The sequence below is a fragment of the Streptomyces sp. NA02950 genome (assembly GCF_013364155.1).
GTDB lineage: Bacteria > Actinomycetota > Actinomycetes > Streptomycetales > Streptomycetaceae > Streptomyces.
This window is the reverse complement of record NZ_CP054916.1, coordinates 6784612-6840973: the sequence shown is the minus strand read 5'-3', so window position 1 is coordinate 6840973 and position 56362 is coordinate 6784612. Positions and strand designations below refer to the sequence as shown.

57 protein-coding genes, 1 pseudogene and 1 riboswitch (2 of these 59 running past the window's edge) are annotated in these 56362 nt (G+C 70.2%); of the genes and pseudogenes, 21 read left to right on the top strand and 37 right to left on the bottom strand.

Annotation, left to right across the window (positions count from 1 at the left end):
• The 5 genes from HUT19_RS30070 to HUT19_RS30050 form a co-directional block, all read left to right on the top strand.
• Positions 1-803: the 3' portion of a thiazole synthase gene (locus HUT19_RS30070; protein WP_176183450.1), read on the top strand. 82 nt of this gene lie to the left of the window's left edge; only the last 803 of its 885 coding nucleotides appear in the window; its start codon lies off the left edge, out of view; the stop codon is at positions 801-803.
• 99 nt (positions 804-902) lie between these two features.
• Positions 903-1361, top strand: a complete 459-nt coding sequence (locus HUT19_RS30065) for an SRPBCC domain-containing protein (protein ID WP_176183449.1) — start codon at positions 903-905, stop codon at positions 1359-1361.
• 89 nt (positions 1362-1450) lie between these two features.
• On the top strand, positions 1451-3382 hold the full coding sequence (pknB, locus tag HUT19_RS30060; protein ID WP_176183448.1) for a Stk1 family PASTA domain-containing Ser/Thr kinase: 1932 nt from the start codon (positions 1451-1453) through the stop codon (positions 3380-3382).
• 92 nt (positions 3383-3474) lie between these two features.
• Complete coding sequence (locus HUT19_RS30055) at positions 3475-4344, top strand: deoxyribonuclease IV (RefSeq protein ID WP_176183447.1); 870 nt, start codon at positions 3475-3477, stop codon at positions 4342-4344.
• The gene (locus HUT19_RS30050; RefSeq protein WP_176183446.1) at positions 4341-4781 is read left to right on the top strand and encodes a DUF4396 domain-containing protein; all 441 of its coding nucleotides are present in this window, start codon (positions 4341-4343) and stop codon (positions 4779-4781) included. Before HUT19_RS30055 ends, HUT19_RS30050 begins: the two co-directional genes overlap by 4 nt.
• 29 nt (positions 4782-4810) lie before the next feature.
• Here HUT19_RS30050 and HUT19_RS30045 read toward each other — a convergent pair whose 3' ends face one another.
• A complete protein-coding gene (locus tag HUT19_RS30045) occupies positions 4811-5434 on the bottom strand; it encodes a sulfite oxidase-like oxidoreductase (RefSeq protein WP_254885863.1) in 624 nt (207 codons plus the stop codon).
• Between the two features lie 159 nt (positions 5435-5593).
• On the opposite strand from HUT19_RS30045, the gene bfr reads away from it, so the two are divergent.
• Positions 5594-6073, top strand: a complete 480-nt coding sequence (bfr, locus tag HUT19_RS30040; protein WP_176183444.1) for a bacterioferritin — start codon at positions 5594-5596, stop codon at positions 6071-6073.
• 22 nt (positions 6074-6095) lie between these two features.
• Here the strand turns inward: bfr and HUT19_RS30035 are convergent, their stop codons facing one another.
• The 3 genes from HUT19_RS30035 to HUT19_RS30025 all read right to left on the bottom strand — a co-directional run bounded on the left by HUT19_RS30035 (position 6096) and on the right by HUT19_RS30025 (position 8335).
• Positions 6096-6347 (bottom strand): bacterioferritin-associated ferredoxin, encoded by a 252-nt coding sequence (locus tag HUT19_RS30035; RefSeq protein WP_176183443.1) that lies wholly within the window; start codon positions 6345-6347, stop codon positions 6096-6098.
• Between the two features lie 168 nt (positions 6348-6515).
• Positions 6516-7865, bottom strand: a complete 1350-nt coding sequence (locus HUT19_RS30030; protein WP_176183442.1) for a class II 3-deoxy-7-phosphoheptulonate synthase — start codon at positions 7863-7865, stop codon at positions 6516-6518.
• 65 nt (positions 7866-7930) lie between these two features.
• Positions 7931-8335: an ATP-binding protein gene (locus tag HUT19_RS30025; protein ID WP_176183441.1), complete on the bottom strand. Its 405-nt coding sequence runs from the start codon at positions 8333-8335 to the stop codon at positions 7931-7933.
• A gap of 89 nt (positions 8336-8424) precedes the next feature.
• Here HUT19_RS30025 and HUT19_RS30020 point away from each other — a divergent pair, with 89 nt between their 5' ends.
• The 3 genes from HUT19_RS30020 (at position 8425) to HUT19_RS30010 (ending at position 10192) form a co-directional block, all read left to right on the top strand.
• Complete coding sequence (locus HUT19_RS30020) at positions 8425-9249, top strand: helix-turn-helix transcriptional regulator (RefSeq protein WP_176183440.1); 825 nt, start codon at positions 8425-8427, stop codon at positions 9247-9249.
• Entirely contained in the window at positions 9233-9514 is a 282-nt protein-coding gene (locus HUT19_RS30015) for a DUF397 domain-containing protein (RefSeq protein ID WP_176183439.1), read from the top strand. The genes HUT19_RS30020 and HUT19_RS30015 overlap by 17 nt, the downstream gene beginning before the upstream one ends.
• Before the next feature lie 255 nt (positions 9515-9769).
• On the top strand, positions 9770-10192 hold the full coding sequence (locus tag HUT19_RS30010; protein ID WP_176183438.1) for a hypothetical protein: 423 nt from the start codon (positions 9770-9772) through the stop codon (positions 10190-10192).
• A gap of 292 nt (positions 10193-10484) precedes the next feature.
• Here HUT19_RS30010 and HUT19_RS43345 read toward each other — a convergent pair whose 3' ends face one another.
• The 6 genes from HUT19_RS43345 to HUT19_RS29980 form a co-directional block, all read right to left on the bottom strand.
• Positions 10485-11348 (bottom strand): hypothetical protein, encoded by an 864-nt coding sequence (locus tag HUT19_RS43345; protein ID WP_254885862.1) that lies wholly within the window; start codon positions 11346-11348, stop codon positions 10485-10487.
• Between the two features lie 119 nt (positions 11349-11467).
• Positions 11468-14059 carry a hypothetical protein gene (locus HUT19_RS30000; protein WP_176183437.1) on the bottom strand — a complete coding sequence of 864 codons (2592 nt, stop codon included), beginning with the start codon at positions 14057-14059 and terminating at the stop codon, positions 11468-11470.
• Positions 14056-14448 carry a DUF6507 family protein gene (locus tag HUT19_RS29995; RefSeq protein ID WP_176183436.1) on the bottom strand — a complete coding sequence of 131 codons (393 nt, stop codon included), beginning with the start codon at positions 14446-14448 and terminating at the stop codon, positions 14056-14058. The genes HUT19_RS30000 and HUT19_RS29995 overlap by 4 nt, the downstream gene beginning before the upstream one ends.
• A 47-nt stretch (positions 14449-14495) precedes the next feature.
• Positions 14496-14807, bottom strand: a complete 312-nt coding sequence (locus tag HUT19_RS29990) for a pore-forming ESAT-6 family protein (protein WP_176182112.1) — start codon at positions 14805-14807, stop codon at positions 14496-14498.
• Positions 14808-14860: 53 nt separating this feature from the next.
• Positions 14861-15193 carry a hypothetical protein gene (locus tag HUT19_RS29985; RefSeq protein WP_176183435.1) on the bottom strand — a complete coding sequence of 111 codons (333 nt, stop codon included), beginning with the start codon at positions 15191-15193 and terminating at the stop codon, positions 14861-14863.
• 255 nt (positions 15194-15448) lie between these two features.
• Positions 15449-15793: a hypothetical protein gene (locus HUT19_RS29980; protein ID WP_176183434.1), complete on the bottom strand. Its 345-nt coding sequence runs from the start codon at positions 15791-15793 to the stop codon at positions 15449-15451.
• Between the two features lie 359 nt (positions 15794-16152).
• Between HUT19_RS29980 and HUT19_RS29975 the strand changes: the two genes are divergently transcribed.
• The 3 genes from HUT19_RS29975 (at position 16153) to HUT19_RS29965 (ending at position 18903) form a co-directional block, all read left to right on the top strand.
• Positions 16153-16740, top strand: coding sequence for a Uma2 family endonuclease (locus tag HUT19_RS29975; RefSeq protein ID WP_176183433.1), 588 nt, complete (start codon positions 16153-16155; stop codon positions 16738-16740).
• 51 nt (positions 16741-16791) lie between these two features.
• Positions 16792-16848: a trp operon leader peptide gene (locus tag HUT19_RS44370; protein WP_176187470.1), complete on the top strand. Its 57-nt coding sequence runs from the start codon at positions 16792-16794 to the stop codon at positions 16846-16848.
• A gap of 96 nt (positions 16849-16944) precedes the next feature.
• Complete coding sequence (locus HUT19_RS29965) at positions 16945-18903, top strand: anthranilate synthase family protein (protein ID WP_176183432.1); 1959 nt, start codon at positions 16945-16947, stop codon at positions 18901-18903.
• Positions 18904-18983: 80 nt separating this feature from the next.
• Here HUT19_RS29965 and HUT19_RS29960 read toward each other — a convergent pair whose 3' ends face one another.
• The 4 genes from HUT19_RS29960 to HUT19_RS29945 all read right to left on the bottom strand — a co-directional run bounded on the left by HUT19_RS29960 (position 18984) and on the right by HUT19_RS29945 (position 23041).
• A complete protein-coding gene (locus tag HUT19_RS29960) occupies positions 18984-20012 on the bottom strand; it encodes a 6-phosphofructokinase (RefSeq protein WP_176183431.1) in 1029 nt (342 codons plus the stop codon).
• Positions 20013-20189: 177 nt separating this feature from the next.
• Positions 20190-20870 (bottom strand): response regulator transcription factor, encoded by a 681-nt coding sequence (locus HUT19_RS29955; protein WP_176183430.1) that lies wholly within the window; start codon positions 20868-20870, stop codon positions 20190-20192.
• A complete protein-coding gene (gene macS / locus HUT19_RS29950) occupies positions 20867-22117 on the bottom strand; it encodes a MacS family sensor histidine kinase (protein ID WP_368661750.1) in 1251 nt (416 codons plus the stop codon). The genes HUT19_RS29955 and macS overlap by 4 nt, the downstream gene beginning before the upstream one ends.
• 153 nt (positions 22118-22270) lie before the next feature.
• Positions 22271-23041 (bottom strand): 1-acyl-sn-glycerol-3-phosphate acyltransferase, encoded by a 771-nt coding sequence (locus HUT19_RS29945; protein WP_176183429.1) that lies wholly within the window; start codon positions 23039-23041, stop codon positions 22271-22273.
• Between the two features lie 141 nt (positions 23042-23182).
• Here HUT19_RS29945 and HUT19_RS29940 point away from each other — a divergent pair, with 141 nt between their 5' ends.
• From HUT19_RS29940 to HUT19_RS29930, 4 genes and pseudogenes are all read left to right on the top strand, one after another.
• The gene (locus tag HUT19_RS29940) at positions 23183-23986 is read left to right on the top strand and encodes a carboxylesterase (protein ID WP_176183428.1); all 804 of its coding nucleotides are present in this window, start codon (positions 23183-23185) and stop codon (positions 23984-23986) included.
• On the top strand, positions 23979-24638 hold the full coding sequence (locus HUT19_RS29935; RefSeq protein WP_176183427.1) for a hypothetical protein: 660 nt from the start codon (positions 23979-23981) through the stop codon (positions 24636-24638). The genes HUT19_RS29940 and HUT19_RS29935 overlap by 8 nt, the downstream gene beginning before the upstream one ends.
• Before the next feature lie 114 nt (positions 24639-24752).
• Positions 24753-25117, top strand: a pseudogene (locus tag HUT19_RS43340) (RNA polymerase sigma factor); the annotation flags it as partial.
• 13 nt (positions 25118-25130) lie between these two features.
• A complete protein-coding gene (locus HUT19_RS29930) occupies positions 25131-25385 on the top strand; it encodes a hypothetical protein (protein WP_176178460.1) in 255 nt (84 codons plus the stop codon).
• A 312-nt stretch (positions 25386-25697) separates the two neighbouring features.
• On the opposite strand, the gene HUT19_RS29925 is transcribed toward HUT19_RS29930, so the two are convergent.
• From HUT19_RS29925 to HUT19_RS29900, 6 genes are all read right to left on the bottom strand, one after another.
• Complete coding sequence (locus HUT19_RS29925) at positions 25698-26525, bottom strand: endonuclease/exonuclease/phosphatase family protein (RefSeq protein ID WP_176183426.1); 828 nt, start codon at positions 26523-26525, stop codon at positions 25698-25700.
• 13 nt (positions 26526-26538) lie between these two features.
• Positions 26539-27480 carry an ROK family glucokinase gene (locus HUT19_RS29920; protein WP_176183425.1) on the bottom strand — a complete coding sequence of 314 codons (942 nt, stop codon included), beginning with the start codon at positions 27478-27480 and terminating at the stop codon, positions 26539-26541.
• 56 nt (positions 27481-27536) lie between these two features.
• Positions 27537-28010 carry a DUF5304 domain-containing protein gene (locus tag HUT19_RS29915; protein WP_176183424.1) on the bottom strand — a complete coding sequence of 158 codons (474 nt, stop codon included), beginning with the start codon at positions 28008-28010 and terminating at the stop codon, positions 27537-27539.
• Between the two features lie 277 nt (positions 28011-28287).
• Positions 28288-29601 carry an ArsA family ATPase gene (locus tag HUT19_RS29910; RefSeq protein WP_176183423.1) on the bottom strand — a complete coding sequence of 438 codons (1314 nt, stop codon included), beginning with the start codon at positions 29599-29601 and terminating at the stop codon, positions 28288-28290.
• 213 nt (positions 29602-29814) lie between these two features.
• On the bottom strand, positions 29815-30255 hold the full coding sequence (locus HUT19_RS29905; RefSeq protein ID WP_176183422.1) for an SRPBCC family protein: 441 nt from the start codon (positions 30253-30255) through the stop codon (positions 29815-29817).
• Between the two features lie 66 nt (positions 30256-30321).
• The gene (locus HUT19_RS29900) at positions 30322-31086 is read right to left on the bottom strand and encodes a metallophosphoesterase (protein ID WP_176183421.1); all 765 of its coding nucleotides are present in this window, start codon (positions 31084-31086) and stop codon (positions 30322-30324) included.
• 257 nt (positions 31087-31343) lie between these two features.
• Here HUT19_RS29900 and HUT19_RS29895 point away from each other — a divergent pair, with 257 nt between their 5' ends.
• The gene (locus tag HUT19_RS29895; protein WP_176183420.1) at positions 31344-33140 is read left to right on the top strand and encodes a long-chain fatty acid--CoA ligase; all 1797 of its coding nucleotides are present in this window, start codon (positions 31344-31346) and stop codon (positions 33138-33140) included.
• 98 nt (positions 33141-33238) lie between these two features.
• Here the strand turns inward: HUT19_RS29895 and HUT19_RS29890 are convergent, their stop codons facing one another.
• The 6 genes from HUT19_RS29890 to HUT19_RS29865 all read right to left on the bottom strand — a co-directional run bounded on the left by HUT19_RS29890 (position 33239) and on the right by HUT19_RS29865 (position 39965).
• Positions 33239-34381, bottom strand: coding sequence for a glycosyltransferase family 4 protein (locus tag HUT19_RS29890; RefSeq protein ID WP_176183419.1), 1143 nt, complete (start codon positions 34379-34381; stop codon positions 33239-33241).
• 57 nt (positions 34382-34438) lie between these two features.
• Positions 34439-35677, bottom strand: a complete 1239-nt coding sequence (locus HUT19_RS29885) for a hypothetical protein (protein ID WP_176187466.1) — start codon at positions 35675-35677, stop codon at positions 34439-34441.
• A 71-nt stretch (positions 35678-35748) separates the two neighbouring features.
• The gene (locus tag HUT19_RS29880) at positions 35749-36804 is read right to left on the bottom strand and encodes a C40 family peptidase (RefSeq protein ID WP_176183418.1); all 1056 of its coding nucleotides are present in this window, start codon (positions 36802-36804) and stop codon (positions 35749-35751) included.
• Between the two features lie 241 nt (positions 36805-37045).
• Complete coding sequence (locus HUT19_RS29875) at positions 37046-38071, bottom strand: C40 family peptidase (protein ID WP_176183417.1); 1026 nt, start codon at positions 38069-38071, stop codon at positions 37046-37048.
• A gap of 269 nt (positions 38072-38340) precedes the next feature.
• Entirely contained in the window at positions 38341-39702 is a 1362-nt protein-coding gene (locus HUT19_RS29870; protein WP_176183416.1) for an NYN domain-containing protein, read from the bottom strand.
• Between the two features lie 17 nt (positions 39703-39719).
• Positions 39720-39965 (bottom strand): hypothetical protein, encoded by a 246-nt coding sequence (locus tag HUT19_RS29865; RefSeq protein ID WP_176183415.1) that lies wholly within the window; start codon positions 39963-39965, stop codon positions 39720-39722.
• A gap of 156 nt (positions 39966-40121) precedes the next feature.
• Here HUT19_RS29865 and HUT19_RS29860 point away from each other — a divergent pair, with 156 nt between their 5' ends.
• Both HUT19_RS29860 and HUT19_RS29855 read left to right on the top strand, forming a co-directional pair.
• Positions 40122-40844, top strand: coding sequence for a rhomboid family intramembrane serine protease (locus HUT19_RS29860; RefSeq protein WP_176183414.1), 723 nt, complete (start codon positions 40122-40124; stop codon positions 40842-40844).
• On the top strand, positions 40841-41122 hold the full coding sequence (locus tag HUT19_RS29855; protein WP_176183413.1) for an Lrp/AsnC family transcriptional regulator: 282 nt from the start codon (positions 40841-40843) through the stop codon (positions 41120-41122). The genes HUT19_RS29860 and HUT19_RS29855 overlap by 4 nt, the downstream gene beginning before the upstream one ends.
• 171 nt (positions 41123-41293) lie before the next feature.
• Here HUT19_RS29855 and HUT19_RS29850 read toward each other — a convergent pair whose 3' ends face one another.
• From HUT19_RS29850 to HUT19_RS29820, 7 genes are all read right to left on the bottom strand, one after another.
• A complete protein-coding gene (locus HUT19_RS29850; RefSeq protein ID WP_176183412.1) occupies positions 41294-42691 on the bottom strand; it encodes an aminotransferase class V-fold PLP-dependent enzyme in 1398 nt (465 codons plus the stop codon).
• 201 nt (positions 42692-42892) lie between these two features.
• Positions 42893-43010: riboswitch (SAM riboswitch) on the bottom strand.
• Positions 43011-43105: 95 nt separating this feature from the next.
• Entirely contained in the window at positions 43106-44179 is a 1074-nt protein-coding gene (gene trpD / locus HUT19_RS29845) for an anthranilate phosphoribosyltransferase (protein WP_176183411.1), read from the bottom strand.
• Positions 44180-44412: 233 nt separating this feature from the next.
• Entirely contained in the window at positions 44413-45453 is a 1041-nt protein-coding gene (locus tag HUT19_RS29840; protein ID WP_176186644.1) for an IS30 family transposase, read from the bottom strand.
• Positions 45454-45909: 456 nt separating this feature from the next.
• The gene (locus HUT19_RS29835; RefSeq protein ID WP_176183410.1) at positions 45910-47547 is read right to left on the bottom strand and encodes a cytochrome bc complex cytochrome b subunit; all 1638 of its coding nucleotides are present in this window, start codon (positions 47545-47547) and stop codon (positions 45910-45912) included.
• Complete coding sequence (locus HUT19_RS29830) at positions 47544-48602, bottom strand: ubiquinol-cytochrome c reductase iron-sulfur subunit (protein WP_176183409.1); 1059 nt, start codon at positions 48600-48602, stop codon at positions 47544-47546. Before HUT19_RS29830 ends, HUT19_RS29835 begins: the two co-directional genes overlap by 4 nt.
• Complete coding sequence (locus HUT19_RS29825) at positions 48599-49408, bottom strand: c-type cytochrome (protein WP_176183408.1); 810 nt, start codon at positions 49406-49408, stop codon at positions 48599-48601. Before HUT19_RS29825 ends, HUT19_RS29830 begins: the two co-directional genes overlap by 4 nt.
• 69 nt (positions 49409-49477) lie before the next feature.
• Positions 49478-50098, bottom strand: coding sequence for a heme-copper oxidase subunit III (locus tag HUT19_RS29820; RefSeq protein WP_176183407.1), 621 nt, complete (start codon positions 50096-50098; stop codon positions 49478-49480).
• A 199-nt stretch (positions 50099-50297) separates the two neighbouring features.
• Here HUT19_RS29820 and HUT19_RS29815 point away from each other — a divergent pair, with 199 nt between their 5' ends.
• On the top strand, positions 50298-50699 hold the full coding sequence (locus tag HUT19_RS29815; protein WP_176183406.1) for a hypothetical protein: 402 nt from the start codon (positions 50298-50300) through the stop codon (positions 50697-50699).
• A 49-nt stretch (positions 50700-50748) separates the two neighbouring features.
• Here the strand turns inward: HUT19_RS29815 and HUT19_RS29810 are convergent, their stop codons facing one another.
• The 4 genes from HUT19_RS29810 to coxB all read right to left on the bottom strand — a co-directional run bounded on the left by HUT19_RS29810 (position 50749) and on the right by coxB (position 55237).
• Entirely contained in the window at positions 50749-51999 is a 1251-nt protein-coding gene (locus HUT19_RS29810; RefSeq protein ID WP_176183405.1) for an Ig-like domain-containing protein, read from the bottom strand.
• Positions 52000-52143: 144 nt separating this feature from the next.
• The gene (locus HUT19_RS29805; RefSeq protein WP_176183404.1) at positions 52144-52542 is read right to left on the bottom strand and encodes a cytochrome c oxidase subunit 4; all 399 of its coding nucleotides are present in this window, start codon (positions 52540-52542) and stop codon (positions 52144-52146) included.
• Positions 52539-54278, bottom strand: a complete 1740-nt coding sequence (gene ctaD / locus HUT19_RS29800) for a cytochrome c oxidase subunit I (RefSeq protein WP_176183403.1) — start codon at positions 54276-54278, stop codon at positions 52539-52541. Before ctaD ends, HUT19_RS29805 begins: the two co-directional genes overlap by 4 nt.
• Positions 54275-55237, bottom strand: a complete 963-nt coding sequence (gene coxB, locus HUT19_RS29795) for a cytochrome c oxidase subunit II (protein WP_176183402.1) — start codon at positions 55235-55237, stop codon at positions 54275-54277. The genes ctaD and coxB overlap by 4 nt, the downstream gene beginning before the upstream one ends.
• A 315-nt stretch (positions 55238-55552) precedes the next feature.
• On the opposite strand from coxB, the gene HUT19_RS29790 reads away from it, so the two are divergent.
• On the top strand, positions 55553-56362 hold the 5' portion of the coding sequence (locus HUT19_RS29790; RefSeq protein ID WP_176183401.1) for a cysteine desulfurase/sulfurtransferase TusA family protein. 612 nt of this gene lie beyond the right edge of the window; 810 of the gene's 1422 nt are visible here — the first part of the coding sequence; the start codon lies at positions 55553-55555; its stop codon lies beyond the right edge, outside the window.

Genomic DNA, 56362 nt, shown 5'->3' with positions numbered 1-56362 from the left:
CGCCCGCGCCCGCCGCCGACCCGCTCACCATCGCCGGGACCGACTTCGGCTCCCGCCTGATCATGGGCACCGGCGGGGCGCCCAGTCTGGAGATCCTGGAGAACTCCCTGCTCGCCTCCGGCACCGAGCTGACGACGGTCGCGATGCGGCGACTGGACCCCACCGTGCAGGGTTCGGTGCTCTCCGTGCTGGAGCGGCACGGCATCCGCGCGCTGCCCAACACCGCGGGCTGTTTCACCGCCGGGGAGGCCGTGCTGACCGCGCGGCTGGCCCGTGAGGCGCTGGGCACGGACTGGGTGAAGCTCGAGGTGGTGGCCGACGAGCGCACCCTCCTCCCCGACCCCGTGGAGCTGCTGGACGCCGCCGAGACCCTGGTGGACGACGGCTTCACCGTGCTGCCGTACACCAACGACGACCCGGTGCTCGCCCGCAAGCTGGAGGACGTGGGCTGCGCCGCGATCATGCCGCTGGGCTCGCCCATCGGCTCCGGTCTCGGCATCCGCAATCCGCACAACTTCGAGCTGATCGTCGATCGGGCCACCGTGCCGGTGATCCTCGACGCGGGCGCGGGCACCGCGTCGGACGCCTCGCTCGCGATGGAGCTGGGCTGTGCGGCGGTGATGCTCGCCTCGGCCGTCACCCGGGCGCGGGAGCCGGTGCTGATGGCGGCGGCGATGCGGCACGCGGTGGAGGCGGGGCGGCTGGCCCGCCGGGCGGGCCGGATCCCGCGCCGCCACTTCGCGGAGGCGTCGTCCCCGGCGGAGGGGCTGGCGGCGCTGGACCCGGAGCGGCCCGCCTTCTAGGTGACGGCTTCCAGACCGGTGACGGCTGCCAGGGGCCGGCAGCGGCGATGGGGCGTCCCGGAGACGCCCCGCCTACCGTGGAAGCCGGAGGTGGTCGCCGTGACCGTGACCGTGGCCGACCGGATCGAGCGCGAGGTGTACGTCTCCGCGCCCATCGACCGGGTGTGGCGGGTGCTGACGACGCCCGAGCACATCCGCGCCTGGTACGCCTCCGGGGGCTGCGAGCTGGACCTGCGCCCCGGCGGCACGCTCCGCTTCCGCTGGGACGAGCACGGGGAGTTCCACGGCCGGGTGGAGCGGGCGGTCCCGGACGCCCTCTTCCGCTTCCGGCTGGCCCATGAGCCGGACCGGCCCGGCACCGAGGCGGCCACGGCCACCCTGGTGGAGTTCCGGATCTCCCCGGAGGGCGAGGGCACCCGCCTCCGCTTGACGGAATCCGGTATCCGCTCTCTGGAAGTCTCCGACGAGGTGAAGGCCCAGCACGCCGAGTACGCCGCGCTGGCCTGGACCTCCGCCCTCGAGGAGCTGGCCGCCCTGGCCGCCGCGTCGCACAACTGACGCGCGGGTGTCACTGTTCGGCTTCAACTCCGCCCCCACCTGGGGCAGGCGGTCGGAGCCGGCCGGGACGGTCCGTAAAATGCTCTCTCGTGGATACGACGCTCCAGGACCCCCTTGTCGGGCAGGTGCTCGACGGCCGCTACCGCGTGGAGGCGCGCATCGCCGTGGGCGGGATGGCGACGGTCTACCGCGCCGTCGACACCCGGCTCGACCGCGTCATCGCCCTGAAGGTGATGCACCAGAGCCTCGCCACCGACGCCGCCTTCGTCGAGCGCTTCATCCGCGAGGCGAAGTCCGTGGCCAGACTCGCGCACTCCAATGTGGTCGGCGTCTACGACCAGGGCACCGACGGTGTGCACGTGTATCTGGCGATGGAGTACGTCGCGGGCTGCACCCTGCGTGATGTGCTGCGCGAGCGCGGCGCCCTCCAGCCGCGTGCCGCGCTCGACATCCTGGAACCGGTGCTCGCCGCGCTCGGCGCGGCCCACCGGGCCGGGTTCGTGCACCGCGACATGAAGCCGGAGAACGTGCTGATCGGGGACGACGGCCGGGTCAAGGTCGCCGACTTCGGTCTGGTGCGGGCGGTGGACACCAACACCAGCGCCTCCACCGGCACCGTCCTCGGCACCGTCTCCTATCTCGCGCCCGAGCAGATAGAGAACGGCACGGCCGATCCGCGGGCCGATGTGTACGCCTGCGGTGTGGTGCTCTACGAGATGCTGACCGGCTCCAAGCCGCACGGCGGCAGCACCCCGGCGCAGATCCTCTACCAGCACCTCAACGAGGACGTTCCGCCGCCGTCCGCCCTGGCCCCCGATGTGGCGCCCGAACTGGACTCCCTGATCGCCTCCGCCACCGCGCGCGAGATCACGCTGCGCCCCGCCGACGCCGTCGCGCTGCTCGGCCAGACCCGCTCGGCCCGCGCCGCGCTGACCAACGCCCAACTGGACGCGGTACCGCCGCAGGCCAGGGAGGAGGGCACGGACAGCGGCTCGGAGAACCGGACGACGGTGATCCCGCGGCCCGCCGCCGGAGCCGGCGATCAGGACCAGCTCCACCGCACCAGCCGCCTGGAGCTGCCGCCGGACCCGCCCGAGCGGCGGGGACGCGGCAACCGAGACCGTGACCGCGGCGGCCGGATGCCACGGCGCGGGATCGTGACGATCATCGCCGGGGTGCTGCTGGCCCTCGGGATCGGCGTCGGCGTCTGGTACATCAACTCCGGGCAGTTCACCAAGGTCCCCCCGGTGCTGAAGATGACACAGGCGAAGGCCGAGAAGAAGCTGCACGACACCGGTCTGGACGTGAAGGTCGTCTCCGAGTTCAGCGATGTGGTCGACAAGGGCCGGGTGATCAGCACCAAGCCCGGTGTCGGTGCGCGCATCCGCGACAACGGCACCGTGACGATCCGGGTCTCCCAGGGGCCGGAGCGGGCCGAGGTGCCCAATGTGGTCGGCACCACACTCGCCGAGGCGAAGAAGAAGATCGCCGACCAGGGGCTGACGGTGGGCCGGATCACCCGGAGCTTCAGCGACGAGACCGCCCAGGGCTCGGTGCTGTCCACCAACCCCCGTGAGGGCTCCGTGCGCCGCCCCGACACCCCCGTGGCGATCGTGGTCAGCAAGGGACCCAAGATCGACATCCCGGACGTGATCGGTGACATGCTCGACGACGCCCGGTCCGAACTGAACGACGAAGGCTTCAAGGTCAAGATCGCCGAGCAGCGGGTCTTCTCCGACGAGGACAAGGGCGCGGTCGCCCGGCAGTCCCCGGGGGACGTGGCCGCCAAGGGCGACACCGTGACGCTGACGCTCTCCAAGGGCCAGGAGATGATCGAGGTACCGGATGTCGAGGGCATGAGCATCGACGACGCCACCACCGAGCTGGAGGACGCGGGTTTCGAGGTCGATGTCGACAAGCCGCTGTTCGCCGGGGACACGATCAAGGACCAGTCGGTGGACGGCGGGGACAAGGCCCCCAAGGGCAGCACCATCACCATTGAGGTCAAGGGCGTGTTCTAGGCACACCCCCCTTCCAGGAACACCCCGCGCACGCCCGGCGCCCGGGACCCCGGCGGTCCCGGGCGCCCGCCGCGCCTGGGACCCTTGACCCCGTGACTACGCACCGCACCCGCAACCCCGTCGGCGGCCATATCCGCGTCGCGGGCGGACTGGCCACCGTCGGTCTCGCCCACGCCCGGGACATCGGCGCCGAGACCGTCCAGGTCTTCGTCGCCAATCCACGCGGCTGGGCGACCCCGACCGGCACCCCCGCCCAGGACGAGGCGTTCCGCACCGGCTGCGCCGAGCAGTCGATGCCGGTCTACGTCCACGCCCCGTACCTGATCAACTTCGGTTCGCACACCGAGGCCACGGCCGAGCGCTCGGTGGACTCCCTGCGCCATTCGCTGCGCCGCGGCCGCGAGATCGGCGCGCGGGGCGTCGTGGTCCACACCGGCTCGGCGACCGGCGGCCGGGAGCGCGTCCAGGCGCTCGCCCAGGTGCGGGAGCGGGTGCTGCCGCTGCTGGACGAGCTGACGCACGACGACGACCCCTGGCTGCTGCTGGAGCCCACCGCCGGACAGGGCACCTCGCTGTGCGCGCTGGTGGAGGACCTCGGGCCGTACTTCGAGGCGCTGGGCCGCCATCCGCGGCTGGGCGTCTGCCTGGACACCTGCCATGTCTTCGCCGCGGGCCACGACCTCGCCGCCTCCGGCGGGATGAAGCAGACCCTCGACGAGTTGGTGGCGGTCACCGGGCCGGGGCGGCTGAAGCTCATCCACGCCAATGACTCCAAGGACGTGGTCGGCGCCCACAAGGACCGGCACGCCAACATCGGCGCCGGGCACATCGGCGCGGAGCCGTTCCGCGAGCTGTTCGGCCATCCGGCGACCGAGGGGGTGCCGCTGGTGATCGAGACCCCGGGCGGCACCGAGGGGCATGCGGCGGATGTGGCGCGGCTCAAGGAGCTGCGGGACGGATGAGTACGGCGAGCTGGCCCACGGCCGCGCGGGCGACTCTGCACTGCCTCACCGGCTGCGCCATCGGCGAGATCCTTGGCATGGCCATCGGCACCGCTCTGGCCTGGCACAACGCCCCGACCATGGCACTGGCGATCATGTTCGCCTTCACCTTCGGCTATGCGTTCACCGTGCGCGGAGTGCTGCGGTCCGGACTGGGGCCGCGCACCGCGGTACGGGTCGCGCTGGCCGCCGACACCGTCTCGATCGCGGTGATGGAGCTGGCCGACAACGGCACGATCCTGCTCTTCCCGGGCGCGATGGAGTCGACCCTGTCCGAGGCGCTGTTCTGGATCAGCCTGGCACTGTCGTTCGTGGTCGCGTTCCTGGTGACGACACCGGTGAACAAGTGGATGATCGGGCGCGGCAAGGGCCATGCGGTGGTGCACCAGCACCACTGACCGCCCGACGGACCCCGGGTGCAGCCCGGCTACAGCTCGGGACCGTCCCCCGGCACCTCCTGATAGGAGTAGCGCTGCTCCTTCCAGGGGTCGCCGAGGTTGTGGTACCCCCGCTCCTCCCAGAAGCCCCGGCGGTCGGCCGTCATGTACTCCACGCCCCGGACCCATTTGGGCCCTTTCCACGCGTAGAGATGCGGAACGACCAGGCGGACCGGGAATCCGTGCTCCGCCGTCAGGAGTTCGCCGTCCTTGTGGGTGGCGAAGATCGAGGTCGGGGCGGCGAAGTCCGACAACCGCATATTCGAGCTGAAGCCGTATTCCGCCCACACCATCACATGGGTGACATCCGGCGCGGGAGGCGCCAGATCCACGATCGACCCCGCCGAGACCCCGCCCCATTCGGCGTCGAGCATGCTGAATTTGGTGACGCAGTGGAGATCGGCCACGACCGTCGAGTACGGCAGCGCCGAGAACTCCTCATGCGTCCAGCAGTGCTTCTCGCCGTCCGCCGTCGCACCGAAGACCCGGAACTCCCAGCGCTCCGGCCTGAACTTCGGCACCGGCCCGTAGTGCGTAACCGGCCAACCGCGTTGCAGTCGCTGACCCGGAGGCAGCTGCGCGAGCTCCCCCTCGCGGCTTTCCGACTGACCCATGGACTCCATGGTCTCAGACCGCCGGGGGTGGTCGTGACCAGGGGATCATCCGTGGGGGCAACTCGTACTAAGCGTGCACTTACTGGACGCTCCACCAGCGACGATGCGACGATGCGCGCAACCTGGCATTCCCCCTTCTGATGGGAAGGAGCCCCTTCGATGCAGGGCGACCCCGAGGTCCTCGAGTTCCTGAACGAGCAGCTGACCGGTGAGCTGACCGCGATCAATCAGTACTTTCTGCACTCGAAGATGCAGGACAACTTTGGCTGGACACGGCTTGCCACATACACCCGGGCCGAGTCCTTCGACGAGATGAAGCACGCCGAGCTGCTCACCGACCGGATCCTTCTCCTCGACGGTCTCCCCAATTACCAACGGCTCTTCCACGTCCGCGTGGGGCAGTCCGTCACCGAGATGTTCCAGGCCGACCGGCAGGTGGAGGTCGAGGCCATCGACCGCCTCAAGCGGGGCATCGAGCTCATGCGCACCAAGGGCGACATCACCTCGGCCAATATCTTCGAGGACATCCTCGCCGACGAGGAGCAGCACATCGACTATCTCGACACCCAGCTCGCGCTGATCGAGAAGCTCGGTGAGGCCCTCTACATCGCCCAGCAGATCGAGCAGCCGAGCGACTGACCCGGCTGGGCTCCGCCTGGGCTCAGGCGGCCTCGGCCGCCGGTGCGGCGAGCGCGGCGGGCACCTCAACGGCAGAGGTCAGCACCACCGGATCGAGGTTCTCGCGCCGCGGGCACGAACCGCGCCCCAGCAGTGCCTGGATCTTGCGGACGCAGGAACCGCAGTCGGTGCCCGCCTTGCAGGCGCCGGCGATCTGGCGTGGTGTGCAGGCACCCGTTTCCGCGTGCTCGCGCACCTGCTTCTCGGTGATGCCGAAGCATGAGCAGACGTACACGCGAACTCTCCAGCGTTGACCAGTATGATCAGTGAGGTAACCCTTACCTTACCCGCCATGGCGGAGCCCCACAACGCCGAGGGGCACGGATCGATGTGATCCGTGCCCCATTCATCTTTCAGCGATCTCGCGGTGGCCTCACTGGTGCCGGTCCCACTGGTGCCGGTCTCACTGGTGCCGGTACATCTCCGCCACCAGGAACGCCAGGTCCAGCGACTGGCTGCGGTTCAGCCGCGGGTCGCAGGCCGTCTCGTAGCGCTGGTGCAGATCGTCGACGAAGATCTCGTCGCCGCCGCCCACGCACTCGGTGACGTCGTCCCCGGTCAGCTCCACATGGATACCGCCCGGGTGGGTGCCCAGCTCCTTGTGGACCTCGAAGAAGCCCTTGACCTCGTCCAGCACATCGTCGAAGCGCCGGGTCTTGTGCCCGGACGCCGCCTCGAAGGTGTTGCCGTGCATCGGGTCGCAGACCCACACGACCTGCGCCCCGGACGCCGTCACCTTCTCCACCAGATTGGGCAGCTTGTCGCGGATCTTGTCCGCGCCCATCCTCGTGATGAAGGTCAGCCGGCCCGGCTCGCGGTCCGGGTCGATCCGGTCGATCAGCGCCAGCGCCTCTTCCGGCGTGGTCGTCGGGCCGAGCTTCACACCCACCGGGTTGCGGACCTTGGACGCGAACTCGATATGCGCCCCGTCCAGCTGCCGGGTGCGCTCACCGATCCACACCATGTGCCCGGACACGTCGTACAGATCGCCGGTCCGCGAGTCCGTACGCGTCAGCGCCGACTCGTAGTCCAGGATCAGCGCCTCGTGCGAGGAGAAGAACTCCACCGTCTTGAACTCCTCCGGGTCCACCCCGCAGGCGTTCATGAAGTTCAGCGCCCGGTCGATCTCGCGCGCCAGCGCCTCGTAGCGCTGACCCGACGGCGAGGACTTCACGAAGTCCTGGTTCCAGGCGTGCACCTGGCGCAGGTCCGCGTAGCCACCGGTGGTGAAGGCGCGCACCAGGTTCAGCGTCGACGCCGACGCCTGGTACATGCGCTTCAGCCGCTGCGGATCCGGGATCCGCGCCTCCTCGGTGAACTCGAAACCGTTGACCGAGTCACCGCGGTAGGTGGGCAGGGTCACCCCGTCCCGGGTCTCGGTCGGCTTCGAGCGCGGCTTGCTGTACTGCCCGGCGATCCGGCCGACCTTCACCACCGGGACGGACCCGGCGTACGTCAGTACGGCGCCCATCTGGAGGAGCGTCTTCAGCTTGTTGCGGATCTGGTCGGCACCCACGGCGTCGAACGCCTCGGCGCAGTCTCCGCCCTGGAGCAGAAACGCCTCACCCCGCGCCACGGCCCCCAGGCGGTGCCGCAGCGCATCGCACTCGCCCGCGAAGACGAGCGGCGGATAGGACTCGAGCTCAGCGATCACATCGCGCAGAGCCGCTTGGTCCGGCCAGTCAGGCTGCTGCGCCGCGGGAAGAGACTGCCAGGTGTTGCCACCGGCGTGGGTTTCAGCGTTCACGGTCACGCCGCCAAGGTTACGGGGTCTTTACGGTGGTCCAGCCCGGCGCCCACAGGGTGAGACATCTCCGGTCAGGCCTTGAGCTCGAACCAGACCCGCTTTCCGGGTCGCGCCGGGGTCCGGTCGACGCCCCAGGCGTCCGTGATCAGATCCACCATGGCGAGCCCCCGGCCGCTCTCCTCCCACGGCCCGGCGGCCCGCCTGGCCGGTAACGCGGCCCAGTTGTCGCCCACCTCGACCCGCAACCGCCCCTGCTCCGCGATCAGCAGCACGGTGCAGGACCGGTCGGGTACGTGCCGGATCACGTTGGAGAGAAGTTCGCTGACGGCCAGCTCGGCCACCTCGGCGATGTGAGGCATCTCCCACATCGCGGCATACGTGCGGACGAGGCGGCGGATGTGACGGACGGCGTGCGGGGACATGGCGGCCAGGGTGAGGTGGTACTGCGGCGGGGGGTACGCGATGTCTTTGTTCACGCCACAAGGGTGGATCCGGTCGATTACGCTCGGCTACGTGACGAACACAACGCGTCCGGGCGTTGCTGGAGTTGAGGAGGGGCGCACCTGTGGTGAACATCAGCGCATTGGACCCGAGTGCATCCCCGCTGAACTACTACGGTTACGAGCTGCGACGGCTGCGCGAGTCCGCGTGCCTCACGTTGAACCAGCTCGGCAAGATCATCTTCTGTACGGGCTCACTGATCGGCCAGATCGAGACGGCCCGCAAAGCGCCGACGCGCGAGCTGACCGAGCGGGCGGACGCCGCACTGGAGGCGGAGGGGGCGCTGCTGCGGTTATGGCCGCTGGTGGCGCGGAGCCAGTTGCCGGGCTGGTTCCAGCCCTATGCCGAGATGGAGGCCATCGCGACCTACATCTCGACGTACCAGACACAGCTCGTACATGGCCTGCTCCAGACCGAGGAGTACGCGCGTGAAGTACTCGGCGTGCTCACGGAGGATCGTCTCGACGTACGAGTGGAAGCGCGGAGCGAACGACAGCGCATCCTGGCCCGCACAACGCCTCCAGCTGTGTGGGTCGTCTTGGGCGAGGCAGTGCTGCACGGAACCATAGGTGGGCCGGACGTAATGCGGAGGCAACTTGCCCACCTGTTGAGCTTCCGTCGCCAGGGGCACGTGAACGTCCAGGTGCTGCCGTTCACCGCCGGAGCGCACGCGGGGCTCATGGGTTCCTTCACGGTGCTCCGCTTCAAAGACGAGCCAGACATCCTCTACACACCGGACTACAACTCCGGCCACATGACCTTCAACCCGACTGACCTCAGGGACCGTTCGCTCCGTTACGATCACCTGCAAGCCGCCGCCCTGTCCCTGGAAGACTCGGCGGAACTGATCGTCCAGGTGATGGAGGAGCGCTATGGGGAGCACCCCTGAACTGACGACAGCGCAGTGGCGTAAGTCCAGCTACAGCGGCGACGATGGCGGCGAATGCGTGGAGTGCGCCCCTCTCGGCGGCGCCGCGTGGCGTAAGTCCAGCTACAGCGGGCACGACGGTGCCGATTGCGTCGAGGTCGCGGAGATAGCCACCCGGCAGCGGGTAGCCGTGCGGGATTCCAAGAATCCCCACGGCCCCACCCTGCTGCTCTCCCCCGCCGCCTTCGCCGACTTCGTCACCGCGACAGCGACCGGCGCGCTCTGACAAGCGCCAGCTGTCGCCGCCGCTCGGAGGCGGCACCATCCGGCTCGATGTCGACGGGCCGGACGGGCGCTTGTGGTCAATCGTGAAGCCGAGGTGTTCTGCCAGGGCATGAGGTGTCCAGAGGGCATCCGGACTCGATTAACCTCCAAGCCCCTCATCCAACGCGTTCAGACTCTTCTCGTCCAGGTTGAGCGGAGTCCGCTCCAAGGACTGCTCCATGCTCCCCTTGGGGAAAGCGGCATCGTCGATCTCAATGTGGCCAGCGGCATCGAGGGCGAACGTGCCGCCCCGCTCAAACAACTGCACAAGTGGCTCGAACGGCGAAGGAAGGTTCGCAAGGTCCTGGCGAATGTCCGTCAGGACGGCAAAGTTGAGGGCCCATTCGACGGTCTCAAGAACCACCGGTTGCTGCGAGCCGATCTTTCCGGCGAGGGCCTTGTGACGTCGGCATCGATCCGCGCGACCGGGTCAATGTGGTCGGCGATATCGAAGAACGGCCACTCGCCGGACCTCGTTTCCTGTGCCCACAAAGCCGATCGCCGCATGAATTCGCGCATGAGTGCCACGCGTGAACGGGTTCGATCGAACGCGCCGACCCAGTCAACGTTTTCCAGCCTCTCGGCAAGAGCGGTCGCCGAAGCCGTCCTCATGGCTTGTTCCTCCGGACGTAGTCGGTGAGGACCGTCTACGAGCAGTAGTTAGAGCTTTCTCGTCAGGTTTGATCCCATTCCATCGTCGTCTGGGTCGGGGGTGCTGACGCTGTATCCGACAGCACTACCGAAGTAGGTCGCCTCGCCCGTCTCGGCTTCCATGCCGAGAGCGGATTCGATTGCACGCAGCGCATCGGCCAGGCGCGGCGCGGAACTACTCGACCATGCCGCCGACATGCTCGACGACCGCAGGACCACTCCCCTACAGCTCCGCTACCTCGCTGCGCGCCTGGGGGTGAGGGCGTAGTCGCCCCGCAGGGTCAGTCTTCGCTCGTGAGCTCTCGCAACGATGCCAGGTCACACGTGCCGGGCTCGTCGTCCTCCGAGAGGTCGGCCAGCTCGGCGAGGGCCTGGGAGGGGCCCAGACCCCGGTCGTACGCCGAGCGCAGCCGGTCCAGCCACTTGAGACCCTCCTTGTACACATCGTCGTCCCCGACGTCCCGTGGTTCGAAGCTCGCCGCGTTTTCGGCGTCGGAAGCCCAGAGGTACCCGAGTACCTGGCGCTCACTTCGCACGGGAACGTACTGGACTTCGCCGTCCGCGTTGCGCTTGTAGCCGATGCGACCGAATCCGGGCGTGTGTGTGAACGTGTCGTACCGATTGAGGACCTCGAAGCTGGACCACACGTCGGACGCTGTGCCGTCGTCGTCGAAGTAGTTTTCGACGCCGAACTCGGTCGGCTTGCCGAAGTAGGTCGGGTCGTCCGGATCGGTCTCCATGTCCAGCGCCTCCGAGAGATCGCGGAGGGTGGCGGACAGTCGCGGAGCGTTCGCCGCGTACACGGAGGGCTGGGGGCGGCCTTTGAGGTCGTACGGCATCCAGGCATCCGAAGACGTCACCAGATCGACGGTGAGGTAATCGAGAAACGCGGAGACCCCGAGTCGGCACACTCGCTCTTCATGAGGGTCCGCCTCCCCGGCCATGACCACACCGGGGCTGTTCACACGGGCGTCTACCCCCCCGACCTCTCCGGGGCGCAGTGCGGCCTCGACCCGCGTGGCCAACTGCTGGGCGACCTCCGCTGCGGGCGACGGCTCGTCGACCACGAACTCTTCATTGAAGAGGTGACTGTTCGAGTCCCCGGCCTCGTGTACGGACACGGACACCGTCGGAGGACCGAACATGAGCTGGTGGTCCGCCAGGACGGAATAGGCAGTCAGTGCCGCGTGGAGGCAAGTGACGATCATGTCCCGGTCGTGGCCGTCCCGCCCCCAGGTCCATCGGGCTACAGGAGTGCTAGCGATCACAGTGTTCCCTCCGGCATGAACTTACCGCGGGGCGGGACGACAATAACCCCATCTTCCACGCGAATGACGAACTGAACGCCCTTCTTACCGTAGACATCTGTAAGGCGCTGTTCTGTTCTGAGGGTGAGGTGGTCGGCCAGCGTGCCCTTGGTGTCGACAACGAAGGTCTTGAAGTCAGCGCCCGAATGTTCCAACTGCTTCATGTTGTCGAAGATCTTCTTGACGACCTTCTTCGGATTCTGGATCTCTTTGAACTGATAACCATGGACGTTGCCGTCCGCATCGCGGGCCATGACATCGAGGTCGGTCTCGCTACCGGTCCTCACCCCGGGCTTGATTTCGGCATCTCCCTTAACCTCGAAGGAGATGTCGTGGACGCCGCTCTCGTGCAGCCGGTTGCCGAGGCGGAGCTGCTCGATGCCGCCGGACATCTTGTCCGCGTGGCTCAGGCTGGACACCACTTGCTTGTAGCCGACAGCATCGTTGAACCTGCCGGACGCAATGGTGTCGGCGATCTCTTGTCCGGCAGGATTGTCGGCGAGATTGGCCAGTACACGGTCCAGGTCGTCCGGCTTCGGGGGCGGGCGTCGGAACTGCTCACGGATCTTCTGCTCGGTCTCACCACCGCGCTCGAAGGGGCCGGATTCGTCGTGCGGTCGCTCCCATCCATGCGGATCGCCGGGACTCTCGTCACCGAACCCGCCAGGCGAAGTCGGTCCGTCCAGGCCATTTCCTCCGGGGTCGTGTCCGCCACTGCCGGAGCCGCCGGGACCTTCTCCGTGGCTGCCCGCAGGGCCTTCGCTCTGCCCGCCGGTAGGTCCGTCGTGGCCACCGCCCGTGCCAGGACCGTCGCTGTGGTTGCCGGACGTCGGTTCGTGGCTGGCCGATGGGCCGGGGCCGTGGTCGTGGGCGTGGCCGCCGGGGAGGTTGTCGCCCGCGTGGCCACCGGGGAGGTTGTCGCCCACGCGTCCGCCGGGCAGGTCGTCGCCGACTCCGCCGCCGGGCACGTCGTCGCCCACGCGTCCGCCGGGCAGGTCGTCGCCGGCGCGGCCGAGGTCGTCCAGGCCGCCGCCGAGGTTGATGTGGGCGGCGTTGTCGCCGGTGCGGGCTCCTGCGGCGACCAGGTCGGGTTGGCGGGTGGGGGTGTTGGCCTTGGGGACGTCGGAGCCCGCCGGGCCGTCCACGACGTCCCTGGGGGCGTGGGCGGCGTCGTGCGCGAGGGTGCCGTCGGACTTGTAGATGTTGCCGTCGGTGTCCATGAAGCGCGGGGCGCCCTCGCCCGGCAGTTTGACGCTGCCCGGGGGCAGGAGGCCGCCGTCGGGCAGGGCGACACTGTCCTTGGGGATCTTGACCGCGTCGTCCGGGATGGGCGAACCGGAGCCGTCGGGCAGGTGGACCGTGCCGTCGGGGGTGAGGTAGGAGCCCTCGGGGATGTGGACCGTGCCGTCGGGGAGTTTGGGGATGTCGATGGACTCGATCCCCTTCAGCCCCTTGGCGATGTCGCCGATCTTCGACAGACCCGCGCCCGCGCCCTTGGTGATGTAGGTCATCGGGTCGATGACCTTCCCCGCCTTGCCCGCGGCGGCGAGGGTCTTGGCGACGGCGCCCGCCTTGCCCGCACCGGAGGCCGCGCCGCCAGCGCCGCCGGTGAAGACGGTGGTCAGGACGTTGAAGGTGACCGCCCCGGCGGCACGGCCGGGGTTCTTGCCCCATTCGTCCCAGGCGACCAGAGCCTTGCCCGTCTCCTTCATGGCCGTGCGCGAATCACGCAGCCAGGAGGGGAGTTTGTCATCCGGCAGGGTCCAGAACAGGGTGCTCGCGCCGGGGATGGAGGAGATGGCCAGACCCGTGGCGAGTTGGGCCAGCCCCTTCCACGCCTTGCCCATGGCGTCCCAGCCGCCGAAGCCGACGAGGGTGCCCAGACCCTTCAGGGTGCCCCACACACCGTCGACGATCAGGCCGTCCCAGACGAAGGACTTCACCCAGTGGCCGATCTCCCAGGCGTGGTGCTTCTCCTCGACCGGGTCACCCCAGGGGAGCTTGGCCTTCGCCATGTCCTCCGCGTTGAACCCGTACTGGTTCTTGCCCTCCGACCCGTCCCCGGCGACCATCTGAGCGCCGTGGAACAGCGCGGTGATCTTGTTGTGGCAGGTGCGCTCGGCGGCCCAGAACGCGGCGACGGTGTTGGTGATGTCCTCACGCAGCTGGTTGTGCTCGTCGACCTTGTCCTCGTCGTACTGCCAGTCGTCGTCGTCCTTGTGGTCGGCCACGAACGTGGTGGCGGCCGTCTTGAGGCCGGCCAGCTTGGCGACCAGGGGGCGGATCTCGGTGGCGTACTCCGACAGGGCCGTGGAGACCTTCCCCAGGTCCTCGGCGAAGTCGTGGGCGCGCTCCTTGACCGGCTTGGTGGTCGCGAAGAGCTGGTCGGCCTCGGGCGCCTTGTAGTAGGCGGACAGCCCCTGGAAGTGGCTGTGGACATCGGCGCCGACGGTACGGATGTGGCCCGCGTCCTTCTTCAGCCCGGTGTAGGCCTTCTCCAGCAGATCCAGATCACCGGTGTACTGCGGGATCTCCTCAGGCTTGATCATTTGGTCTGTGTCCCCGGCTTCTTCGGGTCCAGATCGGGATCGCTCAGCGGCTTGTGCTGGACCTGAGCGGCCATGTGCAGATCACCGTTGAGGTACTCCGTCGTGGCATTCATCGCACCCTTCAGCGACTTGCCCGCCCGCGCCGCGATGAACTTCAGATCAGGTGTGGCGTGTTCGGAGAACTGGGAGAGAGCCAGGGCGACAAGACCCCCTTTGGCCTTCTCCCCTCCCTCGCCACCGCCGTCGGCGCTGATCGTGCCGGCGTGCTCCGCCGCCGACTGCAAATGAGCGCCGTACGACTTCGCATGCTTCTCGATCTTCGCCGCGAACTCACCCGTCGTCTTCAGTACACCCGAAATACCCTGCGGCTTCAGATCCCAGGCAGTCATAAACCCCCCAGCGCGCCTCAACGCCCCGCGGCTTCAGCCGACGCGGCTCAGCCGATGTTGTCGACCGCGGCCTTCGCACGCGACAGCGTGTGCTGCGCGGTGCCGTCGTTCTTCTCCAGCGTCGTCTTCAGCAACTGGATGATGTTCTTGACCTCCTGCGAGGAGCGGTTCCAGCGCTGCTCCTTGCCGTGGTACTCATCCGCCACACCATCCGCCCTGAAATCGGCCATCGCCGCCTTCACCTGGGCATCACGCGCGGTGATCACTTCCTCCAGACGGGCGATCACCGCCTGGATATTGCCCTGCGCGTCCGCGGAAGCCCCCGTGTCGTACGAGCGGCGGTCACTGCCGGCAGCCATGAAAGCTCACTCCCCATCGAGCTCGAAGGAAAAATGCGGTCAGCGGCCCCGGATCAGCGGCCGGAGAAACGGGCCGCGTCGAAGTTGGCCGCGCCCATCTGCGTCCGCGCGTTGTCACCCTGCTCCTGGTCACCCGAGCTGAACGCCGAGTCCATCCCCGACTGACCACCCAGGATCGAGGACAACGCGCCGTGCAGGGACCGCGAGATCTCATCCGACCGCGCCTTGAACGAGTCGAACGCCGCCTTGCCCGAGCCGTTGAACTTTCCCTCCAACGGCTCCGCGGCCTGCACCAGTTGGCGAATCAGCGCACCGAGATCATCACTTGACCCACGCGACTTCGACTGCAGGGTCGACAGCGTCTGCGCTCCCATGTCGAACTTCATCCGGCCCCCCTCGCCGAGCGATAAGCATGAAGGTCGTTTCCAGGTCCATCCTTCCAACTCCGCAAAATCGCCGCAACGGACAAACGGCAGGCTGTGACACAGGCGTGACAGGAGTGTCGAACCTCGCAAGGGATGTGCCCGAGCGGTGGGGCGGCCACCACGAAGACCACGGTGGCCAGGCCCACGCTGATCCCGCCTGATGCGTGGCAGGGGCTCGTTGAACGGTCCCGCTCATCGCGTCCGCATGAAGGCCCGTCAGCCGGCCAGCTTCTCCATGCACAGGGTGTACTGCGCGCGGCCCTTCCGGGTGACCTGGTACGTGCTGAGGCCCGGCTCGCACTCGTGGTCCAGCGGCCAGTGCTCCTTGACCTTGTAGTCGGCCGTCGCGCCGCCGCAGTCGACCTTCACCAGGTCCGGGTCGCTCTCGGTGCCCTTGTTCTGCACGCAGTCGCCCTCGTCGATGGTCTCGCCGGCCACCTTCTGCTGGTGCTCGGGACCGGTGGTGTTACCGCGGCTGTTGTAGTACCAGACACCCGCGATGATCAGGGCCAGCGGGATGGCGATGATCCGGGCCTTGGTCTGACGGCTGAGTGTGGACATGGCGCATTGCCCCCGTTGGTTGGTGGTGTGCTGCGCACATCGATTCGATGCGCGGACCCAGAAGTTAGCCTGCCGCGCTGACATGGCGAAACGCGGTTCGCGGGCGCCGCGCCGCACAAGAGCGGCGATCCCGGTCATCTTGGGACCGTCGGCGACCGTCCCGTGAAGAACCCCTCACCGAACCGTGACACCCCCGACCATCGGCCGACCGACCGATGACCGCAAAAGACCGGACCCGTCCACCGCCCCGCCTGGGCGGAGCGAGCGCGGGATGAGCGAGCGCAGAGGCACTGGCGGCGACCGGCCCCTACTGTCCGTTACCGCCCCAAGGCGCCCCTTCAGCACGTACGCTGACCTTTATGAGTGTCGCGCCGCTGCCCGACTGGGTGATCCCGCCTCCAGAGGGCTTCACCGCCGAGGATCTACTGCGGCTGCCTGGCCTTCCCCCGCACACCGAGCTCATCGACGGGAGCTTCGTCTTCGTGAGCCCGCAAGAAAAATGGCACAGCCGGGTGATCAATCTGCTGGTCGCGGAACTGGATCGGCAGGCACCGGCCAGGCTGCGGGCCGATCGGGAGATGACCGTCCGGCTCGCCAGGCGACAGGCCCCCGAACCGGATGTCGTTGTGGTGACCGCCGAGGCGTACGACCGCGATGAGCCGTCTACGTACTATGTGCCGGAAGATGTCGTCCTGGCCGTCGAAGCCGTGTCCCCCGATTCCGAGGAGCGGGACCGCGACACCAAGCCCCGGAAGTACGCCAAGGCGGGCATCCGCCATTACTGGCGGGTGGAGAACGACGAGGGGCGCACGGTGGTGTACCTCTACGAACGCGACCCGGCCACCGAGTGCTTCTCGCTGACCGGCATCCACCACGACCAGCTCAAGACGACGGCGCCCTTCACCATCGACATCGATCTCACCTCCGTGGGCAAGCGCTCCGGCTGACACATGGCCGTAGCGGTCGGGCGGCCCCGGTGCTGATGTAAGGTTCCGGACATGCACGCGCGACAGAACATGAACTGGTGGTGGACCGCTCATCCGGCGGCCCACTGATCGCGCGTACATCCAGACACCACGCGAAGGCCGCCCGAGGGGCGGCCTTCGGCGTTTGCGCGGGCCGTTCCTCCTCCTCGGAAGGAACACCCCGCCATGCGGAACGACACGCAGGCCACAGCACGCGACGTCATCGCGCGGCTGCTCTCCGCCGACTCCCCCTTTGCCCTGATCCACCGCCGTACCCCCGGGCACGCCCCGGACACCGTCGAGGTGCTGACCGGACCGGTCGGCGAGGTGGAGCGGCTGACCGACATCCCGTTGCCGGCCGGGGCCCCGGAGGGCGGGGCGGCGGTGGCGGACGCGCTCGCGCTGGTGCCGTTCCGGCAGATCCGGGAGCGCGGGTTCGACGTACGGGACGACGGAACGCCGCTGGCCGTGCTGCGGCCGGAGGAGACGTACGAGCTGCCGCTCGCCGAGGTGCTGGACGCGCTGCCCGCGCACCGGGTGAACGTCGAGGGCGGGGCCTTCGACGTCGACGACGACGCGTACGCCGAGATCGTGCGGCAGGTCATCGCGGACGAGATCGGCACGGGCGAAGGCGCCAACTTCGTGATCCGAAGGACCTTCCGGGGGGAGATCCCGGACTTCGGGAGTACCGACGCGCTCGCGCTCTTCCGGCGGCTGCTGGCCGGGGAGCGGGGCGCGTACTGGACGTATGTGGTGCGGCTGGCGGACGGGCGGACGCTGGTGGGGGCCAGCCCCGAGGTGCATGTGCGGATGTCCGGGGGCACCGTCGTGATGAACCCGATCAGCGGGACGTACCGCTACCCGGCCGGTGGGGCCGACGCCGACGGGCTGCTGGCCTTCCTCCACGACCGCAAGGAGGTGGAGGAGCTGTCCATGGTCGTGGACGAGGAGCTGAAGATGATGTGCACCGTCGGCGACCGGGGCGGTGTGGTGATCGGCCCCCGGCTGCGGGAGATGGCGCACCTCGCGCACACCGAGTACGAGCTGCGCGGGCGGTCCTCACTGGACGTGCGGGAAGTGCTGCGGGAGACGATGTTCGCGGCGACGGTCACCGGGTCGCCGGTGCAGAACGCCTGCCGGGTCATCGAGCGCTACGAGCCCGCCGGGCCGGACGGCGCCGGGCGGGGCTACTACGCGGGGGCGCTGGCCCTCATCGGGCGGGACGGCGGCGGGGCGCAGACGCTGGACTCACCGATCCTGATCAGGACCGCCGATATCGACGGGGCGGGCGCGCTGAAGGTCCCGGTCGGCGCGACGCTGGTGCGGCACTCCGATCCGCGGGGTGAGGTGGCGGAGACCCATGCGAAGGCGGCGGGGGTGCTGACGGCACTGGGCGTGCGGCCGGGGCCGGCCGCGCCGTCGCGGGAGGGTGTCCGGCCCGGGCTCGCCGACGATCCGCGGGTGCGGGCGGCGCTGGACGCGCGGCGGGCCGATCTCGCGCCGTTCTGGCTGCGGATGCAGACCGTTGAGGAGCCGACGGACGGGGTGGGTGGGCTGTCGGGCCATGCGCTGGTGATCGACGGCGAGGACACCTTCACCGCGATGCTCGCCCATCTGCTCCGGACGTCCGGGCTGACCGTCAGTGTGCGGCGGTACGACGAGCCGGGCGTACGGGAGGCGGCACTCGCGCACGAGGGGCCGGTGGTGCTGGGCCCCGGACCCGGCGATCCGGGCGACACCGCCGACCCCAAGATGCGGTTCCTGCGGGGGCTGGCCGCGGATCTGGTGGCCGGGCACCGGCACGGGCTGCTGGGGGTGTGCCTGGGGCACGAGCTGATCGCGGCGGAACTGGGGCTGGAGATCGTGCGGAAGGAGGTGCCGTTCCAGGGTGCGCAGGAGCGGATCGACTTCTTCGGGCGCGAGGAGACGGTGGGCTTCTACAACACGTTCACCGCGCGGTGCGAGGCGGCTGTGGAGACGGAGTTGGCGATGCACCGGGTGGAGTTGAGCCGGGACGCGGGGAGCGGGGATGTGCATGCGCTGCGGGGGCCGGGCTTTGCCGGGGTGCAGTTCCATCCGGAGTCGGTGCTGACGATGGATGGGGTGGGGGTGGTGGCGGAGCTGCTGGCCGCCGTGCGGGTGTGACCACCGGGGGCTCCGCCCCGGGGCCGCTGGTTCCCGGGGTCTCGCCCCGCGGCGAGACCCCAGGACCGGAGGTGGGTTCGTCAGCCGAAGAAGACCTCCGCTTCCGCGTACAGCGACGGATCCACCGTCTTCAGGCGGGCCGTCGCCTCGGCCAGGGGGACGCGGACGATGTCCGTGCCGCGCAGGGCGACCATCGTGCCGAAGTCCTCGTCCCGCACGGCGTCGATCGCGTGCAGCCCGAAGCGGGTGGCGAGCCAGCGGTCGAAGGCGCTGGGGGTGCCGCCGCGCTGGACGTGGCCGAGGACGGTCGTACGGGCCTCCTTGCCCGTGCGGCGCTCGATCTCCTTGGCCAGCCATTCGCCGATCCCGGAGAGCCGGACGTGCCCGAAGGAGTCGAGCGAGCTGTCCTTCAGCACGGCGTCACCCCCCTTCGGCATGGCGCCCTCGGCGACGACCACGATCGGCGCGTAGCGGATCTTGAAGCGGGATTCGACCCAGGCGCAGATCTGGTCGACGTCGAAGCGCTGCTCGGGGATGAGGATGACGTTGGCGCCGCCCGCGAGGCCGGAGTGGAGGGCGATCCAGCCCGCGTGGCGGCCCATCACCTCCACGACGAGGACGCGCATATGGGACTCAGCGGTGGTGTGCAGCCGGTCGATCGCCTCGGTGGCGATGTTGACGGCGGTGTCGAAGCCGAAGGTGTAGTCCGTGGCGGAGAGGTCGTTGTCGATGGTCTTGGGGACGCCGACGCAGCGGATGCCGTACTCGCCGGAGAGCCGGGCGGCGACGCCGAGGGTGTCCTCGCCGCCGATCGCGATCAGCGCCTCGACCTCCTGCTTGGCGAGGTTGTCCTTGACCCGGCGGATGCCGTCCTCGCTCTTGAGGGGGTTGGTGCGGGACGAGCCGAGGATGGTGCCGCCGCGCGGCAGGATGCCGCGCACCGCGCGGATGTCGAGGGGGACGGTGTCGTTCTCGAGAGGGCCTCGCCAGCCGTCCCGGAAGCCGACGAATTCATAGCCGTATTCCTGTACGCCCTTGCGGACGACGGCGCGGATGACCGCGTTGAGCCCGGGGCAGTCGCCGCCTCCGGTCAGCACTCCGACCCGCATCGTTTCTTCCCTTCTCCCGTGGAATCCGGTGCTTGGGCCCGGTACGGAGGGCCACGCTAACGGTGATCCAGGTCACAGGGGATGGGGCCGCGGTCGATTTCCGCGCACGCCTGGGCAGTTGATTCTGAACTTCACCCGTACGAGGGGTGGGTGCTGCCCAAACCCCGGGCGCGGACCTCAGGCATCGTCCAGGCCCCGTTCGATCGCGTACCGCACCAGTTCCACGCGGTTGTGCAGTTGCAGCTTGCCGAGGGTGTTCTGTACGTGGTTCTGCACCGTGCGGTGGGAGATGACCAGCCGCTCGGCGATCTGCTTGTACGAGAGCCCCTTGGCCACCAGCCGCAGCACCTCCGTCTCCCGCTCGGTCAGCTGCGGGGCGACCGGCTGGTCGGCGGCGGTGGGGGCGGGTTCTCCGGCGAGCCGCCGGTACTCGCCGAGCACCAGGCCCGCGAGACCGGGGGTGAAGACCGGGTCCCCGGCGGCGGTGCGGCGCACCGCGTCGAGCAGCTCCTCCGTACTGGCCGACTTCAGCAGATAGCCGGTGGCGCCGGACTTCACGGCCTCCAGGACGTCGGCGTGCTCACCGCTGGCGGAGAGCACCAGCACCCGCAGCTGGGGGTGGGCGGCGACGACCTCCTTGCAGACGTCGACACCGGGCAGTCCGGGGAGGTTGAGGTCGAGCACCAGGACATCGGGCTCGGCGGCCTTGGCCCGGCGGACGGCCTGCGGGCCGTCACCGGCCGTGGCCACCACGTCGAACCCGGCCTCGGACAGATCGCGGGCCACCGCGTCGCGCCACATCGGATGGTCGTCCACCACCATCACCGTCACCGGCCGGCCCTCGTGGTGATCGGTCATCGCGCTGCCTTCCCCTTGTCGTCCGCAGAAGTCGTGTCGTCCGGCGCAGTCCCCGGCGGCACGGCCGCCTTCGGGACCGTGAGTTCCACCTCGGTGCCCTGGCCCGGAGCCGAGATCCACTCGGCCGTACCGCCGAGGTCGCGCAGCCGTCCCCGGATGGACAGGGCCACCCCGAGGCGGCCCTCGCGCTCGGCGTCGGCGAGCCGTCCTTCGGCGATGCCGGGGCCGTCGTCCCGCACGGTCACCATCACGGCGCCCGGTTCGTCCTCCACCAGGATCCAGGCGTGGGCCTCCTCGCCCGCGTGGACCCGCACATTGTCCAGCGCGGCGCCGACCGCGGCCGCCAACTCCCCTGCCGCGTGGGCCGGGAGGACCACGGGGGCGCCGGGCTCGGAGAGGGTGACCCGGGATCCGGCGTGCGGCGCCAGCAGGGCGCGCAGATCGCACGGTTCGGCGCCGGATCCCTCGGGGTCGTCCGGGACGGGGGCCGGGGCGTGGGCCACGGTGTGCTGTCCGGGGGCGGTGCGCGGCGGGGTCACCAGACCCGTGGAGACCAGCGTGCGCAGCGCGATCTCCTGTTCGCCCGCCATCCGGCCCAGTTCGGCCGCCTCACCGCCGATCGCGGCGCCGCGCCGCTGCACCATGGCGAGCACCTGGAGCACGCTGTCGTGGATGTCGCGGGCCAGCCGCTCCCGTTCGCGGGTCGCGGCCTCGATGCGCAGCGCGCGGGCGAGGGTGCGCTCACTGGCGCGGGCCACCTCGACGACGTAGCCGATGGCCACGCTCGCCACCCAGACGAGGATCAGCATGTGGACGGTGTCCTGGGCGAAGCCGCCGCGCTCGATGATGTTGGCGGCGCAGACGACGGTGGAGGCCCATGCCGCCCAGCGCCAGCCGCCCTTGACCGCGAAGCCGAGGACGGCGCCCGCGGTCCATATGGACGGCAGGGTGGGTGTGCCCTCGGCGATCCGGTCGTGGGTGTCGACGAGCGGGGTGAGCAGGATGCCCACCACCGCCACGCTGAGATCGCCGACCAGGAAGCGCCGGGTGCAGCGCTCGGCCGAGGAGACCATACGGAAGGTCAGCGCCGTCCACACGGTCAGGACGGCCATATAGGCGCCCGCGCCCAGCGGGTGGTCGTAGTGGTGGAAGGAGCGGACGTAGAGGACGAGGGCGTAGAGCAGGGTGAGGACGCGGTAGGCGGTCAGCGCCTGCCACAGCGGCTGCTCGACGGACATCCGCACCACGCGCTCGCGCCTGGGACGCCCGGCCGGCCGGCCGGGCGCAGCCCGCTCCGGCCGTTCCGCCGTGTGCTCGCGCTCGTGCTCGAGGTCCCCCACCGCACGCTGGTGCTCGGGCCGCTGCGCCACGATCCCCCCACCCCTGGGCCAGGACGCGTCCTACGCCCCGGCCTTGTCCTTGTGCTTCTCCCTCTCGACCCGCTCCGCCGCCTTCGCGGCCTTCTCCGCCTGCTTCCTGGCCGCCTCCGCCTCCGCGATCTGCCGCTTGGCGGCGGTCGCGTAGATGTCGACGTACTCCTGGCCGGAGAGCTTCATGATCTCGTACATGACCTCGTCGGTCACCGAGCGCAGGATGAAGCGGTCGCCGTCCATGCCGTGGTAGCGGCTGAAGTCCAGCGGCTTGCCGATCCTGATGCCGGGCCGCATCAGCTTGGGCATGACCTTGCCCGGCGGCTGGATCTTCTCCGTGTCGATCATGGCGACGGGGATCACCGGTGCGCCGGTGGCCAGCGCCACCCGGGCCAGACCGCCCGGCTTGCCCCGGTAGAGGCGGCCGTCGGGCGAGCGGGTGCCCTCGGGGTAGATCCCGAACAGCTCGCCGCGCTTGATCACGTCGATGCCCGCCTTGATCGCGGCCTCACCGGCGCCGCGCGAACCCGAGCGGTCCACCGGAAGCTGGCCGACGCCCTTGAAGAAGGCCGCCGTCAGCCGTCCCTTGACCCCCGGGGTGGTGAAGTACTCCTGCTTGGCGATGAAGGTGACCTTGCGGTCCAGCATCGCGGGCAGGAAGAAGGAGTCGGAGAAGGAGAGGTGGTTGCTGGCCAGGATGGCCGGCCCCGCGGCGGGAATGTGCTCCAGTCCCTCCACCCAGGGCCGGAAGGCGAGCTTCAGCGTGCCACCCACCGACAGCTTCATTGCGCCGTAGAACAACCGAGGACCTCCTGTATCCGACGAGGAGACCTTAACCTGCCTACCCCGCATGCGGCGCGCCGCGTACGCTGAGGTGCCGGGCCGCCCGGCCCCGAAACACCGGTTCCTCCCCCTGCCCGAACCACCGAACGGAGATCCGCGGTGCCGCTCCTTCCCGGAGCCGAGCCGTTCCGCCACGACGGCGGGCCGATCGGCGTCCTCGTCTCGCACGGCTTCACCGGTTCTCCGCAGTCGGTGCGACCCTGGGCCGATCATCTCGCGGCGCGGGGCTTCACCGTGTCGCTGCCACTGCTTCCCGGCCACGGCACCCGCTGGCAGGATCTGGCGGTCACCGGCTGGCAGGACTGGTACGCCGAGGTCGACCGCGAGCTGCGGGCCCTCGGGGAGCGCTGTGAGCGGGTCTTCGTCTGCGGTCTTTCGATGGGCGGCGCGCTGGCGCTGCGGCTGGCCGCCCAGCACGGTCCGGCGATCAGCGGTCTCGCGCTGGTCAACCCGGCGAACAGGATCCATGACCCGCTGTCGGCGGCGCTGCCGGTGATGCGCCATGTGGTGCCGTCCGTGAAGGGCATCGCCAACGACATCGCCAAGCCGGGGTCGCACGAACTGGGCTACGACCGGACCCCGCTGCACGCCGTGTACTCGCTGCGGCGCCTCTTCCGGCTGGTCGACGCCGAACTGCCGCAGGTCACCCAGCCGCTGCTGGTGATGCACAGCGCGCAGGACCATGTGGTGCCGCCCGCCGACTCCGAGCGCATCCTGAGCCAGGTGTCGTCCCGGGACGTCACCGAACGGCTGCTGGAACGCAGTTACCACGTGGCGACCCTGGACTACGACGCCGAGTTCGTCTTCGACGAGACGGTCGCGTTCATCACCCGCCTGACGGCGGGTATGGGAGAAGACACCGGGACGGGCACCGGAAGGGAGGGGGCGGCGGCCAGTGGCTGAGCGCGACTCGAACGAGAACGAGGCGGATGCGCGGCGCGACGACGACGCCGCCTTCGCCGAGATCGTCGCGGCGTACGGGGAGGAGCCGCCGGACCCGCCGGAGGCGGAGCGCTGGCCCGTCGCGGACAACCTCGTCGAGCAGTGGGGCCGGGAGCGCCCACCGGCCGCCCCGGACCCGGCCCGCGAGGACGACACCCCCCCGGACGGCACCGACGGCACCGACGGCACCGACGGCGGCGGCCCGGAGGGTGAGAGCCGGGACGACGTCACCAAGCCGGTCACCGGCGGTCCGGGCGGCAGCGACAAGCCGGTCGGCAGCTTCATCGTGTACGCGCCGGGCGTCGGCCCGCGCGACTGGGAGCCCGAGGAGCCGTCCGAGGACGACTTCGACGAGAGCGACGAGGGCCATTTCGTCCCGCCCGAGCCGCCTCCGCTGCCCGAGTCCGACACCACCTCCCGCTTCGCCTGGCTGGGTGTGCTGGGCGGGCCGCTGCTGCTGATCGCCGTGGTGGTGTTCCGGCTCGAGATGACCTGGTGGATCACCACACTGGGCGTCGGCGGCTTCCTGGGCGGCTTCGCCACCCTGGTGATGCGGATGAAGGACGGCGCCGACGAGGAGGACGACGACCCGGGGCGCGGCGCCGTGGTCTGACCCCGGCACGGCCTCCTCGGCGGCGAAAGGGAACTCGATTCCCGCGAACGGCGAAGTAGGGGTGAACGACAAGCCCACACCTTCGAAGCGTTCGCAGGAACGAGAGGAGCCCCGATGACCGTCGAACCGGGCGTCCGCGTCGGCCGGTTGAAGGACACCGACGCATCGCTGATCGAACGGTCCCGGGATGAGCCCGAAGCGTTCGCCGTGCTGTTCGACCGCCATGCCGAGGCGGTGCAACCGCTATGCGGCCCGCCGTCTCGGCGCCGAGGCGGCGGACGATGTGATGGCGGAGACCTTCAGCACCGCGTTCCAGCGGCGTCATGGGTACCACCGCGCGCGGGACGACGCCCGCCCGTGGCTGTTCGGCATCGCGACCAATCTCATCAGCCGGCACCGCCGGGCCGAGGCGCGCCGGTTCGGCGCTGGCCAGGCTGCCCGCGCCCGCCGAGCACGAGGAGGCGGTCGCGGACCGGGTCGCGCTGGCGGTCGGTGGACGACTCCCGGCGCTCCTGGATCATGGAGATCGGCCGCGGCTGGTGGGCCGATCCGGTCAAGGAGAACGAGTCGGTCTGTCCGCCGCAGGACTGGACACGGCTCGAAGCCCTCCCCACCGACCCGGACGAACTGCTGATCGCGGTCCGGGACTGGACGTACCACAAGCCGCGGTACAACAAGCCGGTCACCGGGCAGGAGTGGGGCGATATCGAGTTCGGGCTGGCCGGGCTGCTCTACCGGGTGCGGTGATGCCCAAGGGGCTGCGGCCCGCCGCCTACGAGGCACTGGCCAAGATCCCGGGGGTGAAGGCGACCCCGGGTGAGAAGGACGCCAGGGGGCGCGAGGGGATCGCGATCTCGTACAAGGGCGAGCGCGGGCTGTCCTCGGTGTTCATCTTCGCCCCGGACGACTACGCGTACCTGGGGATGCGCGACACCCGTACATCGGGCGAGGGGACGTTCGTCCAGCGCTCGTACCTGGCGGACTACGCCGTCGTCGACAAGGCGAAGCAGCGCCCCCAGGGGCGTACCCGAGCGCGCGGAGGAAGCGCCCAGGAAGCGCTCAGGAGGGGAGAGTTCCCCGGTCCCGGGGAGCGGGGGAACGCCCCTGGGCCGGGGTCGTACGGGGCAGCCGGAGGGCGGCCAGGACCGGGAGGTGGTCCGTGGCCGCCCTCAGGTCCGCGTCCGTGACACCGGGCAGCCCGGCCGGGACCCCGCAGCCGATGATCTCCACACCCTCGGAGGCGAAGACCGCGTCGATGCGCCGCCGGGGGTCGTCCGGGGAGAAGGTGTCCTCGCTCCCCCAGGGCTCGGTGGCCCAGCCGTCCCGCAGCCGCCCGGCGATCCTGCGGAAGGCCCGGCCCTCGGGGCGTTCGTTGATGTCACCGGCCGCGACCGCGTACGGGACGCCGAGCGCGGTGACCCGGTCCAGCAGCATCCCGGCCTGGTCGTAGCGCTCGGCGGCGGCCAGGCTCAGATGGCAGCTGACCACGCCGAGCCGGACCCCGTCGCCGGGGGCGCGGTGGCCGGTCCCGAAGCGCAGTACGGCGGTCGCGAAGCCGCGCCGGTGCAGCCCGGGGACCCGGGGCAGCAGGATGTCCTCGGTCCGCTCCACCTGGGCGCGCAGCGAGGTGAGGATCATCGGGCCGGTGGCGGTGGCCCCGCCCGTGGTGTAGACGAGGCCGGTCTCCCGGGCGAGCCAGGCCGCGGCCTTGCGCCAGCGGAAGAAGCGCGGCGCCTCCTGCACGCACAGCACATCGGGGGCGCAGGCCCGGATCACCCGGGCCAGCGCCTCGCGGTCGTCGCGCATCGAGCGGATGTTGTAGCTGAGCACCCGCACCACCGCCGCGTCCGGGCCGGTGGTGGATCCGGGCAGGTCCGCGAGCGCCACGGTGGCGGCCCGGTCAGCCCTGGCGGGCCAGGTCGGCGGCGCCGACGAGCCCGGCCTTGCCGCCGAGCTGGGCGGCGAGCACCTGGGCGTGCGGGCGCCACCGGTTGCCGACGAGCCAGCGGCGGAAGGACTTGCGGATCGGCTCCAGAACGAGGTCGCCCTCGTCGGAGACCCCGCCGCCGACGATGAACGCCGAGGGATCGAAGAGCGAGGCGAGGTCGGCCAGCCCGGCCCCGGCCCAGCGGGCCAGCTCGCGGAAGGAGTCGATGGCCACCGGGTCGCCCTGGCGGGCGGCGTCGCTGATGTGCTTGCCCTGGATGCCCTCGGCGGTGCCGTCACCGAGACCGAGCAGCACCTCGGCGTTCTCCGGGGTGGCGGCGGCGCGCTGCTTGGCGTAGCGGACCAGCGCACGGCCGGAGGCGTACTGCTCCCAGCAGCCCTGGCTGCCGCAGCCGCACAGCAGACCGTCCGGGACCACCCTGATGTGGCCGAACTCGGCGGCGACGCCGAACCGGCCGCGGTGCAGCTTGCCGCCGATGATGATGCCGCCGCCCAGACCGGTGCCGAGCGTGATGCAGACGACGTCGTCATGACCGGCACCGGCGCCGAAGCGGTACTCGCCCCAGGCCGCCGCGTTGGCGTCGTTCTCCACCACCACGGGCAGGCCGACGCGCTGCTCGACCTTGTCCTTGAGCGCCTCGTGACGCCAGTTGATGTTGGGCGCGAAGAGCACCGTGGCGCGCTTGTCGTCCACGTAACCGGCCGCGCCGATGCCGACGGCCTCGACATCGTGCCCGGTGCTCACCTTGCGCACCGCGTCCGCGATGGCGTCGACGACCCCCTCCGGAGTCGGTGGGGTCGATACCGTGCTCGTTTCGAGAATCGAGCCCTCTTCGTCGACCACGCCAGCCGCGATTTTCGTGCCGCCGATGTCGACGCCGATGGTGAGTCCCATGAGTCCCTCAGTTATTTGGTCGAACCCCGCCGTGGCTAACGGTACCGGAGGAGCGCTCAATCGAGGTCGATGTGTTCACTACTCGAACTCTTGCCTCCATCATCACGACCCTTGCCGTCCCGATCGGTGCCCCTGGTCCAGCGCTGCTCCTCCCCCGCGACAGCGGCGCGATAGGCGGCGAGCAGCTCCGTACCGGCGCTGGCGAGATGGTCAAAAACGTCCGGGTTGCGCTCAATGACCGGTTCCACGGCCGCCTTGGCCTGTGCGATCAATTGTTGTACGGCGCCCTGGACCGCGGTCCCGGCGAGCGGGGATTGTGTCCCGGTCAACCGGTCGGCCAGCGCCTCGGCCAGCTTGCGCAGCTCCTCGGCGGCACTGCCCGGCTCCTCCTCCGCCGACTCCCGGGCCCGGCGGGCCCGCTCGGCGGCGAGGTCCTCGGCGCAGGCCCGCTCCCAGGCGTCGGGATCGATCTCGGAGACCGGGATCTCGGTGTCGGGAGTGTCTGCGGGGCGCTCGGTGGCATCGCTCATGGCGAACTCCTGCGGCGGGGAGGCTGGCTGTCCGGTGCGTTCATCCGGGCTTGCCACCGACGTTACCGGAACGGCGGGGCCCGGTCAGAGCCCCAGGGGCTAGGGTCCGTCTTCACAGGGGGCGTCCGGCCGCGAGCGGCGTCTGGTGCGGGGGATCGCAAGGCGGAGGATTGCCCTCGTACTGGGCGTACTCGGGCGACTCCGACAACGCAGCGAGGCGCCGTGCCAGGCGTCGGGAGCAGGGCGACCCCTGTGAAGACGGGCCCTAGGGCCGGGGTCAGGGGCGCTTGGGCCACAGGTCGGGGTCGGGGGTGAAGCGCACCTGGAGCCATCCGTCGCGCAGCCCGGCACCGGAGACGGTGCAGCGACGCAGCGCGGACGGCAGGGGCAGCACCCGGTGGAAGGGGCCGACGGTGACGATCAGTTCGTCACCGCGGCGGACCAGGGCGAGGGCGTCCCGGTCGGCGCCGGGCAGCGGCAGCCGCCACAGCAGGACGCCGTCGTCGGCGAGCCGGTCCTCCACGGTCCAGGGGTCGGCGGCGGGCCGGTCGGGGCGGGGCTGCGGCGCCCCGACGGCTCCGGCGAGGGCGGCGAGCCCGGCGGGACGGGCGGCTTCGGCCGCCGGACGGGGACCTTCGGCACCTTCGGTGCCGGGGGCGGGCTGGTCGCCGACGCCCTGCGGGTCGCGGCCCAGATGCGGCAGCTCGCGCACCGGGACGTCGGGCGCCCCCTGCTCGTACAGCTCCTTGAGCGCGGTCTGCTGCTGGCCCGAGAGGGCGGCGAGCCAGGGGTCGGCGGTGCCGGTGGGCAGCAGCCGGTTGGCGATGACCGCCTCCACCCGGCAGCCGTGCAGCGCGAGCCCGGCGCGGGCGGTGCGCAGCGCGCGGTCGGCCAGCGGACCGGGGTCCACCACCAGCGCCACGGTCGTGGCCTCGGACTCGATGACGCCCTGGACCGCGGCGAGCTCGCGCTCCCAGCGCTCGGCCGTCTCGTAGAGCTTCTGCGCGGGCATCGGCACCCCGGCGAGCTGGGCGAGCATCGGGCGCAGCGCACGGGCCGCCTGTCGCTCGGCGGGCAGCAGCCGGCGCAGATAACGCCGCAGTTGCCCGGGCAGGGCGAGCACCCCGATGGTCTCCGGGGCGGGCGGCATGTCGACGACGAGCAGGTCCCACCCGGCGCCGGGCGGGGCGGCCCGGGCCGTCCGCAGGGCGCGCAGCAGTGCGAAGGACTCCATCCCGGGGAGGGCGGTCAGCTCCTCGCCGTCCAGCGGGGCGGCGCCGAGCATGTCCAGGACGCCGCGGCCGCGCTCCTGGAGCGCGGTCAGCTCGTCGCGGAACCAGTGGTCGGTGACGATCCGGGCGGCCCACAGCCCCGGGGTGACCTCGACGGGAACGGACCACGGCAGCCGCTCGGCGGTCCGGCCGGGGGCCGGGCGCAGCGCTCCGATGCCGAGCAGCGTCTCGGGAGTGCCGTCCCGGTCGGCCGTCAGCAGCAGCGTCCGCCGCCCCTCGCGGGCGGCGGCCAGGGCGGTCGCGGCCGCCACGGTGGTGCGGCCCGCGCCGCCGGTACCGGTGACGAGGACCGTACGCATGAAAGAAGCCTCCGGGCGGGGTGGTGCGGGGTGCGCGTGCGGACGCGCACGGGGTGCGGTGCGTGGGGTGCGGTGCGGTTCATCCCCCGGCCGGAGCGTACCCCGGGGGCCGGGGCGCGCCCGGTCATCGCCGCTGCCGCGTCCCGCCCCCGCCGCCGTCCCGGCCCCGGACGTACCCGGCCTCCGGACGAACCCGGCCGCGCCCGGCCGGTCTCAGACGTTCTCGACGCGCTTCTTCAGGCCCGCCAGGGCGCGGTCGATGATGACCTTCTCGGCCTTGCGCTTGATCATGCCGAGCATCGGGATCTTGACGTCGACGGTCAGCTGGTACGTCACCTCGGTGCGCTTGCCGCCGTCGACCGGGGCGAGCCGGTAGGAACCGTCGAGGGCGCGCAGCATCTGGGACTTGACCAGGGACCAGCTCACCTCGTTGGCACCGGTCCAGGTGTAGGCGAGGGTGTAGTCGTCCTTGATCGCCCCGGCGTCGAGCACCATCCGCACCTGTTCGGCGCGGCCGCGGTCGTCCTTGGTGAGGATGTCGGCCTCCTTCACCTCTCCGGACCACTCGGGGTAACGGTCGAAGTCGGCGATCACCTCCATCACGTCGGCCGGTGCCGCATCGATCGTGATGCTCGAGCTGGTGTGTTCCGCCATCGCCGTGGCTCCTCCGTACCGGTCCGCCGCATGGGGTGTCTGCCGCTGAAGGCTACCGCGCTCGGCTCACCACTCCAGGGTCCAGGGTGTGCCGGAGGAGGCGAAGTGGCCGACGTTGACGCACTCGGTGGCGCCGATCCGCATCCGGCGGGCGAGCGGCTGGTGGACATGGCCGAAGAGGGCGTACCTGGGGCGGACCGTGTGAATCGCCTCGAGCAGGGCGGAACTGCCCCGCTCGAAACGGCGGGCCACGGTGTCGTAGCAGAGCTCGGGAACCTCCGGCGGAATGTGGGTGCACAGCACGTCCACCCCGTCGCCGAGGGCCGCGATCTTGGTGGCGTAGGTTTCGTCGTCGATCTCGTACGGCGTGCGCATCGGGGTGCGCAGTCCGCCGCCGACGAAGCCGAAGACCAGTCCGCCGATCTCCACACGCTCCCCGTCGAGGACGGTGAGCCCGGGGCGGGTGTATTCCGACCACAGGGACGGTATGTCGACATTGCCGTAGGTGGCGTACGTCGGGGTGGGAAACGCGGCGAACAGCTCGGCGTACTGGCGGCGCACGGCGGACTCGATCGCGGCGCGGCGGTCCGTCCCGTCCCACAGCCGGTTGCCGAACTCCCGCGCCTCCTCGAAGCGGCGGGCGGTGCGCAGTTCGACGATGCGGTGCGCGTTCTCGACGCCGAACAGGTCGGGGAAGATCCCGCGGGAGTGATCCGCATAGTCGAGGAAGAGGACGAGGTCACCGAGACAGATCAGGGCATCCGCTCCGTCACCGGCCTTCCCCAGGTCCTCACTGTTGCCATGCACGTCGCTCACCACGTGGACTCGCATGCGTGTCACCCTAAGACCTGCGGCCGGGGGGCCGTAAGGTGTTCTGTCGCCACCGCCCCGCGTCTACCTGCGGTTACTTACCAGCCGTGCGTCCGGTCGACTAGTCTGCGGGAGTTGAGAAGGCGGTGTGTGACGCATAAAACATCTGGGCAGAAACCCCTATCCCGGAGCAGTACCGATGGGTAACGTCCGGGCCGTCCACCCCCACACCCCCCATGCCCTGTAGCGGCGCCGGCGCCCCACGAGGAGCAGCAGTCTTGCGCGAGTTCAGCCTTCCGGCCCTGTACGAGGTTCCGGCCGACGGAAATCTGACGGACCTCATCCGACGCAATGCCGCCCAGCACCCGGATGTCGCTGTGGTCGGCCGCAAGATCGACGGCCGATGGGAGGACGTCACCGCGACCGAGTTCCTGGCCGAGGTGTGTGCCGCCGCCAAAGGCCTGATCGCGGCCGGAGTGCAGCCAGGCGACCGGGTCGGGCTGATGTCCCGCACCCGCTACGAGTGGACGCTGCTGGACTTCGCCATCTGGAGCGCGGGCGGCGTCACCGTACCGGTGTACGAGACGAGTTCACCGGAGCAGATCCAGTGGATCCTGAGCGATTCGGGCGCGGTCGCGGCGCTCGTCGAGACCGGGGTGCACGAGGCGGCCGTGGAGTCCGTGCGGGACTCCCTGCCCGCTCTGAAGAACGTCTGGCGGATCGAGGACGACGCGATCGAGGCGCTGCGCGAGCTGGGCGCCGACCTTTCGGACGACGTGGTCGAGGAGCGCGGCTCGATCGCGAACGCGGACTCCCCCGCCACCATCGTCTACACCTCGGGCACCACCGGCCGCCCCAAGGGGTGTGTGCTCTCGCACCGCAGCTTCTTCGCCGAGTGCGGCAACGCGGTGGCCCGGCTGAAGCCGATCTTCAACACCGGTGACTCGTCGGTGCTGCTGTTCCTCCCCGAGGCCCATGTCTTCGGACGGCTGGTGGAGATCGCGGCGGTGCTGGCGCCGATCAAGCTGGGCCATGTCCCGGACATCAAGTCCCTCACCGATGAACTCGCCGGGTTCCGGCCCACCTTGATGCTGGGTGTGCCGCGGGTCTTCGAGAAGGTCTTCAACTCGGCGCGGGCCAAGGCGCAGGCCGAGGGCAAGGGCAAGATCTTCGACAAGGCGGCCGAGACCGCCATCGCCTACAGCAAGGCGCTGGACACCCCCTCCGGGCCGTCCCTCCGGCTGAAGTTCACGCACAAGGTCTTCGACCGGCTGGTCTACAGCAAACTGCGGGCCGTCCTCGGCGGCCGGGCCACCCACGCGATCTCCGGCGGCGCCCCGCTGGGCGCGCGGCTGGGCCACTTCTACCGGGGCATCGGCTTCACGGTGCTGGAGGGCTACGGCCTCACCGAGACCTGTGCGGCCACCACCTTCAACCCCTGGGACCGGCAGAAGATCGGCTCGGTGGGCCAGCCGATGCCGGGTTCGGTGGTGCGGATCGCGGACGACGGCGAAGTGCTGCTCCACGGCGACCACCTGTTCACCGAGTACTGGAACAACGAGGCCGCGACCGCCGAGGCGCTGTCCGACGGCTGGTTCCACACCGGGGACGTCGGCACCCTCGACGAGGACGGCTACCTCACCATCACCGGCCGCAAGAAGGAGATCATCATCACCGCGGGCGGCAAGAACGTCGCCCCGGCGGTGATCGAGGACCGGATCCGCGCCCACGCCCTGGTGGCCGAGTGCATGGTGGTCGGCGACGGCCGTCCGTTCGTCGGCGCGCTGGTCACCGTGGACGAGGAGTTCCTGCCCCGGTGGGCCGCCGAGCACGGCAAACCGGAGGGTGTCTCGGCGGCCGAACTGCGGGACGACCCGGATCTGCTGGCCGAGATCCAGACCGCGGTGGACGACGGGAACGCGGCGGTGTCCAAGGCGGAGTCGGTGCGCAAGTTCCGTATCCTGCCGACCCAGTTCACCGAGGACTCCGGTCATGTCACCCCGTCGCTGAAGCTGAAGCGGAATGTAGTGGCCAAGGACTTCGCATCCGAGATCGAGGCGATCTACCAGGGCTGAGGCCCCATGTGCTCTGTGTTCTCACGGCCGCCCGCGAGCCGCGGGGCGGCCGTGAGAGCAGACCAGAGCAGTCCGCGCCCCTCGGCGGGCTCAGCGCCTCACAGCAGGGACGTCAGCCGCTCGGCGAGCAGATCCCAGCGCCAGCGCTCCTCGACCCACTCCCGGCCCCGCTCCCCCATGCGGCGCCGCAGCTCCGGGTCCTCCAGCAGGGCCACGATCCGCTCCGCGCAGCTCTCGGCGGAGCCGCCGGGGACCACCCAGCCGGTCTCCCCGTCCAGCACCGCGTCCGGCGCGCCGCCGGAGTCCCCGGCGACCACCGGGAGTCCGGTCGCGGACGCCTCCAGATAGACGATGCCGAGCCCTTCCACGTCCAGCCCGCCGCGCCGGGTGCGGCAGGGCATGGCGAACACATCGCCCGCGCCGTAGTGGGCGGGCAGCTCCTCCCAGGGCACGGCGCCGGTGAAGCGCACCGAGCCGGCCACCCCGGTGGTCTCCGCCAGCCGGCGCAGATCCTTGGCGTACGGGCCGCCGCCCACGATCAGCAGCACCGCGTCCGGCACCCGCCGCAGGATCCGCGGCATCGCCTCGATCAGCGTGTCCTGCCCCTTGCGCGGGACCAGCCGGGAGACGCACACCACCACGGGCCGGTCGGCGAGGCCCAGCCGGGCCCGGATCCCGTCCCCGCCCGACCCCGGGTGGAACGTCTTCTCGTCCACTCCGGGCGGCAGCTGGACCATCCGGGACGCGGCCTCGGGTCCGACCGCCGCGGCGATCCGGGAGCGGGTGTACTCGCCGAGATAGGTGAGGGTGTCGGTGCCCTCGCCGATCCGCCGCAGCAGGGAGCGGGAGGCGGGCAGCTGCGCCCAGGCCGCCTCGTGCCCGTGGGTGGTCCCCACCAGCCGCCGGGCCCCGGCCTTCCGCAGCGCCGGGGCCATCAGGCCCAGCGGCGCGGCGGCGCCGAACCACACCGAGGTGCAGCCGTGTTCCCGCAGCAGCGCGGTGGCGCGGCGGGTGACACGCGGGGTGGGCAGCAGCATCGTCGTACGGTCGCGGACGACGTGGTACGGCTGCTCGGCGTCGAAGCGGGCGGTGGCCTCGGCGCCCTCCCGGCCGCGCTTCCAGGTGGAGGCGTAGACGACGATCCGCTCCGGGTCCAGACGCAGCGCGATGTTGTGCAGGAACGCCTGGATGCCGCCGGGACGGGGCGGGAAGTCGTTGGTCACGAGCAGGGTCTTGTCCATCGCCGCCGACAGTACCGGGTTGTCGCCGGGGCCCGGTCGCGCGGGCCGTTCCGCGGCCTACGCCAGCTCCTTCGCCACATACGCGCGCCACATCGCGGTGAACTCCTTCAGGGACACGTCCAGCACCCGGCGCAGCGCCGACTCCACCGCCCCGGACCGCCGCGAGGCCTGGCCGACCTCGCGGTAGAACTCCACCAGCTTCCGCCCGCCCCACCGGTCGGCGATGAGCCGGCAGGCCAGCCAGCCCTGCTCGTACGCCCGGGAGAGCCGGTCCGGTTCGCTGCCGAAGCGGAAGTCGCCGTCGCGCGGGAGGGCGCGCGGCAGCTGGCCGGTGGCCACGGAGTCGGCCAGCTCCGGGGCGACTTGGCTCGGGGTGCGGCCGGGCGTGCGATAGCCCACCCAGTCGGCGAACCCCTCCGAGAGCCACAGCGGGGTGGCGGCGGTGGTGGCGGAGCGGGTGGCCACGTGCGCCGTCTCATGGGTGATCACGACCTGGCGGCCGAAGTCGCCGAGGACCTGGTACGCCTCGGGGTTGACGATCACGCGGTCGGCGGGCGACGGGCTGCTGTCGTTCCCGCCGATCTCGCCCGTGGTGACGGCCGCGATGCCGCGGTAGCCGTTCGGGGCGGCGCCGAGCAGCGCGGCCATCCGGTCCAGATCGGCGGGAACCTCGACCACGACCCGCCCGGCCCAGGCACCGGGCCACACCCGGCTGAGCGCGGGCACCGCGCGGTCCGCGGTGTCGGCCACCGCGCGCAGCAGCCGCCGCCGCTGGCCGACGCCGAGCACGAGGCTGTGCGCACCGCGCACCACCTCGACCCGGCCCTGGTCCCACAGCTGCTCACCGGAGCGCTTGCCGTCGACCACACCGTCGTCGGAGGCGACGTACCAGCGGCCGCCGCGCTGCGCGAGCGTCAGGTACTGCGCGGAGACCACCGGCGCGGTGTCGTATCCGTCCAGCCGGTAGCGGAGTTCGACCTGTGCGGCCAGCCGGCGGCCGCTGCCCAGCGCGGGCTGGAAGCCGCCGGTGCGCACCAGCCGGTAGGTCCAGGAGCGCAGCGGTACGGCGGCCAGCTGCCCGAACACCCGCCGCTGCTCGTCCCGGTAGCGCCGGGAGCCGCGGTCCACGGTGGCCAGGAAGGCGTGGGCGTCCCGCTCGCGGACCGCCTCGGCCCGCCGGTCCAGCAGACGCTGCACGGCCCGGCCGTCCCGCCCCACGGCGTCGTCGGAGCCGGTCACCGGACCGCATCCGGTCAGCGCCGCCACCGGCAGCACCCACACCAGCGGCAGGCACAGCAGCGCCCGCCATCCACCCGACCTCCACCGACCCGCCACGCCTTAGATCGTACGAGCCCGCGCGCCGGGGTTCAGACGCGTGTGACGGAAGAGATCGGCATCATGCCGACGGGGTCGTAGCGGACCCGCGCCCCGGGGTGGGGGGCGTGGATCACCTGGCCGTTGCCCGCGTACATCGCCACATGGCTGCCGTCGGCGCGGTAGACGACCAGATCGCCGGGGCGGGCCTGGGACAGCGGCACCCGCTGCCCGGCCCCGGACTGGGCCTGTGAGGTGCGCGGAATGGCCACCCCGGCGCGGGCGTAGGCCCACTGGGTCAGCCCCGAGCAGTCGAAGGCGGTGGGCCCGGCCTGGCCCCAGGCGTACGGCAGCCCGAGCGCTGCCCGGGCCGCGCCGAACGCCGTCGCGGCCCGCGGGGAGGACGGCGGAAGCGATCCGGCGAGGGCGCCGGGTACGCCGTAGGCGTCACGCCCGTGGCGCGAGGCCCGGTCATACGCCTCGCGCTCGCCCGGGGGCAGTATGTTGACCAGCCGCCGGGCGATGGCCAACTTGCGCTGTACGTCCCGCTTGTGGCGGGCCACGGCCTTGCGGCTGTACTCCAGCCGCACCAGTCTGGCCGCGGCCGCGGCGCGCTGCTGGCTCAGGGTGCGCCGGGCGCCTTGGAGCACCCGCAGCTGGGCGCTCTGGCGGTGGCCGATGCGCTCGAGGGTGGTGGCCTTGTCGAGGTAGGCGGCGGGCTCCTCGGAGAGCAGCAGGGCGAGGCCAGGATCGAGGCCGCCGCTGCGGTACTGACCGCCCGCGAACGCGCCGAGGGCCACCCGCATCCGGTTGACCCGCTCCTGGGCGCGGGCGACGCGGTCCTGGATCCGGTCCACCTGGCGGCGCAGCCCCTCGGTGCGGGTCTCCGCCGCGTTGTAGCGCTCGGTGGCCCGCTCCGCCTGGACGTAGAGCCGCTCGATCCGGTCGCTCAGCAGCCGGGCGGTCAGATGGCCGTCCGCGGGGTCGCGCGGTTCGGCACCGGCGGAACCGGCGCCCAGTGCGGCGGCGGAGGCAGCGGCGGCCGCCGCGGCGGTCCAGACGGTCGCCCGGCCGGGGCCGGGCTTCGGGACGCGGCGACAGGACGCCATGACAGCCACACTCCTTCCGCGGTATCGGGTTCGCACGGGAACGAACCGCGGGCAGACAGTAGCCGGGCGGCTCCTCACGGTCCAATGCGAGAAGGGGTGCGCAGACGCGGACGCCCCGCCTCAGACGCAGGTCATCGACGGGGCGGGGGCCAGGGGGAGCTGTGGGGATTCGCCCGAACGGACGGCTTCCCCGACGTTTCGGCGCCTGGTTCCGGGGGTGAGCGGAGGGCCGCTCAGTGGCTCATATCCGCACGCCGAACTGGAACGGCATGTTGTCCATCGACTCGTAGCGGACGTTGGCGCCGGGCTTGGGGGCGTGCAGCACCTGCCCGTTGCCCGCGTACAGACCTATGTGGTGCAGATCCCCGTAGAAGAGCACCAGATCGCCGGGCTTGAGCTCGCCGCGGCCGATCCGGGTACCGGCGTTGGCCTGGTCCTGGGAGATACGCGGCAGCTGCACCCCGGCCTGCTGGTAGGCCCAGCCGGTGAGACCGGAGCAGTCGAAGGAGGAGGGACCGGTCGCGCCCCACACATAGGGGGAGCCGATCTTGGTCTTGGCGGCGGCCAGCGCGGCGGCGGCACGCTGCGAGTCGGGCACGTCATTGCCCAGATTCGCACGCTCGCTGGAGCGGTTGGCGCGCTCCTGCTCCTTGGCGGCGAGCGCGGCGCGCTCCTTGGCGGTGAGGGTGTTGAGGAGCTTCTGGGCCTTGGAGAGCTTGCCCTGGATCTGCGACTTCTTCTTGCCCAGCGCCTTACGGGTGTCCGCCAGGTCCTTCAGCTTGGTGGACGCCTCCTCGCGCTGCTGCTTGAGGGTGCGCTGCTTGTCACCGATCTTGCGCAGCGACTCGGCCTGCTTGCCGCTCAACTGGCTGAGGGTGGACGCCTTGTCGAGGTAGGTGTCCGGGTCGGAGGAGAGCAGCAGCTGCACGGAGGGGTCGATACCGCCGGAGCGGTACTGGGCGGTGGCCATCGAACCCAGGCCGTCGCGCAGCTTGTTCAGACTCTCCTGGCCGCGCGCCACCTTGTCCTGGAGGTCGCCGACCTGCTTCTCCAGCTTCTTCTGCTTCTCCTTGGCCCCGTTGTACTTCTCGGTGGCCTGCTCCGCCTCTTCGTAGAGCTTGTCGACCTGCTCCTTGACGTCCTTCTTGTCCTGCCTGGGAGCGGCCTGGGCGGCCTGGGAGGTGAGGGCGACGGCGGCAGCGGCGGTCGCGGTCAGGACGGTCACCCGAGTGCGGCTCGGCTGCTTGGGTCGACGGTGGGACGCCACGAAGGCGAGCTCCTTCTTCCTCCAGCCGCCTACCGGGTGGGTGGGGGTCGAGACCCCGGCTCCGCAAAATGGGCTTGCGGACTCGGCGGTACCTCCGCTGTCATCCCCGATGGATGATCAACCGCGCGGAGGTTCGAGGCGACCATAGTGACCCTGCCGTGATCCGTTCAAATCCCAACGGCAAAAAAGTGCCCCTCAGAGCACATCTTTTACAAACATCACACGGGCAGTGACGGTCAATTGACGCTGCGCCGATAATCAGACTTTGCTTAGGTGCGAGCAAGTCGCTTCAGCAACAGGACCGATGCCACCGGACGGGCACCGGCACGCGCCACCCCGTCCGCCACCTCGCGGTCGGTCGAGACCACGACCACCGGCCGGCCCGGCGGTTCGGCCCGCACCAGCTGCCGGATCAGTTCGTCCGCCGTCACCCCCGGCTTGCTGAACAGCACCCGCACCCCGCGCGGTGGCGCCAGCAGCACCGGAGCGGCCAGCTCCGCCCCGTCGAAGACGCAGGTCATCTCCGCGCCGGTCTGGGCCGCCAGCACCGCGAGTCCGCCCAGCAGCCGCAGCCGCTGCTTCTCCAACGGCATGGTCGGATAGCCGGTCTTGGTGACGTTGTAGCCGTCCACCACCAGATGCGCCTGCGGCAGCGCGAGCAGCTGGTCCAGCAGGGCGGGATCGGTTTCGGACAGCGCCCTGGTCGCTATGTCCTTCGGTGTCATCCGGCCCGGTTCGACCGCGTCCACCGTCTCGGCAGGGCGCATCGAAGCGGGCGGCAGCGCCAGTTCGCGCCGCAGGCCCTGCGCCGCGTCCAGCACCGTGTCCAGCAGCAGCCGGACCCGCATGTCCTCCACGCTGCGGCCCTCGCGCACCGCCCGGCGGCTCGCTTCCAGCGCCGACTCGGTCTCCGCGAGCCGGGCCCGCAGCCGCCGTGCCTCACCGTCCGCGGTCGCCTGCCGCGCCGCCGCCTCGGACCGTACGGCCTCCAGCTCGGCCTCGGCCTTGCGCAGCGCCGCCGCACCGCGCTTCACATCGCTCTGCGCGCTGCGCAGCTTGCGCTGGAGCGCGTCGCCCTCCTTGCGCGCCGTCTCCAGCTCCCCGCGCACCCGCTCGGCCTCATTGCGTGCCGTGGCCCTGGCCTCCGACAGCTCCTCACGCAACCGCTGGAGCTCCCGCGCGGCCTCCTCCCCGGCTCGCTCGGCCGAGGCCCGCTGGGCTTCCTCACCGGCCGCCTCGACCAGCTTCACCCAGCCCACCGGGCGCAGGACGTACGCCGCCGCGGCGACATCCACCGGATCGGCCGCGGCGGGCGGCGAACCGCCCTCGATGGCATCCGACAGCTCCGGCTGGGTCTCGCGCAGCCGACCCGCGATCCGCTGCCGGAAGACCGGGTCGCTCTCCACCGCGGCGGCCATCGCGTTCCCCGCGAACTTCGCCCGGCGGGTCGGGGTGAAACGGGCGTACTGCCGCAGCTGGGGAGGCAGTTCGGTGACGGTCAGCCCGCCGAAGGCATCCGCGACCAGCGCCACGACGCGCCGCCGCACCCCTTCCGGCAGGGGGCGGTCGAGCGCCTCGGTGACGCCCTCGGCGTCACCGGCCGCCCCGGGGCCGCCCGTCCGCTCCACCACCTGTCATCGCTCCGTTCTCAGGCGCTCGCACCGGTACCCGGCCGGTCCACCAGCTCGATCTGGTCGACCGCGTTGCACCAGCGACAGCGCACTGACTCAATGGTCTCACTGACCACCTCGCGCTCCTCGACCTTCGGTTCCCCGGCCAGGTCGAGGTGCACATACTCCACGGCCTTCGTCGAGCGGGTCACATCAAATCGGGTGAGGTTGCCGCACAGCGTGCAACGCCAGCGGGTCTCGGCTGTCGGCGTGGGAACGGCCATCGTTCTCGGGTCCTCGCTTCTCGGCTCGTCTCGGTGGCAGGGGCGTCCTGTAACCCTACGGCCTGTGCCCTGGCCCGTGCCGTGCCCGTACCGCCCCTCGGGGCAGCGCGGCGAGGCGCTCTGGGCAGGTTGTGCCCGGTACGCGATGATCTGGCCATGATCGATGCGTCTGAGGGTTCCGGTGAGACGTCCGGGCGCCCCCTGATGACGTACACCTTCATCGTCATCTGCTGCCTGATCTTCGTCCTCGGACCGGCCTCCGGCCTCAACCCCGAGTACGGCACGGGCGGGGAGCTGCTCCAGGCGCAGTCCGCCTACTTCGAACGCTGGGGGGTGGTCCCCAGCGCCCTCTGGAGCGGCGGGCCCGGCCAGCCGCTGACCCCGCTCACCGCGCTCTTCGTCCACGGCAACTGGCTGCACCTGCTCGGAAACATGCTGTTTCTCTACGTCTTCGGCGCGATGACCGAGGAGCGCATGGGACGAGTGCAATTCGCCCTCTTCTACCTCGCCACCGGCTATCTGGCGCTGCTGGGCTACGCCGTGGCCCACGCCGAGTCCGGTCAGACCCTGGTCGGCGCCTCCGGAGCCATCTCCGGGGTCCTCGGCGCGTTTCTGTGGCTCTTCCCCCGGGCCCGGGTGACCAGCCTCTTCCCGTTCCTGTTCTTCATGCCGCTGCGCTTCCCCGCCTGGGTGGTGCTGGTCTTCTGGGTCGCCCTCCAGTGGCTCGCCGCCCGGCAGGCCGACGACCGCCCCGGAGTCGCCTATCTGGCCCATCTGGTGGGCTTCACCCTCGGGTTCCTCTACGCATGGGCCCGCTTCGGGCGGACGGCTAGAGTGGGCGGCGCAGCCAGGCCCAGCGAGGGAGAAAGCCAGCCGTGATCACTTCGATCGTGCTCATCAAGACCAGCGTGGACCGGATCCCGGAGATCGCCGAGAAGATCGCCGCGCTGGAGGGTGTGAGCGAGGTCTATTCGGTCACCGGCGCGCACGACCTGATCGCGATGGTGCGGGTGGCGACCCACGACGACCTCGCGGACATCATCCCCGGCCAGATCAGCAAGGTCCCCGGGGTGGCCTCCACGGAGACCCACATCGCGTTCCGCACCTACTCCCAGCACGACCTGGAAGCGGCCTTCGCCATCGGCCTCGACGGCTAGCCCCACCCACACCCCGGGGCTCCGCCCCGGATCCCGGATACCGGTCCGGTCTCCCGCGAACCACAGGCCGCCGACACGGCGGGCGGCCTGCCCGCCGCGGGCGCGGGGGGACCGAGGGCGCCCCGGCCCAGTCGCTGGTGGCCGACGGGGCGGGCACCGGCCCCGTGGGGGTCAATCGCGGGCGGGGACGCAGCGGCCGTCCTCGGTGCGGTAGGTCCACTGGGCGCCCGCGCGGACCAGTTCCTTCACCGCGCGGACGAAGCGGTCCACATGCTCGTCCGGGGTGCCCGCGCCGAAGCTGACGCGGATCGCGTTCAGCGAGCGCTCGCCCGGGGCGGCCTCGGGGGCGCCGCACTCGCCCGGCTCCTCCGGCTCGCTGCCCAGCAGCGTGCGGACCAGCGGGTGGGCGCAGAAGAGGCCGTCGCGGACACCGATGCCGTACTCCGCGGAGAGCGCGGCCGCGAAGTGCGAGCTGTTCCAGCCGTCCACCACGAACGACAGCACGCCCACCCGCGGGGCGTCGTCGCCGAACAGCGAGAGCACCCGCACCTCCGGCACCTCCGCCAGACCCTCCCGCACCGCCGCGATCAGCTGCCGTTCACGGGCGACCAGACCGTCGAACCCGGCCTCGGTCAGCGCCTTGCAGGCGGAGGCGATGGCGTAGACGCCGATGACGTTCGGCGAGCCCGCCTCGTGCCGGGCGGCGGTGGTGTGCCACTCGACGTCCACCCCGCCGTCGTCGCGCCGGGCGACCTTGCGGCTGGCACCGCCGCCCGCCAGGTACGGGCGGGCCTCGCGGAGCCAGTCGGCCCGTCCGGCCAGCACCCCGGCGCCGAAGGGGGCGTACAGCTTGTGCCCGGAGAAGGCGACCCAGTCGACGTCCGCCGCCGCGATGTCCACCGGGTGGTGGGGGGCGAGCTGGGCGGCGTCGAGCACGATACGGGCGCCGTGGGCGTGGGCCGCGGCGGCCAGCTCCCGCACCGGCCACAGCTCGCCGGTCACGTTGGACGCACCCGTCACGCACACCAGCGCCGGGCCCCCGGCCCGCGCCGCGAGCGCCCGCTCCAGCGTCTCCACGGCCTGCCGCGGGGAGCGCGGCGCACTGAGGTAGCGCACCCGGACGTCCTCGCGCTGCTCCCACGGCAGCAGCGAGGCATGGTGCTCGGTCTCGAAGACGAAGACCTCGGTGCCGGACGGCAGCACAGCGGCCAGCAGATTGAGCGAATCGGTGGTGGAGCGGGTGAAGACGACCTGGTCGTCCGCGCGGCAGCCGAGGAAGGCGGCGACGTCCGCGCGGCTGTTCTCGAACAGATCGGTGGACAGCTGCGAGAGGTAGCCGGCGCCGCGGTGGACGCTGCCGTAGTACGGGGCGTAGGCGGCGATGTCGTCCCAGACCCGTTGGAGGGCGGGGGCGCTGGCGGCGTAGTCGAGCGCGGCGTAGGTCACCTCGCCGCCGGTGACCAGCGGCACCCGGACATCGGCGCCCAGCACGGGCAGCGGCTCACAGACGTCGGCGGGGGCGGGGACAGCGGCGGCGGGGGCGACGGCGGCGGCAGGGCGCACGGACATGGCGAATTCTCCCGGGAGGATGGAAGCGTGAATGCGTCACACACGGACCCGGCGGCTCACCGCCGGTGCGGGCGTGGAAAATCGCTCAACGCACGGAACGGGGGCACCGCGCGGAGGGTGTGGGGTACGGGCCGACCGGCCCTAAAGCATTCGCTGCGTCACGGAAGAACTCCCTCGACCACCAGGACCCCTAGTGCGAGGGGTCCGCGCTTGCCGCAGACCTCGCTGCCTGCGGCCTGGTCATCACCCGGGGCACCCCGCCACGGACGGAGGGTTGCCGGACAGCGGGCCGGGGCCGTAGTCGCTGTCGCTCGTGACCTGGCCAGGAGTATGCCATACGGAGAAACGGCGCACCGCCCCTGTCCGGCATCCGGGCAGGAGCGGTGCGCGCAGATCACGTACGCGTTGCCGGTCTCACGCGTTGCTGGCGCGCACCCATCGCTCCAGGACGTTCCGCGCCGCCCCCGAGTCGATGGACTCCGCCGCACGCGTCAGTCCCTCCCCGATCAGCTCGGTGAGCGTCCTGTCGCCCGGCGCGGGGTCCAACGCGGCCAGCGCGGCCGCCGAGTTGAGCAGCACCGCGTCCCGGATCGGGCCGGTCTCCCCCGCCAGCAGCCGGCGCGCCACATCCGCGTTGTACGAGGCGTCCGCGCCGCGCAGGGCCTCCACCGGGACCAGTTCGATACCGACGTCCCGCGGGTCGAAGGTCTCCTGGCGCACGGTGCCGTTCCGCACCACCCACACCTGGGAGGTCGCGGTCACCGTGAGCTCGTCGAGGCCGTCGTCGCCCCGGACGACCAGTGCGGACGAGCCGCGGTCGGCCAGCACACCGGCGACGATGGGCGCCATCCGGGCGTCCGCCACACCGGTCGCCTGGGTCCGCACCCGGGCCGGGTTGGTGAGCGGGCCGAGGATGTTGAAGGTGGTGGCGATGCCCAGCTCCCGGCGGGCGGCGGCGACATGCCGCAGTGCCGGGTGGAACTTCACCGCGAAGCAGAAGGTGATCCCCGCCTCCTCGGCCACCTCGACCACCCGCCGCGGGGTGAGATCGAGATTGACGCCCAGCTTCTCCAGGACGTCGGACGCACCGCTCGCGGAGGACGAGGCACGGTTGCCGTGCTTGACCACCCGCGCCCCGGTACCGGCCACCACCAGCGCCGACATCGTCGAGATATTGACGGTCCTGGCGCGGTCGCCGCCGGTGCCGACGATGTCGACGGTGTCCCCGGGGACCTCGATCACCGTGGCGTGCTCGTACATGGTCCGGACGAGTCCGGACACCTCGGCCACGGTCTCGCCCTTGGCCCGCAGCGCGACGATGAATCCGGCGATCTGGGCGTCGGTGGCCTCACCGCGCATGATCCGGTCCATGGCCCAGGCGGTGTCATCGGCGCTGAGGTCCTGGCCGCTGAGCAGCGAGGTGAGGACATCCGGCCAGGTGCGGGCCATCGCGGTGCTGTCGCCTCCGGCTGGGGTCACAACGTCCATGGTCCGCTCCTGGATCCGTGGGGTGGGCAGGGAAAGGGGGTCCGCGGGTCAGCGCGACAACGTCCGCGCGGGCGGCACCGGCCCCGCCGTTAGCCTATCGGCGCCGCGGCCCAGCAGGCCGCGCGCCCGCATGGCGGACACCACCGGGGCAATCGTGGTCGCACAACGGCCAGGGCCCCGGCCGGACCGTTGCGGTCCTTGGATTCAAGGGGTCGTCGCAACACCACTTGGTTTCAGGTGGTGAGTAGATCACGTAGACGCTCGGCTGGGGTATCCCAGCCGAGCGTCTTGCGTGGGCGGCCGTTGAGTTCCTGGGCGACGTGTTCGAGGTCTTCGGGACTGTGGACGCTGAGGTCGGTGCCTTTCGGGAAGTACTGGCGCAGGAGGCCGTTGGTGTTCTCGTTCGAGCCGCGTTGCCAGGGGCTGGCGGGGTCGCAGAAGTAGACGGGCATGCCGGTGGCCATGCTGAACTGCTTGTGGCGTGCCATCTCGCTGCCCTGGTCCCAGGTGAGGGAGCCGCGCAGGTGGGCGGGCAGGGTCTGGATCGTGGCAACGAGGCCGTCGCGGACGGTCTCGGCGTCGTGGGCCCCGCCCGGCAGATGGACCAGCAGGGTGTAACGGGTGCTGCGCTCGACCAGGGTGGCGATCGCGGAGCGCCCGCCCGCGCCGATGATCAGGTCGCCTTCCCAGTGACCGGGCACGGCCCGGTCCTCGACGTCGGCGGGACGGTCGCTGATCATCACCATCGGGTCGATGAACCGGGGCGTGCGCCGCTGGGAGTCCCGGCGCGGTTTGCGGCGGGTCCGGCCGGAACGGATGGCGGCCTGCACTTCCCGCTTCAGGCCGCCGCGGGCCTGGAAATACAGTGCCTGGTAGACCGTCTCCACGCTCACCCGCATGCTCTCGTCGTCGGGATGCTCTCTCCGTAGAGCGTGGCAGATCTGTGCCGGTGACCACCGCTGGCGCAGTCCGTCCCGGACGAAGCGGCGCAGCCGTCCCTCGCGCAGCAGTTTGCGCTCCTTGGGCCGGGGTCTGCGCGCTGCCGCTGCCCGGTGGGCGGCGTAGGGCTGGTAGCCCTCGCTGCCCGAGTTCGCGTCGATCTCCCGCTTGATGGTGCTCGCCGGCCGTCCCAGGACCCGTCCGATCGCCCTCAGCGACTGCCCCGCCGCGCGCAGATCGCGGATCTTCTCGCGCTCGGCGAGCGCTAGGAACCGCGGGTGAAGCTGCTTCTCCAGGGCCGTCAGGCCCACCGGTGCCGTGGTCACACCGCACATCGTGACGGTCCCGGTGCTGTAGTCGACACGGCGGCCGTCAGCGTAAGTGCGCGTGGTGCCGGTCTTCTTGACGCCCCAGTCCCAGTCCTTGGCCGTGCGCTCGTTCACCCCGACCTGCAGGGCCGCCACCCGACGTGCGACACCGGCGGCCCGAAGCCGCTCGTACTCGTCGCGCCCGGGGTGCCGCCGAGGCAGGCGCACCGAGGTCCGTCCGGCCTTTCGGGCCCAGCCGAAGGCAGTGTTCCGGTTCACCCCCAGCTCACGCGCCACCACGGTCACGTTCCCCACGGCATCCAGCCGCGCAAGGAAACGCTCCCTCAACCCCGCAAGATCATCCCGTCCAACGGCCACGGTCCTCGCAACTCCCACAGATCGCGGGTGTTGCGAGGACCGTTAGAACCCAAGGTCCGGGCCGGGGCCCTGGTTGTGGGTGGCGTCAGCGGTGTACCGAAGGGATCAGTGGTGGCCGTGGCCGCTGGTGATCTCCTGGTACTCCTCGCGGGTCGGCTTCGGAATCACGTTGTTCTCGCCGTAGTAGCTCTTGGAGAGCTTCGAGCGGAGCTTGTCCGAACGCTTTATCTTCCGCGCGACACCGTTCTCGTCGACCGCCGGCCCGACCTCGAACGGCTTGGGCTGGTCGTGCTGGGTCAGCGTGTGCAGCTGCTCCTGCGAGAGCGGCTCATGGACCTCGACGAACTCACCGTGCGGCAGCCGCTTGATGATGCCGGTCTCACGGCCGTGCAGCACCTTGTCGCGGTCGCGGCGCTGGAGGCCGAGGCAGATCCGCCGGGTGACGATGAAGGCGACCACCGGGCCGACGAAGAAGCCGATCCGGACGAACCAGGTGATGGAGTTGATCGACAGGTGGAAGTGGGTGGCCCACAGGTCGTTTCCACCACCGACCAGCATCACGAAGTACGCGGTCAGCCACGCCACACCGAAGGCGGTCCGGGTCGGGGCGTTGCGCGGGCGGTCCAGGATGTGGTGCTCGCGCTTGTCGCCGGTGACCCAGGACTCGATGAACGGGTAGACGCCCATGGCCACCAGCACGACGGGGAACAGCACGATCGGGATGAACACACCCAGGACGAGCGTGTGGCCCCAGGCGTTGATCTCCCAGCCGGGCATCACTCGGACCAGGCCCTCGGCGAAGCCCATGTACCAGTCGGGCTGGGCACCGGTGGACACCTGATCCGGCCGGTAGGGACCGATGGTCCAGATCGGGTTGATGGTGGCGACCGCGGAGAGGACCGCGATCACGGCGAAGACCAGGAAGAAGAAGCCGCCCGCCTTGGCCATGTAGACCGGCAGCAGGGGCATGCCGACCACGTTCTTGTTGGTCTTTCCGGGCCCCGGGTACTGCGTGTGCTTGTGGTAGAAGACCAGGATCAGGTGCGCCACCAGCAGACCGAGCATGATGCCCGGCAGCAGCAGGACGTGGACCGGATAGAGCCGGGCGATCAGGTCCGTGCCCGGGAACTCGCCGCCGTACACGAACATCGTGATGTAGGTGCCGACGACCGGGACCGACAGGAACACACCCTCGATGAACCGCAGACCGGTACCGGAGAGCAGGTCGTCGGGGAGCGAGTAGCCGGTGAAGCCGGTCAGCATGCCGAGGAAGAACAGCAGGAAGCCGAACAGCCAGTTGATCTCACGCGGCTTGCGGAACGCGCCGGTGAAGAACACCCGCATCATGTGCACGAACATCGCGGCGAGGAAGATCAGCGCGGCCCAGTGGTGGATCTGCCGGATCAGCAGACCGCCGCGCACCTCGAAGCTGATGTCGAGCGTGGAGGCGAACGCCTCCGACATCCGCACACCCTGCATGGGCTCGTACGGGCCGTGGTAGACGACCTCTCCCATGCTGGGGTGGAAGAACAGCGTCAGATACACACCCGTGAGGATGATGACGATGAAGCTGTAGAGCGCGACCTCACCCAGCATGAAGGACCAGTGGTCCGGGAAGATCTTGCGCATATTGGCCTTGGCCAGGCTGTAGATGCCCAGCCGGCTGTCGGCCCAGTCGGCGACGCGCTCGCCCGCGGGGGCTTTGCCGCGCCGCTGCGCGTCGTTGGCCTGTCCAGTACTCATCCGCGCTCCCAGAAAGCAGGACCGACGGGCTCCGCGAAGTCGCCCATGGCTTCGAGGTACCCCTCGCCATTCACCGTGATGCGCAGCTGCGGCAGCGCATGCCCGGCGGGACCGAAGATCACTCGGCCACCGTCGGCGAGGTCGAAGGTCGACTGGTGGCAGGGGCACAGGACGTGGTGGGTCTGCTGCTCGTACAGGTTGATCGGGCAGCCGACATGCGTGCAGATCTTCGAGAACGCGACGATGCCGTCGTGCGACCAGTCCAGCTCGCGCTTGTCCTTGATGTTCTCCGGCTGGAGCCGGACCAGCATCAGGGCGGCCTTGGCGATCTCGGTCTGGAAGTCGTGCTGGTCCTCCTCCATGCCCTCGGGCATGGCGAAGGTCAGCGAGCCGACCACGATGTCCTCGGGGCGCAGCGGCTGCATGGTGTTCTGGTTCATCAGCAGCTTGCCCTTGCCCCACTTGGTGTGGCGCAGCTTGGTGCCGGGCATCGGGCCGAGGTCGCGCAGCAGCACCAGGCCGGAGAGCGGCACCAGCGCCAGGGCGCCGAAGAGGGTGTTGCGCGCCAGCTTGCGGCGGCCGAAGCCGGACTCGGCGGCACCGGCCCGGAAGTCGTCCAGGACCTTGGTCTTGACCTCGGGGCCGGCCGCGATGGGGTGACGCTCGTCGGCGATCTCCACATCGGACATCAGGGTGCGGGCCCAGTGGACCGCGCCCGCGCCGATGCCGAAGAGGGCGATGGCGAGCGTCAGGCCGAGCGCGAAGTTGAGCGCGCTGATGTGACCGATCGGGAAGACATAGACGTACTTGTCCACCGGGATCGCCACATACGAGGCGATGAAGGCGATCGTGGCCACCATCGAGGACGTGAAGAGCAGGGCGACGGTGCGCTCGGAGCGCTTGGCGGCCCGCTCGTCGATGTCCTGCTTGCGGTGCTCGTGCGGCGGCATCCCCGGGTCCGCGAACGGGTCTTCGGCGACCTCCACCGCACCCTCGGCGGACTCCCGCTTCTCGGGCAGCTGCTCGTCTGCTTCTGGAATCTCGTGGCTACTCATGACTTCTTGGCCTTTGCGGTCCGGGCGGCGACCCAGATGGTGAGGACGATCAGGGCGCCCATGCCGAAGACCCAGGCGAACAGGCCCTCGCTGACCGGGCCGAGCCCGCCGAGCTCAAGGCCACCGGGGGTCTTGGTCTTGTCGCTGTTGACCGTGTCGAGGTACGCGATGATGTCCTTCTTGTTCTTCTCCGGCAGCGTGGCGTCGGGGAAGGACGGCATGTTCTGCGGGCCGGTCTGCATGGCCTCGTAGATGTGCTTGGGACTCACGCCATCGAGGGCGGGCGCATACTTGCCGTTGGTCAGGGCACCGCCCTTGCCGGCGAAGTTGTGGCACTGCGCGCAGTTGGTACGGAAGAGCTCTCCGCCCTTCGCGACGTCCGCGCCGTCGATGTTGTACTGGCTCTTGGTGGGCGTCACCGGACCGGCGCCGAGCGAGGCGATGTACGCGGAGAGCTGCTCGATCTCGGCGTCCGAGTACACCTTCTTCTTCTTCGGCATCTGGGCGCCCGGCTGCTGGGCGGGCATCCGGCCGGTGCCGACCTGGAAGTCGACGGCGGCGGACCCGACGCCGACCAGGCTCGGGCCGTCGGAGGACCCCTGACCGCCCGTGCCGTGGCAGCTGGCGCAGCCGACGGCATAGAGCTTCTTGCCCTCCTCGATGGCGAGGGACTGGGCGGAGCTGTCATCAGCCTTCGCCTCGCTCGGCGAGAACGCGGCGTACAGCCCCCCAGTGACCGCCAGCGCGAAGAGTAGGACGACGAGCGCAGCCAGCGGATGGCGCCGTCGTGCGGAGAGCTTTTTCACGGATTACCCCGGTGTCAGGATCTTCTGCGTCGATGCTGTTAAGGACGTGGTTCCGGTGCGGTGACCGGCTTACTTGATCATGTAGATCGTGGCGAAGAGGCCGATCCAGACGACATCGACGAAGTGCCAGTAGTAGGACACGACGATGGCCGCCGTCGCCTGCTGGTGGGTGAACCTCTTGGCCGCGTACGTCCTGCCCAGGACCAGCAGGAAGGCGATGAGCCCGCCTGTCACATGCAGTCCGTGGAAGCCGGTGGTCAGGTAGAACACCGAGCCGTACGGGTCGGACGAGAGCGAGAGCCCTTCGTGCTTGACCAGTTCGGTGTACTCGAAGATCTGACCGCCGATGAAGATCGCGCCCATCATGAAGGTGATCACGAACCAGGTGCGCAGCTTCTTCACGTCGCCGCGCTCGGCAGCGAAGACACCGAGCTGGCAGGTGAGGGAGGAGAGCACCAGGATCGTGGTGTTCGTCGCGGAGAACGGGAAGTTCAGCGCGGACGCCATTTCCTTCCAGTGCTCGGCTCCGGTCACCGATCGCAGGGTGAAGTACATCGCGAAGAGGGCCGCGAAGAACATCAGCTCGGAACTCAGCCAGATGATGGTTCCGACGCTGGTGAGGTTCGGCCGGTTGACCGACGGGTGCGCGTGCCCGGTATCTACTGCTGTTGCTGTCGCCACGACCGACATTATGTCGGTCGCTTATCCAGCCCTCACTCCCGGGGGTACCGTTCGGAGTGTCAAGGCCATCGGCCCTGCTCGTCGGGGCCCCTCCGGGCAGTCCCCCGAAGGGGGTAGAGATCTGTACGCCCCCTCCTCCGGGCGGCTGTACCGGAGTAGCATCCGCCACAGGAGCCCAGCGGATCACTTAGTTCATCCGGAGGACACGATGCGGCCTACCGCCACGGTGCTGGTCTACAGCGACGACGCGAGCACCCGCGAGCAGGTGCGGCTCGCCGTCGGACGGCGGCCCGCGGCCGATGTGCCCCCGGTGGAATTCGTGGAGTGCGCGACCCTCCCCGCCGTGCTGACGGCGCTGGAGGAGGGCGGTATCGACGTCTGTGTGCTGGACGGCGAGGCGGTGCCCGCGGGCGGGATGGGCGTCTGCCGGCAGATCAAGGACGAGGTCTTCCGCTGTCCGCCGGTGCTGCTGCTCATCGGCCGCCCGCAGGACGCCTGGCTGGCCACCTGGAGCCGTGCGGAGGCCGCCGTGACCCATCCGGTGGACCCGGTGGCCCTGACGGACGCGCTGGCCGGACTGCTCCGCAAGCGGCTGGCCGTGAGCGCCTGACCGCAGGGGTCTCCTGGCGGTCGCGCGGCGGTCACGGCTGTCGCCACCGTCACACCTGGGGCCGGAGCCGGGCCGAGTCGGCCGGGGTCGCGCCGTCCCGCTGACCGGCGGCGAGGGCACTGCCCTGACGCCAGTCGTTCCAGGCCATGTTCCAGTCGCCGTAGCCGTTGTCGAACGTCGTCATATCGGCGCCATTGCTGTTCACGACCTTGACGACATCGCCGAGTCGCACGGTGTTGAAGAACCACTGGGCGTTCTCCGTACTCATACCGGTGCAGCCGTGGCTGACGTTGGCCACGCCCTGGGATCCGGTGGACCACGGTGCGGCGTGGACGTACTCACCGCTCCAGGTGACCCGGGCCGCCCAGTACACCATCAGGTCGTAGGAGTTGCCGAGGCCGATACTGGCGCCGGTCATCCGTACCGCGGACTCCTTGGCGAGGATCACCTTGGTGCCGTTACGGGTGTCGAATCCGGGCATACCGGTGGTGATCGGGATGGTCCGGATCGGCACGCCGTTGCGCTTCACCGTCATCTGGTGGGTACCGGAGTCGGTGAGGGCCTCGATACGGTCACCGGTGGTCAGCTTCAGCGACTTGGCGTCACCGCCGTAGAGCCCGCCGCCGATCCTGATGCCCTTCAGGTTGGAGTGCACATTGATGGTGGCGTGGGCGGGCCAGTAGTCCTGCGGACGGTAGTGCAGGGTCTTGCTGTCCACCCAGTGCCAGACACCGTCCACCGCGGGCTGGGAATCGACCTTCAGCGCACGCTCCACCACGGCCCGGGCCGAGGGGTCCTTCACCGCCCGGCTCAGCTTGGCGGTGACCGGCTGCCCGACCCCGTACTCCCCCGCCTTGGGCCCGAAGGTGACCTTCAGCAGCTTGCGGGCAGAGCTGGTGGTGAAGTAGATGGTCCGACGGCCGGGGGCCCCGTTGGAGTCCTCCGTGCTCACCCGGAGCGTGTAGTGGGCTCCGGCGGCCAGCGGCACGGTGCTGCGCCAGCGGCTGCCGTCGTCGGTCAGCTCGCCCCGCACATAGCGTCCCGCGGCGTCAGTGGCGGTGACGTCCGTGATCCGGCCGTCGTCGCCCTTGGACGTCACTTCCAGTGGCTTGTCCGGATCGGCCTTGTGGTTTTCCCCGGCGCCGCTGAACGAGATCTGGTCGGCGGCGTCGTACGGCTTGGCGGACAGCGGGTTGCCGGAAGGGCCCCCGCAGCCGCTGAGTCCCGCTATCAGCGACGCCACCAGCAGGGTGCAGGTGAGCACCGCCCGGGTTCGAGGTGATCGCGATGTGTGGCTCATGGACACACGCTATGAACGGCCGCCGGGGGTTGCGCGCGGAGTGAAGCACCGGAGTGACACCCCCCGGAGTGCCCGGAAGACGCGCACGGGCCCGGACACCTCCTGGAGGTGTCCGGGCCCGTGTTCAGCCGGTACGGGGAACGGCTACTGGTTCTGGTTCTCACCGCGGTAGTACTCGAAGACCCAGCCGAACAGACCGACCATGATGATCGGGGCGGAGAAGTACAGCAGCCACCAGCCGAAGATCACGCCCAGGAAGGCCAGGGCGCCACCGAAGCCCAGGGAGAGCGGCTGCCAGCTGTGCGGGGAGAAGAATCCCAGCTCACCGGCGTCGTCGGCGACGTCCGCGTCCTTGTTGTCCTGCGCACCGACATCTACCCGGCGCGCGGTGAACGCCAGGTAGTAGCCGATCATGATGCTCAGGCCGAAGGCGAGGAAGAGCGCGGTGGTGCCCGCCGGTTCCTTGGACCACACGCCATAGACGATGGCCATGACCAGGATGAAGACGGCGAGCCAGATGAACATCCGGCCTTGGACCTTCACTTGCCGGCCTCCTTGCCACCCGCGAGGGCCTTGTCATCGTCGGAGGCACCGTGGTTCTCGAGCTGGTCGAGCGCCGCGATCTCCGGGTGGTGCAGGTCGAACGCCGGGGATTCGGAGCGGATCCGCGGCAGGGTGAGGAAGTTGTGCCGCGGCGGCGGGCAGGAGGTGGCCCACTCCAGCGAACGGCCGTAGCCCCACGGGTCGTCGACCTCGATCTTCTTGCCGTACTTGGCGGTCTTCCAGACGTTGTAGAAGAACGGCAGGATCGACAGACCGAGCAGGAACGAGGCGATCGTCGAGATCGTGTTCAGCGTGGTGATGCCGTCGGCCGCCAGGTAGTCGGCGTACCGGCGGGGCATGCCCTCGGCGCCCAGCCAGTGCTGCACCAGGAACGTGCCGTGGAAGCCCACGAACAGCGTCCAGAAGGTGATCTTGCCGAGCCGCTCGTCCAGCATCTTGCCGGTGAACTTGGGCCACCAGAAGTGGAAGCCGGCGAACATCGCGAACACCACGGTGCCGAACACCACGTAGTGGAAGTGGGCCACCACGAAGTACGAGTCCGAGACGTGGAAGTCCATCGGCGGCGAGGCCAGGATGACACCGGTCAGACCACCGAAGGTGAAGGTGATCAGGAAGCCGATCGCCCAGAGCATCGGGGTCTCGAAGCTCAGCGACCCCTTCCACATGGTGCCGATCCAGTTGAAGAACTTGATACCGGTCGGAACCGCGATCAGGAACGTCATGAAGGAGAAGAAGGGCAGCAGTACCCCGCCCGTCACATACATGTGGTGCGCCCAGACCGTCACCGACAGACCGGCGATCGAGATCGTCGCGGCGATCAGCGAGATGTAACCGAACATCGGCTTGCGGGAGAAGACCGGAATGATCTCGGAAATGATCCCGAAGAACGGCAACGCGATGATGTACACCTCTGGATGGCCGAAGAACCAGAAGAGGTGCTGCCAGAGCAATGAGCCGCCGTTGGCCGCGTCGAAGACATGCGCCCCGAATTTTCGATCCGCCTCCAGGGCGAACAGCGCGGCGGCCAGCACCGGGAAGGCCAGCAGTACCAGCACCGCGGTGAGCAGCACGTTCCAGGTGAAGATCGGCATCCGGAACATCGTCATACCGGGAGCGCGCATGCAGATGATCGTGGTGATGAAGTTGACCGCACCGAGGATCGTGCCGAAGCCGGAGAAGGCCAGACCCATGATCCACATGTCCGCGCCCACACCCGGCGAGCGGACCGCGTCCGACAGCGGGGAGTAGGCGAACCAGCCGAAGTCGGCCGCGCCCTGCGGGGTCAGGAACCCGCCCACCGCGATCAGCGAGCCGAAGAGGTACAGCCAGTACGCGAACATGTTCAGCCGCGGGAAGGCCACATCCGGCGCGCCGATCTGGAGCGGCATGATCCAGTTCGTGAAGCCCGCGAACAGCGGGGTGGCGAACATCAGCAGCATGATCGTGCCATGCATGGTGAACGCCTGGTTGAACTGCTCGTTCGACATGATCTGCGTACCCGGGCGGGCCAGCTCGGCGCGCATGAAGAGCGCCATCAGGCCGCCGATGCAGAAGAACGCGAACGACGTGACGAGGTAGAGCGTGCCGATCGTCTTGTGGTCGGTGGTGGTCAGCCACTTGACGACGACATTGCCGGGCTGCTTGCGGCGCACCGGCAACTCGTTCTCGTACGAGGCGGTGGCGTCGGCACCCTGAGGTTCGTTGAGGATGCTCATGGGTTATTGGTCTCCGCGTTCTTGGCAGCGTCCGTCTGCTCAATGCCCGCCGGGATGTAGCCGGTCTGGCCCTTCTTCGCCAGGTCTTTCAGGTGCTGCTGGTAGCGCTCGGGCGACACTACCTTGACGTTGAAGAGCATCCGGGAGTGGTCGACGCCGCACAGTTCGGCGCACTTGCCCATGAAGGTGCCCTCGCGGTTCGGGGTGACCTCGAAGCGGTTGGTGTGCCCCGGGATGACGTCCATCTTCATCAGGAAGGGGACCACCCAGAACGAGTGGATGACATCGCGGGAGGTCAGGATGAACTGGACCGATTCACCCTTCGGCAGCCACAGCGTGGGACCCGGGTTACCGGTCTGCGGGTTCCGCTGACCGGGGACACCGGCGTCGTAGACGCCCTCGGCGCCCTTGGGCACCGCGGTGAGCATCCGGTTGGGGATGGCCGCGATCTCCTTGGCATTCTGCTTCGGAGTGGCGGTCGACCCGTCCACGTTCTCCATGTAGTTGAAGCCCCAGCTCCACTGGTAGCCCACGACGTTGACGACGTGGTCGGGCTTCTTGGAGGTCTTGAGGAGCTCGGTCTCATCGCGCGCGGTGAAGTAGAACAGCACCGAGACGATGATGATCGGGACCACGGTGTACAGCGCCTCGATGGGCATGTTGTACCGGGTCTGAGCGGGGACCTCGATCTTGGTCCTGCTGCGGCGGTGGAAGATGACCGCCCACACGATCAGGCCCCAGACCAGGACGCCCGTGGCGAGCGCAGCCGCCCACGAGCCCTGCCACAGGGAGAGGATCCGCGGCGCCTCCTCCGTGACCGGGGTGGGCATTCCGAGGCGGGGGAAGTCCTTGGATGTGCAACCGGTGGCGGTCGCCAGGACCAAGCCCGCGGCCAGCGCCTGCAGCAGCTTCCGCCGCACCGGGCGCCGCGACGAGCGGTCGGAGCCGTTGGGACTCACGTAGCGCCTTCCCGAGAGTCTCGCCCGCGCGGTCGGCCGCGGCCGTCTGTCGGTCGGTCGCCGGCCCGGTGCGGGCAGGGGTTTGGATGTTTATGCGGACCAAACCCTACTGGACGCTATTTGGGGCCGCGCGGCCAGGGTGCCCAACGCGCCGGGCCGCACCCCGAAGGGGTGGAATCACCCGCTCCGCCAGCGGTTTTCGCCCCGGTACGGGGTGTTGGGCGGACCGGAATCCGGGGTGCGGAGGGTGCGGCGGGACCGGTTCCGATTCTTCCCGCGGACCCCGAGCGGTCCACACCGGCTAGCGTTCCTGATGTGTCCTACTTCGACGCGGCCTCGTCCGCTCCGCTGCATCCGGTCGCCCGGCAGGCGCTGCTCGCCGCCCTGGACGAGGGGTGGGCCGATCCCGCGCGGCTGTACCGCGAGGGGCGCCGCGCCCGGCTGCTGCTGGACGCCGCCCGGGAGGCCGCGGCGGAGGCCGTCGGCTGCCGCCCGGACGAGCTGGTGTTCACTCCATCGGGGACACGCGCACTGCACGACGGCATTGCCGGAGCGCTCGCGGGGCGCCGCCGGGCCGGCCGCCATCTGATCGTCTCCGCCGTCGAGCACTCCGCGGTGCTCCATGCCGCGGCCGCCCATGAGGCGGGTGGCGGCACGGTCACCGAGGTGGCGGTGGACCGCACCGGGCGGGTCGCGCCGGACGCCTACGCGCGGGCCCTGCGGGCGGCTCCCGGCCCCACCGCGCTGGCCTGTCTGCAGTCCGCCAACCACGAGGTCGGCACGGTGCAGCCGGTGGCCGAGACCGCCGAGGCGTGCACGGAGGCGGGTGTTCCGCTGCTGGTGGACGCGGCGCAGTCGCTCGGCTGGGGCCCGGTGGAGGGCAATTGGTCGCTTCTGACCGCAAGTGCCCATAAATGGGGCGGTCCGTCGGGAGTGGGGCTGCTCGCCGTCCGCAAGGGGGTGCGCTTTTCGCCCCAGGGTCCGGCGGACGAACGGGAGTCGGGCCGCTCCCCCGGTTTCGAGAACCTCCCGGCCGTGGTCGCCGCGGCCGCCTCGCTGCGCGCCGTACGGGCGGAGGCGGACGCCGAGGCGGAGCGGCTGCGGGATCTGGTGGACCGGATCCGG

What these genes read in the sequence shown, in the direction of transcription:
- HUT19_RS30000 (WP_176183437.1), bottom strand. Translation starts at nt 14,059, where the DNA reads ATGATCAAGCCTGAGGAGATCCCGCAGTACACCGGTGATCTGGATCTG.
- HUT19_RS29865 (WP_176183415.1), bottom strand. Translation starts at nt 39,965, where the DNA reads ATGGCCGTTCCCACGCCGACAGCCGAGACCCGCTGGCGTTGCACGCTG.
- HUT19_RS29815 (WP_176183406.1), top strand. Translation starts at nt 50,298, where the DNA reads ATGCGGCCTACCGCCACGGTGCTGGTCTACAGCGACGACGCGAGCACC.
- HUT19_RS29955 (WP_176183430.1), bottom strand. Translation starts at nt 20,870, where the DNA reads ATGACCGATCACCACGAGGGCCGGCCGGTGACGGTGATGGTGGTGGAC.
- HUT19_RS29985 (WP_176183435.1), bottom strand. Translation starts at nt 15,193, where the DNA reads ATGAAGTTCGACATGGGAGCGCAGACGCTGTCGACCCTGCAGTCGAAG.
- HUT19_RS29980 (WP_176183434.1), bottom strand. Translation starts at nt 15,793, where the DNA reads ATGTCCACACTCAGCCGTCAGACCAAGGCCCGGATCATCGCCATCCCG.
- HUT19_RS29850 (WP_176183412.1), bottom strand. Translation starts at nt 42,691, where the DNA reads ATGTCCGTGCGCCCTGCCGCCGCCGTCGCCCCCGCCGCCGCTGTCCCC.
- HUT19_RS29975 (WP_176183433.1), top strand. Translation starts at nt 16,153, where the DNA reads ATGAGTGTCGCGCCGCTGCCCGACTGGGTGATCCCGCCTCCAGAGGGC.
- HUT19_RS29915 (WP_176183424.1), bottom strand. Translation starts at nt 28,010, where the DNA reads ATGAGCGATGCCACCGAGCGCCCCGCAGACACTCCCGACACCGAGATC.
- HUT19_RS29990 (WP_176182112.1), bottom strand. Translation starts at nt 14,807, where the DNA reads ATGGCTGCCGGCAGTGACCGCCGCTCGTACGACACGGGGGCTTCCGCG.
- HUT19_RS29830 (WP_176183409.1), bottom strand. Translation starts at nt 48,602, where the DNA reads ATGAGTAGCCACGAGATTCCAGAAGCAGACGAGCAGCTGCCCGAGAAG.
- HUT19_RS30015 (WP_176183439.1), top strand. Translation starts at nt 9,233, where the DNA reads ATGGGGAGCACCCCTGAACTGACGACAGCGCAGTGGCGTAAGTCCAGC.
- HUT19_RS29840 (WP_176186644.1), bottom strand. Translation starts at nt 45,453, where the DNA reads ATGTGCGGTGTGACCACGGCACCGGTGGGCCTGACGGCCCTGGAGAAG.
- HUT19_RS29860 (WP_176183414.1), top strand. Translation starts at nt 40,122, where the DNA reads ATGATCGATGCGTCTGAGGGTTCCGGTGAGACGTCCGGGCGCCCCCTG.
- HUT19_RS29890 (WP_176183419.1), bottom strand. Translation starts at nt 34,381, where the DNA reads ATGGACAAGACCCTGCTCGTGACCAACGACTTCCCGCCCCGTCCCGGC.
- HUT19_RS29835 (WP_176183410.1), bottom strand. Translation starts at nt 47,547, where the DNA reads ATGAGTACTGGACAGGCCAACGACGCGCAGCGGCGCGGCAAAGCCCCC.
- HUT19_RS29820 (WP_176183407.1), bottom strand. Translation starts at nt 50,098, where the DNA reads ATGTCGGTCGTGGCGACAGCAACAGCAGTAGATACCGGGCACGCGCAC.
- HUT19_RS29905 (WP_176183422.1), bottom strand. Translation starts at nt 30,255, where the DNA reads ATGGCGGAACACACCAGCTCGAGCATCACGATCGATGCGGCACCGGCC.
- HUT19_RS30045 (WP_254885863.1), bottom strand. Translation starts at nt 5,434, where the DNA reads ATGGGTCAGTCGGAAAGCCGCGAGGGGGAGCTCGCGCAGCTGCCTCCG.
- HUT19_RS29920 (WP_176183425.1), bottom strand. Translation starts at nt 27,480, where the DNA reads ATGGGACTCACCATCGGCGTCGACATCGGCGGCACGAAAATCGCGGCT.
- HUT19_RS43345 (WP_254885862.1), bottom strand. Translation starts at nt 11,348, where the DNA reads ATGTTCGGTCCTCCGACGGTGTCCGTGTCCGTACACGAGGCCGGGGAC.
- bfr (WP_176183444.1), top strand. Translation starts at nt 5,594, where the DNA reads ATGCAGGGCGACCCCGAGGTCCTCGAGTTCCTGAACGAGCAGCTGACC.
- HUT19_RS29965 (WP_176183432.1), top strand. Translation starts at nt 16,945, where the DNA reads ATGCGGAACGACACGCAGGCCACAGCACGCGACGTCATCGCGCGGCTG.
- HUT19_RS29900 (WP_176183421.1), bottom strand. Translation starts at nt 31,086, where the DNA reads ATGCGAGTCCACGTGGTGAGCGACGTGCATGGCAACAGTGAGGACCTG.
- HUT19_RS29810 (WP_176183405.1), bottom strand. Translation starts at nt 51,999, where the DNA reads ATGAGCCACACATCGCGATCACCTCGAACCCGGGCGGTGCTCACCTGC.
- trpD (WP_176183411.1), bottom strand. Translation starts at nt 44,179, where the DNA reads ATGGACGTTGTGACCCCAGCCGGAGGCGACAGCACCGCGATGGCCCGC.
- HUT19_RS29910 (WP_176183423.1), bottom strand. Translation starts at nt 29,601, where the DNA reads ATGCGTACGGTCCTCGTCACCGGTACCGGCGGCGCGGGCCGCACCACC.
- HUT19_RS29960 (WP_176183431.1), bottom strand. Translation starts at nt 20,012, where the DNA reads ATGCGGGTCGGAGTGCTGACCGGAGGCGGCGACTGCCCCGGGCTCAAC.
- HUT19_RS30050 (WP_176183446.1), top strand. Translation starts at nt 4,341, where the DNA reads ATGAGTACGGCGAGCTGGCCCACGGCCGCGCGGGCGACTCTGCACTGC.
- HUT19_RS29995 (WP_176183436.1), bottom strand. Translation starts at nt 14,448, where the DNA reads ATGACTGCCTGGGATCTGAAGCCGCAGGGTATTTCGGGTGTACTGAAG.
- HUT19_RS29880 (WP_176183418.1), bottom strand. Translation starts at nt 36,804, where the DNA reads ATGGCGTCCTGTCGCCGCGTCCCGAAGCCCGGCCCCGGCCGGGCGACC.
- ctaD (WP_176183403.1), bottom strand. Translation starts at nt 54,278, where the DNA reads ATGAGCATCCTCAACGAACCTCAGGGTGCCGACGCCACCGCCTCGTAC.